At 65.0% G+C, this 57,671-nt stretch carries 46 protein-coding genes (2 of these 46 running past the window's edge); 32 read left to right on the forward strand and 14 right to left on the reverse strand.

Going from position 1 to position 57,671, the window contains the following annotated elements; genetic code table 11:
- Positions 1-741, forward strand: partial view of a dihydroorotase gene (gene pyrC, locus VUG52_RS21210; protein ID WP_050704025.1) — the 3' portion only. It extends 306 nt beyond the left edge of the window; 741 of the gene's 1,047 nt are visible here — the last part of the coding sequence; its start codon lies beyond the left edge, outside the window; the stop codon is at positions 739-741.
- A gap of 59 nt (positions 742-800) precedes the next feature.
- Positions 801-1,412 carry a ribonuclease T gene (gene rnt, locus VUG52_RS21215; RefSeq protein WP_225933324.1) on the forward strand — a complete coding sequence of 204 codons (612 nt, stop codon included), beginning with the start codon at positions 801-803 and terminating at the stop codon, positions 1,410-1,412.
- A gap of 75 nt (positions 1,413-1,487) precedes the next feature.
- On the opposite strand, the gene VUG52_RS21220 is transcribed toward rnt, so the two are convergent.
- Complete coding sequence (locus VUG52_RS21220; RefSeq protein WP_023629028.1) at positions 1,488-2,090, reverse strand: peroxiredoxin; 603 nt, start codon at positions 2,088-2,090, stop codon at positions 1,488-1,490.
- Between the two features lie 214 nt (positions 2,091-2,304).
- Between VUG52_RS21220 and VUG52_RS21225 the strand changes: the two genes are divergently transcribed.
- Both VUG52_RS21225 and bfr read left to right on the forward strand, forming a co-directional pair.
- Positions 2,305-2,526 (forward strand): bacterioferritin-associated ferredoxin, encoded by a 222-nt coding sequence (locus tag VUG52_RS21225; RefSeq protein WP_046854452.1) that lies wholly within the window; start codon positions 2,305-2,307, stop codon positions 2,524-2,526.
- A gap of 202 nt (positions 2,527-2,728) precedes the next feature.
- Positions 2,729-3,202 (forward strand): bacterioferritin, encoded by a 474-nt coding sequence (gene bfr, locus VUG52_RS21230; protein WP_028690081.1) that lies wholly within the window; start codon positions 2,729-2,731, stop codon positions 3,200-3,202.
- Positions 3,203-3,267: 65 nt separating this feature from the next.
- Here bfr and grxD read toward each other — a convergent pair whose 3' ends face one another.
- Positions 3,268-3,603 carry a Grx4 family monothiol glutaredoxin gene (grxD, locus tag VUG52_RS21235; RefSeq protein ID WP_016713741.1) on the reverse strand — a complete coding sequence of 112 codons (336 nt, stop codon included), beginning with the start codon at positions 3,601-3,603 and terminating at the stop codon, positions 3,268-3,270.
- 91 nt (positions 3,604-3,694) lie between these two features.
- Entirely contained in the window at positions 3,695-5,803 is a 2,109-nt protein-coding gene (locus tag VUG52_RS21240) for a molybdopterin oxidoreductase family protein (RefSeq protein ID WP_050704024.1), read from the reverse strand.
- Positions 5,804-6,167: 364 nt separating this feature from the next.
- Between VUG52_RS21240 and argF the strand changes: the two genes are divergently transcribed.
- Complete coding sequence (argF, locus tag VUG52_RS21245) at positions 6,168-7,088, forward strand: ornithine carbamoyltransferase (protein ID WP_050704023.1); 921 nt, start codon at positions 6,168-6,170, stop codon at positions 7,086-7,088.
- A complete protein-coding gene (locus VUG52_RS21250; protein ID WP_050704022.1) occupies positions 7,085-8,194 on the forward strand; it encodes an ABC transporter ATP-binding protein in 1,110 nt (369 codons plus the stop codon). Before argF ends, VUG52_RS21250 begins: the two co-directional genes overlap by 4 nt.
- 191 nt (positions 8,195-8,385) lie before the next feature.
- Here the strand turns inward: VUG52_RS21250 and VUG52_RS21255 are convergent, their stop codons facing one another.
- Entirely contained in the window at positions 8,386-9,165 is a 780-nt protein-coding gene (locus tag VUG52_RS21255) for a PhzF family phenazine biosynthesis protein (RefSeq protein ID WP_262950224.1), read from the reverse strand.
- A gap of 99 nt (positions 9,166-9,264) precedes the next feature.
- Positions 9,265-9,735, reverse strand: coding sequence for a Cys-tRNA(Pro) deacylase (gene ybaK / locus VUG52_RS21260; protein WP_050704020.1), 471 nt, complete (start codon positions 9,733-9,735; stop codon positions 9,265-9,267).
- A 306-nt stretch (positions 9,736-10,041) separates the two neighbouring features.
- Between ybaK and VUG52_RS21265 the strand changes: the two genes are divergently transcribed.
- The 4 genes from VUG52_RS21265 to glpD all read left to right on the forward strand — a co-directional run bounded on the left by VUG52_RS21265 (position 10,042) and on the right by glpD (position 15,126).
- Complete coding sequence (locus tag VUG52_RS21265; protein WP_050704019.1) at positions 10,042-10,893, forward strand: MIP/aquaporin family protein; 852 nt, start codon at positions 10,042-10,044, stop codon at positions 10,891-10,893.
- Positions 10,894-10,972: 79 nt separating this feature from the next.
- Positions 10,973-12,472 carry a glycerol kinase GlpK gene (glpK, locus tag VUG52_RS21270; protein WP_050704018.1) on the forward strand — a complete coding sequence of 500 codons (1,500 nt, stop codon included), beginning with the start codon at positions 10,973-10,975 and terminating at the stop codon, positions 12,470-12,472.
- Positions 12,473-12,585: 113 nt separating this feature from the next.
- Positions 12,586-13,341, forward strand: a complete 756-nt coding sequence (glpR, locus tag VUG52_RS21275; protein ID WP_050704017.1) for a DNA-binding transcriptional repressor GlpR — start codon at positions 12,586-12,588, stop codon at positions 13,339-13,341.
- A gap of 255 nt (positions 13,342-13,596) precedes the next feature.
- Positions 13,597-15,126, forward strand: coding sequence for a glycerol-3-phosphate dehydrogenase (glpD, locus tag VUG52_RS21280; protein WP_050704016.1), 1,530 nt, complete (start codon positions 13,597-13,599; stop codon positions 15,124-15,126).
- On the opposite strand, the gene VUG52_RS21285 is transcribed toward glpD, so the two are convergent.
- Complete coding sequence (locus VUG52_RS21285; RefSeq protein WP_220689936.1) at positions 15,127-19,257, reverse strand: NEL-type E3 ubiquitin ligase domain-containing protein; 4,131 nt, start codon at positions 19,255-19,257, stop codon at positions 15,127-15,129.
- A gap of 319 nt (positions 19,258-19,576) precedes the next feature.
- Here VUG52_RS21285 and VUG52_RS21290 point away from each other — a divergent pair, with 319 nt between their 5' ends.
- From VUG52_RS21290 to VUG52_RS21320, 7 genes are all read left to right on the forward strand, one after another.
- A complete protein-coding gene (locus VUG52_RS21290; protein ID WP_050704015.1) occupies positions 19,577-20,494 on the forward strand; it encodes a glutamate/aspartate ABC transporter substrate-binding protein in 918 nt (305 codons plus the stop codon).
- 147 nt (positions 20,495-20,641) lie between these two features.
- Positions 20,642-21,388, forward strand: a complete 747-nt coding sequence (locus VUG52_RS21295) for an amino acid ABC transporter permease (protein WP_023629014.1) — start codon at positions 20,642-20,644, stop codon at positions 21,386-21,388.
- On the forward strand, positions 21,389-22,060 hold the full coding sequence (locus VUG52_RS21300; protein WP_011532506.1) for an amino acid ABC transporter permease: 672 nt from the start codon (positions 21,389-21,391) through the stop codon (positions 22,058-22,060). It begins immediately after the preceding gene.
- Positions 22,057-22,791, forward strand: coding sequence for an amino acid ABC transporter ATP-binding protein (locus tag VUG52_RS21305; protein WP_050704014.1), 735 nt, complete (start codon positions 22,057-22,059; stop codon positions 22,789-22,791). Before VUG52_RS21300 ends, VUG52_RS21305 begins: the two co-directional genes overlap by 4 nt.
- Before the next feature lie 68 nt (positions 22,792-22,859).
- Positions 22,860-24,764 (forward strand): sensor histidine kinase, encoded by a 1,905-nt coding sequence (locus VUG52_RS21310; RefSeq protein WP_050704013.1) that lies wholly within the window; start codon positions 22,860-22,862, stop codon positions 24,762-24,764.
- A complete protein-coding gene (locus tag VUG52_RS21315) occupies positions 24,761-26,089 on the forward strand; it encodes a sigma-54-dependent transcriptional regulator (RefSeq protein ID WP_050704012.1) in 1,329 nt (442 codons plus the stop codon). Before VUG52_RS21310 ends, VUG52_RS21315 begins: the two co-directional genes overlap by 4 nt.
- A gap of 27 nt (positions 26,090-26,116) precedes the next feature.
- Positions 26,117-26,452 (forward strand): GlpM family protein, encoded by a 336-nt coding sequence (locus VUG52_RS21320; RefSeq protein ID WP_050704011.1) that lies wholly within the window; start codon positions 26,117-26,119, stop codon positions 26,450-26,452.
- 209 nt (positions 26,453-26,661) lie between these two features.
- Here the strand turns inward: VUG52_RS21320 and VUG52_RS21325 are convergent, their stop codons facing one another.
- Positions 26,662-27,657 carry an alpha/beta fold hydrolase gene (locus VUG52_RS21325; RefSeq protein WP_331832046.1) on the reverse strand — a complete coding sequence of 332 codons (996 nt, stop codon included), beginning with the start codon at positions 27,655-27,657 and terminating at the stop codon, positions 26,662-26,664.
- A 197-nt stretch (positions 27,658-27,854) separates the two neighbouring features.
- Between VUG52_RS21325 and metR the strand changes: the two genes are divergently transcribed.
- Positions 27,855-28,772: a transcriptional regulator MetR gene (gene metR, locus VUG52_RS21330; protein WP_050704009.1), complete on the forward strand. Its 918-nt coding sequence runs from the start codon at positions 27,855-27,857 to the stop codon at positions 28,770-28,772.
- On the opposite strand, the gene VUG52_RS21335 is transcribed toward metR, so the two are convergent.
- The gene (locus tag VUG52_RS21335; protein ID WP_050704008.1) at positions 28,756-29,169 is read right to left on the reverse strand and encodes an NUDIX hydrolase; all 414 of its coding nucleotides are present in this window, start codon (positions 29,167-29,169) and stop codon (positions 28,756-28,758) included. The two genes, metR and VUG52_RS21335, sit on opposite strands and share 17 nt — an antisense overlap.
- 175 nt (positions 29,170-29,344) lie before the next feature.
- Here VUG52_RS21335 and VUG52_RS21340 point away from each other — a divergent pair, with 175 nt between their 5' ends.
- Positions 29,345-33,631 carry a DEAD/DEAH box helicase gene (locus tag VUG52_RS21340; protein ID WP_331832047.1) on the forward strand — a complete coding sequence of 1,429 codons (4,287 nt, stop codon included), beginning with the start codon at positions 29,345-29,347 and terminating at the stop codon, positions 33,629-33,631.
- Positions 33,632-33,734: 103 nt separating this feature from the next.
- Here VUG52_RS21340 and VUG52_RS21345 read toward each other — a convergent pair whose 3' ends face one another.
- The gene (locus VUG52_RS21345) at positions 33,735-33,992 is read right to left on the reverse strand and encodes a type B 50S ribosomal protein L31 (RefSeq protein ID WP_028690102.1); all 258 of its coding nucleotides are present in this window, start codon (positions 33,990-33,992) and stop codon (positions 33,735-33,737) included.
- Between the two features lie 180 nt (positions 33,993-34,172).
- Here VUG52_RS21345 and VUG52_RS21350 point away from each other — a divergent pair, with 180 nt between their 5' ends.
- Positions 34,173-35,792 carry an FMN-binding glutamate synthase family protein gene (locus VUG52_RS21350; RefSeq protein WP_331832048.1) on the forward strand — a complete coding sequence of 540 codons (1,620 nt, stop codon included), beginning with the start codon at positions 34,173-34,175 and terminating at the stop codon, positions 35,790-35,792.
- 94 nt (positions 35,793-35,886) lie between these two features.
- Here the strand turns inward: VUG52_RS21350 and VUG52_RS21355 are convergent, their stop codons facing one another.
- Positions 35,887-37,305: an amino acid permease gene (locus tag VUG52_RS21355; protein WP_050704005.1), complete on the reverse strand. Its 1,419-nt coding sequence runs from the start codon at positions 37,303-37,305 to the stop codon at positions 35,887-35,889.
- Positions 37,306-37,730: 425 nt separating this feature from the next.
- Between VUG52_RS21355 and VUG52_RS21360 the strand changes: the two genes are divergently transcribed.
- The 3 genes from VUG52_RS21360 (at position 37,731) to VUG52_RS21370 (ending at position 42,246) form a co-directional block, all read left to right on the forward strand.
- Complete coding sequence (locus VUG52_RS21360) at positions 37,731-40,850, forward strand: transglycosylase domain-containing protein (protein ID WP_331832049.1); 3,120 nt, start codon at positions 37,731-37,733, stop codon at positions 40,848-40,850.
- A 104-nt stretch (positions 40,851-40,954) separates the two neighbouring features.
- Positions 40,955-41,488, forward strand: a complete 534-nt coding sequence (locus VUG52_RS21365) for a PadR family transcriptional regulator (RefSeq protein WP_050704003.1) — start codon at positions 40,955-40,957, stop codon at positions 41,486-41,488.
- Positions 41,485-42,246, forward strand: coding sequence for a siderophore-interacting protein (locus tag VUG52_RS21370; protein ID WP_331832050.1), 762 nt, complete (start codon positions 41,485-41,487; stop codon positions 42,244-42,246). Before VUG52_RS21365 ends, VUG52_RS21370 begins: the two co-directional genes overlap by 4 nt.
- A 157-nt stretch (positions 42,247-42,403) precedes the next feature.
- Here VUG52_RS21370 and VUG52_RS21375 read toward each other — a convergent pair whose 3' ends face one another.
- Both VUG52_RS21375 and VUG52_RS21380 read right to left on the reverse strand, forming a co-directional pair.
- The gene (locus tag VUG52_RS21375; protein ID WP_050704001.1) at positions 42,404-43,030 is read right to left on the reverse strand and encodes a Pr6Pr family membrane protein; all 627 of its coding nucleotides are present in this window, start codon (positions 43,028-43,030) and stop codon (positions 42,404-42,406) included.
- Entirely contained in the window at positions 43,030-43,251 is a 222-nt protein-coding gene (locus VUG52_RS21380; RefSeq protein WP_028690109.1) for a VF530 family DNA-binding protein, read from the reverse strand. The genes VUG52_RS21375 and VUG52_RS21380 overlap by 1 nt, the downstream gene beginning before the upstream one ends.
- A 291-nt stretch (positions 43,252-43,542) precedes the next feature.
- Here VUG52_RS21380 and VUG52_RS21385 point away from each other — a divergent pair, with 291 nt between their 5' ends.
- From VUG52_RS21385 to cmoB, 7 genes are all read left to right on the forward strand, one after another.
- Positions 43,543-45,582, forward strand: coding sequence for a TonB-dependent receptor (locus VUG52_RS21385; protein ID WP_331832051.1), 2,040 nt, complete (start codon positions 43,543-43,545; stop codon positions 45,580-45,582).
- A 282-nt stretch (positions 45,583-45,864) separates the two neighbouring features.
- On the forward strand, positions 45,865-47,211 hold the full coding sequence (locus VUG52_RS21390; protein ID WP_331832052.1) for a carbohydrate porin: 1,347 nt from the start codon (positions 45,865-45,867) through the stop codon (positions 47,209-47,211).
- Positions 47,212-47,242: 31 nt separating this feature from the next.
- Positions 47,243-49,654 (forward strand): glucose/quinate/shikimate family membrane-bound PQQ-dependent dehydrogenase, encoded by a 2,412-nt coding sequence (locus VUG52_RS21395; protein WP_050703998.1) that lies wholly within the window; start codon positions 47,243-47,245, stop codon positions 49,652-49,654.
- A gap of 182 nt (positions 49,655-49,836) precedes the next feature.
- Positions 49,837-52,257, forward strand: coding sequence for an endopeptidase La (gene lon, locus VUG52_RS21400; RefSeq protein WP_050703995.1), 2,421 nt, complete (start codon positions 49,837-49,839; stop codon positions 52,255-52,257).
- 226 nt (positions 52,258-52,483) lie between these two features.
- Positions 52,484-52,876, forward strand: a complete 393-nt coding sequence (locus VUG52_RS21405; RefSeq protein WP_050703994.1) for a protease inhibitor I42 family protein — start codon at positions 52,484-52,486, stop codon at positions 52,874-52,876.
- A 90-nt stretch (positions 52,877-52,966) separates the two neighbouring features.
- On the forward strand, positions 52,967-53,710 hold the full coding sequence (gene cmoA / locus VUG52_RS21410; RefSeq protein ID WP_331832053.1) for a carboxy-S-adenosyl-L-methionine synthase CmoA: 744 nt from the start codon (positions 52,967-52,969) through the stop codon (positions 53,708-53,710).
- On the forward strand, positions 53,707-54,663 hold the full coding sequence (gene cmoB, locus VUG52_RS21415; protein ID WP_331832054.1) for a tRNA 5-methoxyuridine(34)/uridine 5-oxyacetic acid(34) synthase CmoB: 957 nt from the start codon (positions 53,707-53,709) through the stop codon (positions 54,661-54,663). The genes cmoA and cmoB overlap by 4 nt, the downstream gene beginning before the upstream one ends.
- Positions 54,664-54,732: 69 nt before the next feature.
- Here cmoB and VUG52_RS21420 read toward each other — a convergent pair whose 3' ends face one another.
- Positions 54,733-54,936 carry a hypothetical protein gene (locus VUG52_RS21420; RefSeq protein WP_050703991.1) on the reverse strand — a complete coding sequence of 68 codons (204 nt, stop codon included), beginning with the start codon at positions 54,934-54,936 and terminating at the stop codon, positions 54,733-54,735.
- 311 nt (positions 54,937-55,247) lie between these two features.
- On the opposite strand from VUG52_RS21420, the gene VUG52_RS21425 reads away from it, so the two are divergent.
- Positions 55,248-55,922 (forward strand): heavy metal response regulator transcription factor, encoded by a 675-nt coding sequence (locus VUG52_RS21425; protein WP_050703990.1) that lies wholly within the window; start codon positions 55,248-55,250, stop codon positions 55,920-55,922.
- A complete protein-coding gene (locus VUG52_RS21430; protein ID WP_050703989.1) occupies positions 55,919-57,304 on the forward strand; it encodes a heavy metal sensor histidine kinase in 1,386 nt (461 codons plus the stop codon). Before VUG52_RS21425 ends, VUG52_RS21430 begins: the two co-directional genes overlap by 4 nt.
- Before the next feature lie 127 nt (positions 57,305-57,431).
- Here the strand turns inward: VUG52_RS21430 and pdxJ are convergent, their stop codons facing one another.
- Positions 57,432-57,671 carry the 3' end of a pyridoxine 5'-phosphate synthase gene (gene pdxJ, locus VUG52_RS21435; RefSeq protein ID WP_189656959.1) on the reverse strand. The gene runs 483 nt beyond the window's last position, so only the last 240 of its 723 coding nucleotides appear in the window; the start codon falls outside the window, past its right edge — the gene reads right to left on this strand; it ends in the stop codon at positions 57,432-57,434.

Raw genomic sequence — 57,671 nt, forward strand, 5'->3', positions numbered from 1 at the left:
CCGGCCGGCGCCACCACCAACTCCGATTCGGGCGTGACCAGCATCGACAATATCTTCCCGGCGATCGAGGCCCTGGCCGAAACCGGCATGCCCTTGCTGGTGCACGGTGAAGTCACGCGCAGCGAGATCGACGTGTTCGACCGCGAGAAACGCTTCATCGACGAACACATGCGCCGTCTGGTCGAGCGCTTCCCGACCCTGAAGGTGGTGTTCGAACACATCACCACCAGCGACGCCGCGCAGTTCGTCAGCGAGGCACCGGCCAACGTCGGTGCGACCATCACCGCCCAGCACCTGCTGTACAACCGCAACCACATGCTGGTCGGCGGTATCCGCCCGCACTTCTACTGCCTGCCGATCCTCAAGCGCAACACCCACCAGGTGGCGCTGCTGGATGCCGCCACCAGCGGCAACCCGAAGTTCTTCCTCGGCACCGACTCGGCGCCCCACGCCAAGCATGCCAAGGAAGCCGCCTGCGGCTGCGCCGGCTGCTACACCGCTTACGCCGCCATCGAGATGTACGCCGAAGCGTTCGAACAGCGCAACGCGCTGGACAAGCTCGAAGGCTTCGCCAGCAAGCACGGCCCGGACTTCTACGGCCTGGCGCGCAACACCGACACCATCACCCTGGTGCGCGAAGAATGGACCGCGCCAGACAGCCTGCCGTTCGGCGACAACACCGTGATTCCCCTGCGCGCCGGTGAGAAGTTGCGCTGGCGCCTGCTGGAGGACAACGCGTGAGCGAAGATCTTTACGAAGACGACCAGGACAGCCAGGTTAGCAGCGGCTCGCGCCATCCGATGGCCGAGCGTTTCCGTGGCTACCTGCCGGTGGTGGTAGATGTCGAGACCGGCGGCTTCAACAGCGCCACCGACGCACTGCTGGAGATCGCCGCCGTCACGATCGGCATGGACGAGAAGGGCTTCCTGTTCCCCGAGCACACCTACTTCCACCGGGTAGAACCGTTCGAAGGGGCCAATATCGAGGCCGCCGCGCTGGAGTTCACCGGCATCAAGCTGGACCACCCGCTGCGCATGGCGGTGAGCGAGGAAAGCGCGCTGACCGATATCTTCCGAGGCGTGCGCAAGGCGTTGAAGGCCAATGGCTGCAAACGGGCGATCCTGGTCGGGCACAACAGCAGCTTCGACCTCGGTTTCCTCAATGCCGCGGTGGCGCGCAATGACATCAAGCGCAACCCGTTCCACCCGTTCTCCAGCTTCGATACCGCCACCCTCGCCGGCCTCGCCTACGGCCAGACGGTACTGGCGCGGGCCTGTCAGAGCGCGGACATCGACTTCGACGGCCGTGAGGCGCATTCGGCGCGCTACGACACCGAGAAGACCGCCGAGCTGTTCTGCGGTATCGTCAATCGCTGGAAAGAGATGGGCGGCTGGCGCGATTTCAACGATTAAGCCCACCTCCCGCGACATGCTCGCAGGGCATAAAAAAACCGGCCACCAGGGCCGGTTTTTTTATACGCGTGGCAATTACAGCTTGCCAGCGTTCTCGCTCAGGTAAGCAGCAACGCCTTCCGGCGAAGCGTTCATGCCCTTGTCGCCTTTCTTCCAGTTGGCCGGGCAGACTTCGCCGTGCTCTTCGTGGAATTGAAGGGCGTCGACCAGACGCAGCAGCTCGTCCATGTTACGGCCCAGTGGCAGGTCGTTGACGATCTGCGAACGAACGACACCGTTGGTGTCGATCAGGAAGGCGCCACGGAAGGCCACGCCGCCTTCGGACTCGACGTCGTAGGCCTTGCAGATTTCGTGGGTCATGTCGGCCGCCAGGGTGTACTTGACCTGACCGATACCGCCGTTGTTGACCGGGGTATTGCGCCAGGCGTTGTGGGTGAAGTGCGAGTCGATCGACACGCCGATCACTTCCACGTTGCGCGCCTGGAAGTCAGGGATGCGGTTGTCCAGGGCGATCAGCTCGGACGGGCAGACGAAGGTGAAGTCCAGCGGGTAGAAGAATACCAGGCCGTACTTGCCCTTGATGGCCGAGGCCAGGTTGAAGCTGTCGACGATCTCGCCGTTGCCCAGCACGGCTGGAACGGTGAAGTCCGGGGCTTGTTTGCCAACGAGTACGCTCATTCGATCTCTCCTGATGAGGGGTGAAAAACCTTGCCCGGGCGGAACACGTTCCCCCGGATCCAGCAAAGGCCGACCATCATACACAGCTTTGCGTGACAGGCCGAATCTCGACCGCCGGTCGCTCTGGCACGCACCTTACACAAAGTGTTTTGACAAGCATTCTCATTACCATTACTCTCCAACGCATCGACTCAACCCGCGACGGTCAGCCTTTATGTATGTGTGTCTCTGTGTCGGTGTCACCGATGGACAGATCCGCGATGCGATCTACGAAGGATGCTGCAGTTACAAGGAAGTGCGCGCCGCCACCAATGTGGCCAGCCAGTGCGGCAAGTGCGCCTGCCTCGCCAAGCAGGTGGTACGCGAAACCCTCACCGAGCTGCAACTGAGCCAGCAGGCCGCCCTGCCCTACCCCGTTGAATTCAACGCGGCGTAATTTTCCCGAATTTGAAGAACCGGACCCAGTGTCCGGTTTTTTTATGCCTGCAATTCAATAAGTTAGCGCTCGAACGCGGTTCACAAACATTCTTATTCCGATTAATTTTCACTTATTATTCAATAACTTAGGTTTGACATAGGAATAGGTCGGGCTCAAACTTCTCTGTATTGGCTCAACTTCTACAGGGCAGGACCCCATCATGAAAGGCGACGTAAGCGTCATCCAGCATCTCAACAAGATCCTCGGAAACGAGCTGGTCGCAATCAACCAGTACTTCCTGCACGCGCGCATGTATGAAGATTGGGGCCTGAACAGGATCGGCAAGCTCGAGTACAAAGAGTCCATCCAGGCGATGAAGGACGCTGACAAGCTGATCAAGCGCATCCTCTTCCTCGAAGGCATCCCCAACGTCCAGGACCTGGGCAAGCTGATGATCGGCGAGCACACCAAGGAGATGCTCGACTGCGACCTTAAGCTTGAGAAAAAGGCCCATGCCGACCTCAAGGCCGCCATCGCCCACTGCGAAACCGCCGGCGACTTCGGCTCGCGCGATGTGCTCGAAGACATCCTCGAAGACCAGGAAGAGCACATCGATTGGCTGGAAACCCAGCTGGGCCTGATCGACAAGATCACCATCGAGAACTACCTGCAGTCGCAGATGGGCGAAGAATAAGTTTCGCCAGCAACGAAAAAGCCCCGCCTAGGCGGGGCTTTTTGCTACCTGCGGCAAGCGCCGGATCAGGCCTCGGAAGCCTTGGCCTTGGCGGCCGCTTCCTTGATCAGGGTCTGCAGCTCACCCTTTTCGAACATTTCCAGCATGATGTCGCTGCCGCCGACCAGCTCACCGGCCACCCACAGTTGCGGGAAAGTCGGCCAGTTGGCGTACTTGGGCAGGTTGGCGCGGATTTCCGGGTTCTGCAGGATGTCGACGTAGGCGAACTTCTCGCCGCAACCCATCACTGCCTGCGAAGCCTTGGCCGAGAAGCCACACTGCGGCGCATTCGGCGAACCTTTCATGTAAAGCAGAATGGTGTTGTTGGCAATCTGCTCTTTGATTGTATCGATGATATCCATGAAGCACCTCGGCTGAACTTTCCGACAGGGTCGTCGGCACGGTGACGCATTGTATCGGAAAGCCGAGCAGCATGCTCGGCCTTGCCGTGCTTCATGCGGCTTCGACCTGCACCGGCACGCCATTGAGGGCAGCATTGCCGGAAACGCCATCACGCAGGTGTTCGTCGGTCAGGTCATTGGCGCTCGCCCCCGGCTGTGCAGCGGCCACCTGCAACCGTGCGCCCTGGCGCCCATGGCCATAGCCATGGGGCAGGCTGACCACGCCCGGCATCATCTCCTCGCTGGCCTGCACCGTCACCTCGATCACCCCCGTGCGCGAGCGCACCCGCACCATCTGGCCGTCCTGCAACAGACGCCGGCGCAGGTCGTCCGGGTGCATCAGCAACTGGTGGCGCGGCTTGCCTTTGACCAGCCGATGGTAGTTGTGCATCCACGAATTGTTGCTGCGCACGTGTCGACGGCCGATCAGCAGCAACTGGTCATCCGCAGGCACGGTCATACGGGCGAGGCGCCGCAGGTCCTCGAGCAGTATTCCCGGGGCCGCCTCGACCTTGCCGCTGGCCGTGCGCAGGCGCGTCGTAAGGTTGGCCCGTAGCGGCCCGAGGTCGAGGCCATGGGGATGCGCGTCCAACACGCCTAACGAGAGCTTCCAGGGCGTCTCCTCGCCATAAGGCCCCTTGCGCAGGGCGAAGTCGATCATCTGTGCCGGCGGCAGGGTTGCCTTGAGCTCGACCTGCGCACGCTCGGCAAAGGCCCTGGCCAGCCCCACGAAGATCTCCCAGTCGTGCAGCGCGCCATCGGGCTTGGGCAAGATCGCCCGGTTGAAGCGGGTAACGTTGCGCACCGCCAGCAGGTTGAAGGTGGAATCGTAGTGATCGTTCTCCAGGGCCGAAGTCGACGGCAGGATCAGGTCGGCATGGCGCGTGGTCTCGTTGATATACAGGTCGATGCTGAGCATGAAGTCGAGGCCGGCCAGGGCGTCGTCCAGGCGTCGCCCGTTGGGCGTGGACAGCACCGGGTTGCCCGCCACGGTCACCAGCGCCCGCACCTGCCCCTCCCCGGGTTCGAGGATCTCTTCGGCCAGTGCCGAGACCGGCAACTCGCCGCCATACTCGGGCAAGCCGGATACCCGGCTACGCCATTGGTCGAAATGCCCGCCGGAAGTGCTGGCGACCAGGTCGACCGCAGGCGCCGTGCACAGGGCACCGCCCTCCCGATCTAGATTGCCGGTGACCAGGTTGATCAACTGGACCAGCCAGTGGCACAGCGAACCGAAGGCCTGGGTCGATACCCCCATCCGGCCATAGCACACCGCTTTGTCGGCAGCGGCGAAATCCCGCGCCAGCTGGCGGATCGCCTCGGCCGGGATACCGCACAACGCACTCATGGCAGACGCATCGAACGGCAGGATGGCTTCGCGCACCTGCTCCAGGCCCGCAACCGGCAGATGCGAGCCCCGAGCCAGGTTCTCGCTGAACAGCGTATGCAATAGCCCACACAGCAGCGCCGCGTCGCCACCGGGGCGAATGAACAGGTGCTGGTCGGCCAGCGCAGCTGTCTCGCTGCGTCGCGGATCCACTACCACCAGTTGCCCGCCCCTGGCCTTGAGCGCCTTGAGGCGCTTCTCCACGTCCGGCACGGTCATGATGCTGCCATTGGAGGCCAAAGGATTGCCCCCCAGGATCAACATGAACTGCGTCTGGTCGATGTCCGGAATCGGCAGCAGCAGGCCATGGCCGTACATCAAGTGGCTGGTCAGGTGCTGCGGCAACTGGTCCACCGAAGTCGCCGAGAAGCGATTACGGGTCTTGAGCAAACCGAGGAAGTAGTTGCTGTGGGTCATCAGCCCATAGTTGTGCACGCTGGGATTGCCCTGGTACACGGCGACCGCGTTGCGCCCGTGGGCCTGCTGGATCGCCCACAGCCGCTCGGCGGCCAGGGCGAAGGCTTCGTCCCAACTGATTGGCAGCCACTGGTCACCGATGCGCCGGTGGGGCTGGCGCAGGCGGTCGGGGTCCTCCTGGATGTCCTGCAGGGCGACCGCCTTGGGGCAGACATGGCCGCGGCTGAACGGATCCTGCGGGTCGCCCTTGATCGAGCTGATCCGCGCCGGGCCCTCGGCTTCGTGGGTGACTTCGATGTTCAGGCCGCAGATGGCCTCGCACAGGTGACAGGCTCGGTGATGCAGGGTCTTGGTCATGGCCGCCTCTGCCTTGTTATTGTCGAGATTCGACTATGCGCCTGCCGACCGGGGCTCGCCAGCGAGGTTCGCGTCGTGAATCGGACGACATCAGGCGGGCGATTCGCGACAACGGGTTTGCCAAATACGCTCCGAGCCGTGTACAACCGCTGTAGCAAATAAAAAACAGCCAGCCGGCAAGGGCTTACGACACCCTTTGACACAGTGGCGCTGTTTCCCCTCTTGGTTTTAGGCGACATTTAATTATAGTATTGCGCCTTCCCCTATTCCGTCCGCCCCGTGCGGCTTACGCCGCAGGTCACCCCCGTTGTCAACAAAACCCATACGGTCGACCTGCAGAACGTTGCAGATAAGGTAGTCAATCATGAGCGCAAGGCACTTTCTCTCCCTGATGGATTTCACCGCTGACGAATTGCTCGGCGTGATCCGTCGAGGCATCGAGCTGAAGGACCTGCGCAAACGAGGCGTGCTGTTCGAGCCACTGAAGAACCGCGTGCTGGGCATGATCTTCGAGAAGTCCTCGACCCGCACCCGGGTTTCTTTCGAAGCCGGCATGATCCAGCTCGGCGGCCAGGCCATCTTCCTGTCGCCGCGCGACACCCAGCTGGGCCGCGGCGAGCCGATCGCCGACAGCGCCATCGTGCTGTCGAGCATGGTCGACGCGGTGATGATCCGCACCCACGCCCACAGCACCCTGACCGAGTTCGCTGCCAACTCGAAGGTACCGGTCATCAACGGCCTTTCCGACGAGTCGCACCCCTGCCAGCTGCTGGCCGACATGCAGACCTTCTTCGAGCACCGTGGCGCGATCCAGGGCAAGACCGTGGCCTGGGTCGGCGACGGCTTCAACATGTGCAACTCCTATATCGAAGCTGCCGTGCAGTTCGATTTCCAACTGCGCATCACCTGCCCTGAAGGCTACGAGCCTGATCAACGCTTCCTGGCGCTGGGTGGTGACCGTGTGCAGATCATCCGTGATCCGAAGGAAGCCGTGCGCGGCGCTCATCTGGTGACCACGGATGTCTGGACTTCCATGGGCCAGGAAGAGGAAACTGCACGGCGCCTGGCGCATTTCGCGCCTTACCAGGTCACCCGCGAACTGCTCGACCTGGCGGCACCCGATGCCCTGTTCATGCATTGCCTGCCCGCCCACCGGGGCGAGGAAATCAGCCAGGACCTGCTCGACGACCCCCGTTCGGTCGCCTGGGACGAAGCTGAAAACCGCTTGCATGCGCAGAAGGCCCTTCTGGAATTCCTTGTAGAACCGGCTTACCACCACGCATGAGTCAACAGCTACTGCTCAACCTGCGCAACCTCGCCTGCGGCTATGGCGAGCAGCGCATCGTCCAGAACCTCAACCTGCACCTGAACGCAGGCGACATCGGTTGCCTGCTGGGGTCCTCCGGTTGCGGCAAGACCACCACGCTGCGCGCCATCGCCGGCTTCGAGCCGGTGCACGACGGCGAGATCCAGCTGGCCGGGGAAGTCATTTCCCGCGCCGGGTTCACCCTGGCCCCGGAAAAGCGCCGGATCGGCATGGTGTTCCAGGACTACGCCCTGTTCCCCCACCTCACCGTGGCGCAGAACATCGCCTTCGGCATCGGCAAGCACCCGCGCCAGGCGGCGGTAGTCGACGAGATGCTCGAGCTGGTCAAGCTCGGCGGCCTGGGCGGGCGCTACCCGCACGAGCTGTCCGGCGGCCAGCAACAGCGCGTGGCCCTGGCCCGGGCACTCGCGCCCGAGCCGCAGCTGCTGCTGCTCGACGAGCCGTTCTCCAATCTCGATGTGGAGCTGCGTCGGCGCCTGAGCCATGAGGTGCGCGACATTCTCAAGAGCCGCGGCACCAGCGCCATCCTGGTCACCCACGACCAGGAGGAAGCCTTTGCCGTCAGCGACCATGTCGGCGTGTTCAGGGAGGGTCGCCTGGAACAGTGGGACACCCCCTACAACCTCTACCACGAACCGCAGACCCCGTTTGTCGCCAGCTTCATCGGCCAGGGTTACTTCATTCGCGGCCAGATGAGCAGCCATGAGGCAGTAACCACCGAACTCGGCGAGCTGCGCGGCAACCGCGCCTACACCATGGCTCCTGGCAGTTCGGTGGACGTGCTGCTGCGTCCGGATGACATCATCCATGCCCCCGACAGCCCGTTGCGGGCACGGATCATCGGCAAGAGCTTCCTCGGCGCCTCGACGCTGTATCGCCTGCAACTGCCCACCGGCAGCCAGCTCGAGGCGATTTTCCCCAGCCACAACGACCATCAGGTCGGCCAGGACGTCGGTATCGCGGTAGCGGCGGACCACCTGGTGCTGTTCGCGGTGCCCGGCAGCGTTGCCGCGCAGCTGGCCAGTCATGAGCAGGGCGTGCGGCGCGTGAGTTCCGCGCATTGATGCACTGGGACTGAAAACATCCTTTTGGGGCGGGCTTGCCCGCCCCTATCACTTTGATCTGGCTGGGACAGCGTGGGAGCGGGCTTGACCCGCGATCACCGGCGAAGCCGGTGCCATACTCCATCGCGGGGCAAGCCCGCTCCCACGCAGATGATGTTTTCAACCCTGCACCTTGCTCGACAAGGCTCGGCTCACAACATCAGCGTACCGCTGGCCACCCGCCGAGCCATTCCGCCGATCTTCACCCGCTCCCCTTCCAGGCGACAGAACAGTTCACCACCCCTGGCCGAACACTGGAACGCCTGCAATTCGTGCTTGCCCAACCGCGCCGCCCAGTACGGAATCAGCGAGCAATGGGTGGAGCCGGTGACCGGGTCCTCCGCAATGCCGATGCCCGGAGCGAAATAGCGCGATACGAAATCATGTCGCTCACCCGCAGCCGTCACGATCACCCCCAAGCCCGGCAGGCGAGCCAGCGCCGCCATGTCCGGCGCGCAATCGCGTACCGCCTGTTCCGAGTCGAGCACCACGAACAGCTCGCGGGTCTGGTAGACCTCGCGCACCTCGCACCCCAGCGCCTCGGCTACCGACACTGGCTCGACCAGCGGCTGCGGGTCGATGCGCGGGAAGTCCAACCACAGGCGATCGTTCTCACGACTGACGCTGAGCAGGCCCGAACGGCTCTGGAAGTCCAGGCGCGGCGCACGCTCACCGTAGACGTCGAACAGGACATGGGCGCTGGCCAGGGTGGCGTGACCGCACAAGGGGACTTCGGTGCTCGGGGTGAACCAGCGGATCCGATAGCCATCACCCTCGGCCACCACGAAGGCGGTTTCGGCGAGGTTGTGCTCGGCGGCCACCTGCTGCATCAGGCCATCGTCGAGCCACTGCTCCAGGTGGTAGACCATGGCCGGGTTGCCGGCGAAGGGACGGTCGCTGAAGGCGTCCACCTGATGAAAATGCAACTGCATGCCACGACTCCTGTATCTGGCGGGAAAGGCCCCGAGCATGCGGCATGCCGCCAAGGCCCGACAGTGACAGAGTCGTGGAATTTAAATCAGTACAGATGATCAGCCGCGACCGATTTCGGCGAACTGTCCCTGGGTATGGGTGGCCAGCACCACGGCGGCCAGTTCCACTTCGAGGCCACGGCGACCAGCGCTCACATGAATCGTTTCATGTTGTTGCGCGGATTGATCGATAAAGGTGCGCAGGCGCTTCTTCTGCCCCAGCGGGCTGATCCCTCCGACCAGGTAGCCCGTGGCGCGCTGGGCGGCCTGCGGATCGGCCATTTCGCACTTCTTCACCCCCGCCGCGTGGGCCAGTGCCTTGAGGTCGAGGGTGCCGACCACCGGCACCACGGCCACCAGCAGCTCGCCCTTTTCGCTGCTGGCGAGCAGGGTCTTGAACACCCGCAGCGGATCAAGGCCCAGCTTTTCCGCCGCCTCCAGGCCATACGAGGCAGTTTTCGGATCATGTTCGTAACTGTGCACGCGGTGCTCGGCGCGCGCCTTCTTCAAGAGGTCCAGGGCGGGGGTCATCAACGGCTCCACTCGATCACAAGTCGCCCGGTACTTTAGGGCAATTCCACCCGTGCAGCCAGCGCAGGTCCCAGGCTAGAGCAGCGGCCATGGATTCACGACCCGGTGCGCCAGTCAGATTGTGGCCGAGCGTTCATTTTCGACCTTTGACATCAGCGTTTCTTGTCTATATTTTTTCGTTTATGAATACATGGTGCACCTATAAGGTGCACTTACTGTACCCGCCCGGCGTCAATGGGGATCGACTCCGGGCTTTTTTGCTGTCGAGCGCCCAGCGCCTCACAACAACAAGAACCGAGGTCACACATGACAACTGCTCTACGCGAACCCACGTTATCCGCCCAATGCCTGGCCGAATTTCTCGGCACCGCCCTGCTCATCTTCTTCGGCACCGGTTGTGTCGCCGCGCTCAAGGTCGCCGGCGCCAGCTTCGGCCTGTGGGAGATCAGCATCATCTGGGGGGTCGGCGTGAGCATGGCGATCTACCTGACCGCCGGTGTCTCCGGCGCGCACCTGAACCCGGCAGTCAGCATCGCCCTGGCCGTATTCGCCGGTTTCGACAAGCGCAAGCTGCCGTTCTACATGCTGGCCCAGGTGTGCGGCGCGTTCTGCGGCGCCGCCCTGGTGTACTTCCTGTACAGCAACCTGTTCTTCGATTTCGAACAAAGCCACGCCATGGTACGCGGCAGCCAGGCCAGCCTGGAGCTGGCCTCGGTATTCTCCACCTACCCGCACCCGGCGCTGTCCACCGGCCAGGCCTTCCTGGTCGAAGTGATCATCACCGCCATCCTGATGGCCGTGATCATGGCCCTGACCGACGACAACAACGGTCTGCCACGCGGCGCCACCGCCCCTCTGCTGATCGGCCTGCTGATCGCCGTGATCGGCAGCGCCATGGGCCCGCTGACCGGCTTCGCGATGAACCCGGCGCGGGATTTCGGGCCTAAACTGATGACCTTCCTGGCCGGCTGGGGCGAAGTCGCCTTCACCGGCGGGCGCGATATTCCGTATTTCCTGGTGCCGGTGTTCGCGCCGATCCTCGGTGCCAGCCTGGGCGCGGCCCTGTACCGCGGGCTGATCGCCCGCAACTTGCCAGCCACCCAGGCCGCGGCCCAACAGACAGACGATAATCCTCAGGGCGATACCCAGGTTTCCTGATGCCAGCGCCGGGCCCGGACCGCAAGGCCGGCGCCCGCCACGCCCTGACCTACTCCCATATTCGCGCAAGGCCACCGACATGACCGATACCCTGGACAAGAACTACATCATCGCCCTGGACCAGGGCACCACCAGTTCGCGCGCCATCATCTTCGATCGCGACGCCAACGTGGTGGGCACCTCGCAACGTGAATTCGCCCAGCATTACCCGCAGGCGGGCTGGGTCGAACACGACCCGATGGAAATCTTCGCCACCCAGAGCGCGACCATGGTCGAGGCCCTGGCCCAGGCCGGCATCAGCCACGCCCAGGTCGCCGCCATCGGCATCACCAACCAGCGCGAGACCACCGTCGTCTGGGACAAGGAAACCGGCCGCCCGGTGTACAACGCCATCGTCTGGCAGTGCCGCCGCAGCACCGACATCTGCGCCCAGCTCAAGCGCGACGGCCACGAGCAGTACATCCGCGAGGCCACCGGCCTGGTCACCGACCCGTACTTCTCCGGCACCAAGCTCAAGTGGATCCTCGACAATGTCGAAGGCGCCCGCGAACGCGCCGAACGTGGCGAGCTGCTGTTCGGCACCATCGATACCTGGCTGATCTGGAAATTCTCCGGCGGCAAGGTGCATGTCACCGACTACACCAACGCCTCGCGCACGCTGATGTTCAACATCCATACGCTGCAGTGGGACGAGAAGCTGCTCGATATCCTCGGCATTCCGCGTCAGATGCTGCCTGAGGTACGCCCATCGTCCGAAGTCTATGGCAAGACCAAGAGCGGCATCGACATCGCCGGTATCGCTGGCGACCAGCAGTCGGCGCTGTTCGGCCAGATGTGCGTGGAGCCGGGCCAGGCCAAGAACACCTACGGCACCGGCTGCTTCCTGCTGATGAACACCGGCGACAAGGCGGTCCAGTCGTCCCACGGCCTGCTCACCACCATTGCCTGCGGCCCACGCGGCGAGGTGGCCTACGCCCTCGAAGGCGCAGTGTTCAATGGCGGCTCCACCGTGCAGTGGCTGCGCGACGAACTGAAGATCGTCAACGACGCCTACGACACCGAGTACTTCGCCAGCAAGGTCAAGGACAGCAACGGCGTCTACCTGGTACCGGCCTTCACCGGCCTGGGCGCACCCTACTGGGATCCGTACGCCCGCGGCGCATTGTTCGGCCTGACCCGTGGCGTCAAGGTCGATCACATCATCCGCGCCGCCCTGGAATCGATCGCCTACCAGACCCGCGACGTGCTCGACGCCATGCAGCAGGACTGCGGCCAGCGCCTGAGCGAACTGCGGGTGGACGGTGGCGCGGTGGCCAACAACTTCCTCATGCAGTTCCAGGCCGACATTCTCGGCACCTGCGTCGAGCGCCCGAAAATGCGCGAGACCACGGCGCTGGGCGCGGCCTACCTGGCAGGCCTGGCCTGCGGTTTCTGGAGCGGCCTGGACGAGCTGCGCGACAAGGCGATCATCGAGCGCGAGTTCAGCCCGCAGCTGGATGAAGCGGCGAAAGAGAAGCTGTACAAGGGCTGGCGCAAGGCTGTCGATCGCACCCGTGACTGGGAAGATCACGACGCCTGATTGAGGAATGCCGGGGCTGCTGCGCAGCCCCAGTTGACCAAAGGCCTACTGGTCGTCATCCCCTTCCTACGGCATCATTGCAGAATTTGTCCGGCTGCCCCAAAGGACCGCCCATGAATCTGCCTCCACGCCAACAACAAATCCTCGAGCTGGTCCGCGAACGCGGCTACGTCAGCATCGAGGAGATGGCGCAGCTGTTCGTCGTCACCCCGCAGACCATCCGCCGCGATATCAACCAGCTCGCCGAGGGCAACCTGCTGCGCCGTTATCACGGTGGCGCGGCCTACGACTCGAGCATCGAGAACACCGCCTACGCCATGCGCGCCGACCAGATGCGCGACGAGAAGCAGCGCATCGCCGAAGCCGTGGCCCGGCAGATTCCCGACCATGCCTCGCTGTTCATCAACATCGGCACCACCACCGAATCCATCGCCCGCGCCCTGCTCAATCACAACCACCTGAAGGTCATCACCAACAACCTGCACGTGGCGGCGATCCTGGCGGCCAAGGACGACTTCGAGGTGCTGGTGGCCGGCGGCACGGTTCGTCGCGACGGCGGCGTGGTCGGCCAGGCGAGCGTCGACTTCATCAACCAGTTCAAGGTCGATTTCGCCGTGGTCGGCATCAGCGGTATCGACGAGGACGGCAGCCTGCTGGACTTCGACTACCAGGAGGTGCGGGTATCCCAGGCGATCATTGCCAACGCCCGCCAGGTGCTGCTGGCGGCGGACTCGAGCAAGTTCGGTCGCAATGCCATGGTCCGCCTCGGGTCTATTAGCTTGATCGACTGCCTGGTGACCGATCAGGCCCCCTCTCCTGCCCTGACTCAGTTGCTCAACCAGTACAAGATTCGTCTCGAGGTGGTTTGACGCCCTGGGCGTGACCGCATGCCTCCCCTTGTGTCACCCACGAGATCGAGCGCCACCCGCGCGGCGCTCGATTTCGGCGACCCTGAAGATCACCTATTTTTCACCCCACCTTTTTCACAAATGTTCATTTACCTGTCATCCGATCAGTTTTTTCTATAAAGACTGACTGGCAGCCGCCTGTTCATTGCGCTAGTATTTTCGAAAACGAACATCAATGTTCATATTCGATGTGAACAGCCCCAGGAGGCCTTGCCCGTGTCCCAGCCCGTTTCGTCCCAGCCACCGCTCCAGGACTGCTACGACCTCGCCGTGATCGGCGGTGGCATCAATGGCGTCGGTATCGCTGCCGATGCCGCCGGGCGCGGCCTGAAGGTGCTCCTTTGCGAAAAGGACGACCTGGCCCAGCACACCTCCTCGGCCAGCAGCAAGCTGATCCACGGCGGCCTGCGCTACCTGGAACACTACGAGTTCCGCCTGGTGCGCGAAGCACTGGCCGAGCGCGAAGTACTGCTGGCCAAGGCGCCGCACATCGTCAAGCCCATGCGCTTCGTGCTGCCCCATCGCCCGCACCTGCGTCCTGCGTGGATGATCCGCGCCGGCCTGTTCCTCTATGACCATCTGGGCAAGCGCAAGCGCCTGGGCGCCTCGCGCGGCCTGCGCTTCGGCCCGGGCTACCCGCTCAAGCCGGCCATCACCCGCGGCTTCGAATACGCCGACTGCGCGGTGGACGATGCGCGCCTGGTGGTAGTCAACGCCATGGCCGCACGGGAAAAGGGCGCGCACATCCACACCCGCACCCGCTGCCTGCGCGCCGAGCGCGTCGACGGCCTGTGGCAGGTAGAACTGCAGCATGCCGACGGCAGCCTGCAGAGCATCCGCGCCCGGGCACTGGTGAACGCGGCCGGCCCCTGGGTCGCCAGCTTCATCAAGGACGATCTCAAGCTCGACGCACCGTACGGCATCCGCCTGATCCAGGGCAGCCACCTGATCGTGCCGCGCCTGTATGAAGGCGAGCACGCCTATATCCTGCAGAACGAAGACCAACGCATCGTCTTCTGCATTCCTTACCTGGATCGCTTCACCCTGATCGGCACCACCGACCGCGAATACAGCGGTGACCCGGCCAAAGTAGCGATCACCGATCAGGAAACCGACTACCTGCTAAAGGTGGTCAACGAGCACTTCAACCACCAGCTCAGCCGCGCCGATATCCTGCACACCTATTCCGGCGTACGTCCGCTGTGCAACGACGAGTCGGACAACCCGTCGGCCGTGACCCGCGACTACACCCTGGCACTGTCCGCTGCCCAGGGCGAGGCACCGCTGCTGTCGGTATTCGGTGGCAAGCTGACCACCTACCGCAAACTCGCCGAGTCGGCCATGGCCGAACTGCAACCGTTCTTCACCCAGATGCGTGGCAGCTGGACTGCCGGTGCCCCCCTTCCGGGCGGCGAAAGCATGACTACCGTCCAGGCCCTGGTTGATGCCGTGCTGGCACGCCATGACTGGTTGCCGGTGGATATTGCCAAGCGTTGGGCCGTGACCTACGGCAGCCGCGTATGGCGTCTGCTCGAAGGCGTGGAAGGCCCAGAAGGCCTGGGGCAATCGATTGGCGGCGGGCTGTTCAGCCGTGAGGTGGACTATCTGCGCGAGCAGGAATGGGCGGTTGACGCCGCCGACATCCTCTGGCGCCGGACCAAGCTCGGTCTGTTCACCTCGGCCGCCGAGCAGCAGGCACTCGAGGAGTACCTGCTGCAGAACCAGACTCGCGTCCAGGCCGCCTGATCACCCCTCGACGGCAGGTACGACCGGCAGGAGGCGAGCATACGCCTCCTGTGCCAGGCTCAGGCGCAGCGCCTGCAACGAGGCTTCGTACTTAACCCGCAGGGCCTCGGAACGAACCAGGTACATCTGTTCGGAGAGCGCCGCAGCCTGTGTAAGCTGCTCATCCAGGGCAGAGACCAAGGCATCTACCTTCTCCGGATAGCGCGCATGCACAAAGCTGTCCCAGAATGGTCGTTGCGCCAAAGCCTCGCTCAGCCGTTGCGGTGTCTCTTCCCGCCGGACCTTGAGCATGGCCGTATTCAGATCACCCGGTGACACCCTGGCATCCGTCAGGTAATACATACCGTCAGGTTGGGCGGGAAGGCCCAATGGCCCGGCAAGATGCGTCCGGTAGGCCATGTAGACTTCGATCGGGTCCACCTCCCCGCCCCGACGTTCGAGCTCCTGCACCTTGCGTGCAGCGAGGGTATTGACCTCATCCAGCCGATATAACGCCCGACCGGCCTTCAGCAATGCCTCCTCGCGCTCGGCCAGACGCCTCCCCGCCGAAGCACGCTCCACATACAACGTGACCTCAAGCTCACTGAGGATCAGCAACAAGCGATCCTCGCAGGCACGCTCCCCGCCAGCCTGGGCGAACATCACTGCACGCAGCTCGGTGTTCTGCTCGCATGCATCGATCATTCGCCAGATGCGCCTGCGATAGAAATCGGCATGCTCTCGAAAATCCTCGGTCCGGGCAAAATCGGCGAAGAACTGGAACAGCGCCGTCGATTCAGGTTCTTCGCGCAGCCTCAGCCACTGGGCTTCACGCCGACTACGCAGCTTGCCCGTGCTGCCGGCCAACCACAGCTCCCGTGCCGCCTGATCGATCAGTTGGTGCTCGATGGGATGGCGATTGACGGGCTCACGGGACGCCAGGTTCACCAGCGCCTGGCTGGCTTCATCCAGCGGATTGTCATGCAGGACCATCCGCTGCAGACGCAACTGCAGGTTGTGCAAGTCCTGGCGCACATGCTGAATGCTGTTGTTGCGCAGGTCGACCACACCCTGCCAGGGCAACTGCTGAACCCGCTCGGGCAACGTGGCGATCTCGCCCGAATGCAGCGACAACCGACGCAGGTGCCGCAACCCATTCACATCCGGGGCCCAACCGAGCGGGTTATGGCCCAGGTCGAGTTCCCGCAGATTGACCAGGGCCAGCAGGCGCTGGTTGCCGGCACTGTCCATGGCGATCTGGTTGTACCCAAGTCGCAGGTAGCGCAGCGAGGTAAGGCGCTCGATGCCCGCCGGCACCTGGGTCAGCCGGTTTTCCCGCAGGTCGAGTTCCACCAGCCCGGTGAAGCGTGACAGGAAGTCCGCATCGACGTCGGCAAGGTCCATGTCGCGCAGGGTCAAACGGGTCACATGGCCATAGCTGATGCCTGCGGGCAGGCTCGGCAGGCTGCCGACCTGCTCGCCACGGACCATCAGCCAATGTCCACCATCGCCCAGGACCCGACTCTTGCGGCGCCAGCAACGACGCATGACGGTGGCCACGCGCCGGCGCCTGAGCTTGGCGAGTATGCCGCCGCCTGCGCTGCACCAGCTCTGCAAGCCCTCTCGTAGACGGTTCAACTGATGTTTCAGCTGGTTGTAGTGCACCCACGGATCGACATGCCTGGCCAGCAGGTCCAGCAGGTAGTTTTCCAGCTCCTCCTCGCCAAGGGTCGGGTAGATCTGATGAATCCCCCGTCGACTCGCCTGCCGACCACCTGGAGTACGGCCACATAGTGGATATCCCAGGCGGCCGTCGGCGAAACGAGCCGGCGGGCGGATTCCCTCTCCGACCGGCGCCTGCCTGATCAATATGGCTGCCTGCTCACGCTGGGTACCCGCCAATGCTGCCAGCTTGTCTGTCAATGCCATTTCGCCAAGCGAGGCATCACCCAGCAACAGCTTCTGCGACGAATCCAGATGCAGGCATATCGCCTGGATCAGACTGTCCTGCTCCGACGCCTGCGGTAACGGGATGCCGTTACCATCCTGGGCTTGATAACCCTTGGTGCCGCGAACGATATAGCGAGTATCTGCGGCCTCCGCACTGCCGACCTGCGTGCGCAACATCCCCTCACGAGAACCGTCGCGCAATTCAACGCGCACGTTTTCAGACCACGGAGCTTGCTGGTCGACCAACCCCAGGGCCAGACGCTCGCTGTCCAGATTCACCGCGCTTGCCTGGCGCAAGCCAGCGCAAGCCCGATCCAACCGACTGTCACGCATAAACCAGCGCGCGTGCTCGGCGAGCTCCAGCGGGATACGCTGCTTATCGAGCATCTCTGCGAGCTGCCGCCCATTGGCCTGTTCGATGATTTCCTGCGCGCCACGGTGGCTCAGACCGGGGAAGTCCCGTCTCAACAGCAACGCTTCTGGAGTCTCGGTACCTTGCCTGGATCGCACCTCGGCTTCAAAGGCTTCGTCACGCAACGAGGGAAACTGCTCGTGCAGCTGATAGCGCTCCCAGGCATCGAGCAACCGGGCGGGAGGTGAAGCCTGCTGCACATGCAATCGACGCAGGTGCTCCTCGCCAAAACCGGTACCTTCGGCCAGCCGCAGGGCCTGCTCATCGGTCATGTCACTCAGTTCTCGGCCTAGCCGACGCATCAACAGGCCTGTGCCGGACCATTCATGGGGTTCCTTTGAGCCCTTGAACAACTTCGTCTGCCCGGCGTCATCGACTATCGGTACCAGGTTGTCTACCTTCAGCGAACGCTCCATCACCTTCCCGGCCGCCACTCCCCCCGTGGCAAGGATGGCAGCCACCGCAAGGTTCTCGGCCACCCCGAACATATGCTGCAAGGCGGCCTGACGGTCACCTATCGCCCAGTCCTCGTAGCCCTCGTACACCTCGTTGGCGATCTGGGCGGCGGCCACCCCCAGCATGACCTCGCCAAGCACTGGCACGAAGAAGCCCGCCAGATTGAGCAGGGTAAGCCCGGCTTCCAGATAACGCTCGAATCGCTCGCGACACGCGTCGGCGTCTGCTTCCGCGGTGGGCACCGCAAGCACACGCGCGTCATCCAGGATTTTCTCGATACGCAACTTGCGCAGATACGCAATCAACGTGCCTTCGAACGCCAGATGACGCCCATCCAGTTCGACATCCCGGCAGCTATCCGTATCCTTGAGCAGCTTTTTGAGGACAGTGGCGAACACTGGCCTGTCTCGCTCTCGGATGAAACGCATGAAGAAATCGACATAAGAGGGTTGCCGCATGCGCCTGGCCAGCGTCAGGTACAACGCAGACCAGGAGGCATGATGCTGGATGGGCTGTACCGGGTCGTCCGGAATCCAGCTCAGGATACCCGTAGCAGCACCCGCAGCCTGCTCCCGGACTTCCAAGGTCACCACACCTTCCATGCGCTTGCCCAGCAGGTTCAGCTGGCGGTAGGTCAATATGGCCGGATCGCCGGGAACGATCGGTTGAGGCACACACGATGGCAGCAGTTGCAGGTAGGCACGCTCATCGATGTGCCCTTGGAGAATCGCGCGACGCACGGCGACCTCCATGCGGGCCCGAATGTCCTCTTCGATCTGCGCATGAACGGCCTCCTTCGCCAGCGAGTCGCTCGGCTGCAGACACGCCTTTAGCAACTTCTGGTACTGACCGCCCAGGTCCAGTCTGCGGCAGAGTTTCGCGAACTGAGTGAAGCTGACATTCAACTGCTTTTTATCCGCCCCTAGCAATGTGGCCACCGTCAGAACGCCAGGCGTGGTCTGATCCTCGGTGTAGTTGTGCAGCGCCGCACTCAGCAGCTCGCGGTTGGTGGTGCGCCGATACCACAGCTTGGGCGCCGAATTCAGCGGCACCGGGTGATAGGCCTCTTGCACGATCTTCACACTGCTGGCGCGCACATTGGTATCGAGCTTGAGCTGTGTGAGCAGCGCCTGCCTGAGCAAGGGCTCGGCAAACGTATCGAGCGCGGGCACGGGCGCCAGCAATTCACGCATCTTCTCGGCACTTTTCTGCTGCGCCTTGAGTGCGCGATGCAGTCCCTGCAAGCGGTCGACCGCGGCGGTTTGCAACCAAGCCGGCAAACGCTTGGCAATCAACGCATCGATGGAATCGGGGGCAATCTCATGAAGACTCATCCAGCTTCTCCTGATGGGAAAAGCCACAGTTGACCCGCGACCGGCCAAGCCCTGTCGGTAGATAGTTGCATGTCTTCATTCGGATTTCCGAACGGCATTTCACAACGCGTTCGGTTTGACGGACATCAAATGACACCCAAAAACCTTCAACAAAGAGTAATACCTAGTATTTTCGCGGCGTTATCATCAAGGTTGGGGCTTGGCACGACTCATGCTCTACACTTGGAAGCCGAATGCACCACGCTTCATGCTGTATTCGTTGAACGAAAGAGTCCGCCAACGGCTCCATAAAAAAAACAAACACGTCGAGGAAAATTTGATGCGCATCGTTCGTCAATTGCTGGGCGCCGCCATCGCGGCAGCAATCATTTCGTCGCCTGTCATGGCCGAAGAACTGACCGGCACCCTGAAGAAGATCAAGGACTCCGGCACCATCACCCTGGGCCATCGCGACTCCTCCATCCCGTTCTCCTACCTGGCCGGCAAACCGGAACCAGTGGGCTACTCCCATGACATCCAGCTGGCCGTCGTCGAAGCCCTGAAGAAGCAACTGGGCACCGACATCAAGGTCAAGTACAACCTGGTCACCTCGCAGACCCGCATCCCGCTGGTGCAGAACGGCACCGTGGACCTTGAGTGCGGCTCCACCACCAACAACGTCGAGCGCCAGCAGCAGGTCGGCTTCTCGGTGGGCATCTTCGAAGTCGGCACCCGCCTGCTGACCAAGGTCAAGGATGGCCAGCCCTCCTATAAAGACTTCGCCGACCTGGCCGGCAAGAACGTGGTGACCACCGCCGGCACCACCTCCGAGCGCATCCTCAAGGCGATGAACGCCGACAAGCAGATGAAGATGAACGTGATCTCCGCCAAGGACCACGGTGAAGCCTTCAACATGCTCGAAAGCGGCCGCGCCGTGGCCTTCATGATGGACGACGCCCTGCTGGCAGGTGAAATGGCCAAGGCCAAGAAGCCTTCCGACTGGGTCATCACCGGCACGCCGCAGTCGTACGAAATCTACGGTTGCATGGTGCGCAAGGACGACCCGGCCTTCAAGAAAGCGGTCGACGAGGCCATCGTCGCCTACTTCAAGTCGGGTGACGTCAACAAGAGCTACGACAAGTGGTTCCAGCAGCCGATTCCGCCAAAGGGCCTGAACCTGCAGTTCCCGATGAGCGACGAGCTGAAGAAGCTGATCGCCGAGCCGACCGACAAGGCGGCGGACGAGAAGAAGTCCTGACCTCCGGCAAATAGTGGCCTGAAGCGCATCCGCGCGAATCCATCCAACAGGCCACTTAGTTAGTGTCTAACCTTTACATCCGAGGGCGTCGAACGCCCCCGGATGTATCGAGGTGCCCGTGAAACAACCGTCTGAGGGGAAATCCCGATGAATTACAACTGGGACTGGGGCGTGTTCTTCAAGTCCACCGGCGTGGGCAGCGAAACCTATCTGGACTGGTACGTCACCGGCCTGGGCTGGACCATCGCCATCGCCATCTCCGCCTGGATCATCGCCTTGCTGCTGGGCTCGCTGCTCGGCGTGATGCGTACCGTACCCAATCGTCTGGTGTCAGGGATTGCCACCGCCTACGTCGAGCTGTTCCGCAACGTGCCGCTGCTGGTGCAGCTGTTCATCTGGTACTTCCTGGTACCGGACCTGCTGCCCGAAGGCCTGCAGGAGTGGTTCAAGCAGGATCTCAACCCGACCACCTCGGCGCTGATCAGCGTGGTCATCTGCCTCGGCCTGTTCACCGCCGCCCGTGTCTGCGAGCAGGTGCGCACCGGCATCCAGGCGCTGCCCCGCGGCCAGGAGTCGGCCGGGCGCGCGATGGGCTTCAGCCTGCCGCAGATCTACATGAACGTGCTGCTGCCCCAGGCCTACCGGATCATCATTCCGCCGCTCACCTCGGAATTCCTGAACGTGTTCAAGAACTCCTCGGTGGCCTCGTTGATCGGCCTGATGGAGCTGCTGGCGCAGACCAAGCAGACCGCCGAGTTCTCCGCGAACCTGTTCGAAGCATTCACCCTGGCCACCCTGATCTACTTCACCCTGAACATGGGCCTGATGCTGCTCATGCGCATGGTCGAGAAGAAAGTCGCGGTACCGGGCCTGATTTCCGTGGGAGGCAAGTAAATGGACATGGATTTCAGTGAAATCATCCCGGCCCTGCCCGCCCTGTGGGACGGCATGGTCCTGACCCTGCAACTGATGGTCATGGGCGTGGTCGGCGGCATTGCCCTGGGTACCATCCTCGCCCTGATGCGCCTGTCGTCGAACAAGCTGCTGGCCAATATCGCCGGCACCTACGTCAACTACTTCCGCTCCATCCCGCTGCTGCTGGTGATCACCTGGTTCTACCTGGCGGTGCCGTTCGTGCTGCGCTGGATCACTGGCGAAGACACCCCGGTGGGCGCGTTCACCTCCTGCGTCGTGGCCTTCATGATGTTCGAGGCGGCCTACTTCTGCGAAATCGTCCGCGCCGGCGTGCAGTCGATCTCCAAGGGCCAGATGGGCGCCGCGCAGGCGCTGGGCATGAGCTACGGCCAGTGCATGCGCCTGATCATCCTGCCCCAGGCGTTTCGCAAGATGACCCCGCTGCTGCTGCAACAGAGCATCATCCTGTTCCAGGACACCTCGCTGGTCTACACCGTCGGCCTGATCGACTTCCTCAACTCGGCCCGCTCCAACGGCGACATCATCGGACGCTCCCATGAGTTCCTGATCTTCGCCGGTGTCGTCTACTTCCTCATCAGCTTCTCCGCTTCCTGGCTGGTCAAGCGCCTGCAAAAAAGGATCACCGTATGATTTCCATCAAGAACGTCAACAAGTGGTACGGGGACTTCCAGGTACTGACCGACTGCAGCACCGAGGTCAAGAAGGGTGAAGTAGTGGTCGTGTGCGGTCCTTCCGGCTCGGGCAAGTCCACCCTGATCAAGTGCGTCAACGCGCTGGAGCCGTTCCAGAAAGGCGACATCGTGGTCGACGGCACCTCCATCGCCGACCCGAAGACCGACCTGCCCAAGCTGCGTTCGCGGGTCGGCATGGTGTTCCAGCACTTCGAGCTGTTCCCGCACCTGTCGATCACCGAGAACCTGACCATTGCCCAGCGCAAGGTGCTCGGCCGCAGCGAGGCGGAAGCCACCAAGAAGGGCCTGGCCCTGCTCGATCGTGTGGGCCTGGGCGCCCACGCCAAGAAGCACCCCGGCCAGCTGTCCGGCGGCCAGCAGCAGCGCGTGGCGATCGCCCGCGCCCTGTCGATGGACCCGATCGTCATGCTGTTCGACGAACCGACCTCGGCGCTGGACCCGGAAATGGTCAACGAAGTACTGGACGTGATGGTCGAGCTGGCCCACGAAGGCATGACCATGATGTGCGTGACCCACGAGATGGGCTTCGCGCGCAAGGTCGCCAACCGGGTGATCTTCATGGACAAGGGCAACATCATCGAGGACTGCCAGAAGGAAGACTTCTTCGGCAACCCGAACGCCCGCCACGAGCGCACCCAGCACTTCCTGAGCAAGATCCTGCAACACTGAGTCGGCTACAGTGACGCTGCCCGGCCACCTGCCGGGCAGCGGATGCTGGTCGTGACAAGGCCACTGTGATGAAATGCGATCCTTCGCTCCTTCGCCCTGCCCAGCCCGCCGTGAAATCCCGTCTGATCCGCCAACTGCTTGTCCCGCCCCTGGTCATCCTGCTGATGGTCGGGCTGGGCTTCGCCGCCTTCCTGATCAGCGAGAGCAATGGCATCCGCACTCTCAGCGAGAACGGCGAGCGTCAGCTGGAGCTGCATGCCCGCACCGTCGAAAGCGAAATCAGCAAGTACACCTACCTGCCCAGCCTGCTGGAGCTGGAAGACAGCGTCTCGCGCCTGCTCACCGACCCCGAGGCCGGTGACCGCCAGACCGTCAACGAATACCTCGAAGGCCTGAACCGGCGCAGCCGCAGCCGGGCGATCTTCGTCCTCGACACCAACGGCCGGGTCCAGGCCACCAGCAACTGGCGCGACGCCGACTCCTTCCTCGGCGAAGACCTGGCGTTCCGAGCCTACTTCCAGGTCGCCGTGCGCGGCGAGCCGGGGCGCTTCTACGGCATCGGCAGCACCACGGGCGAGGCCGGCTACTACCTGGCCCACGGGCTGGAGGAGCACGGCAAGATCATCGGCGTGGCGGTGATCAAGGTGCGCCTGGACACCCTTGAGGAGCGCTGGCAGCGTGCCCGCCTGGAGGCCTTCGTCAGTGATGAGAACGGCATCATCATCCTCTCCAGCGACCCGGCCCGGCGCCTGAAATCGGTACGCCCGTTGACGCCGCAGATCAAGGAACGCCTGGCGCGCAGCCTGCAGTACTACTGGTGGCCGCTCAACGAACTGCAACCGCTGGCCCGCGAAACCCTGGCCGACGGCGTGGAGAAGCTCACCTTCCCGGCCAACAGCGAGACCGACCAGGGCAAGCAACGTGAGGTGTCCTACCTGGCCCAGACCCGCCGCCTGGTCGACACCCCCTGGCATTTCACCCTGCTCACCCCGTTGCAGGACCTGCGCCGCGAATCGATGATGCAGGGGATCCTGGTGGGCGTGGCCTTCGCCCTGCTGGCGATCCTGGCCATCGCCTGGAACGAGCGGCGCAAGGTGATCGCCACCCGCCTGGCCGCCCGCGAGGCGCTCGAAGAAGCCAACAGCCAGCTGGAACGCAAGATCACCGAGCGCACCGCCGACCTGCGCGCCAGCAACGAACGGCTCAAGGGCCAGATCCGCGAGCGCCGCCACGCCGAGCAGACCCTGCGCCACGCCCAGGATGAACTGGTCCAGGCCGGCAAGCTGGCAGCCATCGGGCAGATGTCCACCAGCATCGCCCACGAACTGAACCAGCCGCTGGCGGCCCTGCGCACCCTGTCCGGCAACACCGTGCGCTTCCTTGAGCGCGGCGCGCTGGAAACCGCCAGCGCCAACCTGCGCACCATGAACGACCTGATCGACCGCATGGGCCGCATCACCGCCAGCCTGCGCTCATTCGCCCGACGTGGCGACGACAGTGGCCAGGCCTCGTTGGAGAAGGCCGTGGAGGCCACCTTGCAGGTGCTGGCCAACCGCATCAGCGCCTGTCATCTGCAACTGCACCGGCAGTTCGACGACCAGCTGCTGGCCATCGACCAGACCCGTCTGGAACAGATCCTGGTCAACCTGATCGGCAACGCCCTCGACGCCATGGCCACCCAACCCCTGCCGCAACTGTGGCTGGAAGGCGAAGTCCAGGGCGACAAGTACCGCCTGCGGGTGCTCGACAACGGCCACGGCATCGATGCCGAGGCGCGCAAGCACCTGTTCGAACCCTTCTTCACCACCAAACCGGGCGAGCATGGCCTGGGCCTGGGCCTGACCCTGTCGGCGAGCCTGGCCACCGCCGCCAAGGGTACACTGAGCGTCGAACATCCCGCCGGTGGCGGCACCGCGTTCGTGCTTGCCCTGCCCCTGGTCACGCCCCCTAGCGAATTGGCTGAGCCTCTATGAAACAAGCCCCTCTCACCGTCCTGATCGTCGAAGACGACCCGCACGTGCTGCTCGGCTGCCAGCAGGCGCTGGCCCTGGAAGACATCGCCTGCGAAGGCGTCGGCAGCGCCGAACAGGCCCTGGAGCGCATCGGCGACGACTTTGCCGGTATCGTCGTCAGCGATATCCGCCTGCCGGGCATCGATGGCCTGGAACTGCTCAACCGCCTCAAGGCCCGCGACCGCAGCCTGCCGGTGGTGCTGATCACCGGCCACGGCGACATCGACATGGCGGTCGGCGCCATGCGCAACGGCGCCTATGACTTCATGGAGAAACCGTTCTCGCCCGAGCGCTTGGTCGAGGTGGTGCGCCGCGCCCTTGAACAGCGCGGCCTGTCTCGCGAGGTGTTCGCCCTGCGCCGCCAACTGGCCGAGCAGAGCAGCCTGGAAGGGCGCATCATCGGCCGTTCGCCGGCCATGGAGCAGTTGCGCGAACTGATCGCCAACGTCGCCGACACCTCGGCCAACGTGCTGATCGAAGGCGAGACCGGCACCGGCAAGGAGCTGGTCGCCCGTTGCCTGCACGACTTCAGCCGGCGCCAGGGCCAGCCATTCGTGGCGCTGAACTGCGGCGGCCTGCCGGAGAACCTGTTCGAAAGCGAAATCTTCGGCCACGAGGCCAACGCCTTCACCGGCGCCGGCAAGCGCCGCATCGGCAAGATCGAACATGCCAATGGCGGCACGCTGTTCCTCGACGAGGTCGAGAGCATGCCGATCAACCTGCAGATCAAGCTGCTGCGCGTGCTGCAGGAGCGCACCCTGGAACGCCTGGGCTCGAACCAGAGCATCCCGGTGGACTGCCGGGTGATCGCCGCGACCAAGTCCGACCTTGCCACGCTCGGCCAGAGCGGCCAGTTCCGCAGCGACCTGTACTACCGGCTCAACGTGGTCACCCTGGAGCTGCCGCCGCTGCGCGAGCGCCGCGAAGACATCCTGCAACTGTTCGAGCACTTCCTGCAGCAATCGGCCCTGCGCTTCGATCGCGAGGCGCCGGAGCTGGACAGCCAGACCCTGTCGCGGCTGATGGCCCACGACTGGCCGGGCAACGTGCGCGAGCTGCGCAACGTCGCCGAGCGCCATGCCCTGGGCCTGCCCGCGTTCAAGAAGGGTCCCAGTGGTGGTGCCAGCCAGGGACTGGGTTTTGCCGAGGCGGTCGAAGCGTTCGAACGCAACCTACTCAGCGACGCGTTGCAGCGCACCGGCGGCAACCTGAGCCAGGCCAGCCAGGAGCTGGGCATGGCCAAGACCACGCTGTTCGACAAAGTGAAGAAGTACGGCCTCGGCTGATCGGCAACCTGACCCTGGAAGTTCAACGTGGACCTGGTATTCAAAGCGGCCCTGGGCGCCGGCGTGGTGGTGCTCCTGGCGATCCTGTCGAAGACCCGCAACTACTACATTGCCGGCCTGGTGCCGCTGTTTCCCACCTTTGCCCTGATCGCCCACTACATCGTCGGCAAGGGGCGATCGCTGGAAGACCTGAAGACCACCATCCTGTTCGGGATGTGGTCGATCATTCCGTACTTCGTGTACCTGGCAACCTTGTACGTGCTGGTCGACCGCCTGCGCCTGGAAGCGTCGCTGGCACTGGCCACGGTGGCCTGGCTGGTGGCGGCGACGGTGCTGGTAAGCGTTTGGGTAAGAATGCACTGAGCGTACCGCAGGGCTATCGTGGGAGCGGGCTTGCCCCGCGATGGGCTCAAGTGTCCTGTCTCGGAAATAAGCTGTTCACTTTTGGCGGCGTCTTGGGCGCCCGGCCGGCGTTGCCACTCCTCGCCATAGCCCTGCTATGACTCGTCGCGGCGCCTTGGCCGGACACCCAAGCCACTCGCCAAAAGAGAACGTATTTCCGAGACAGGACACTAGAGCCGGGCGATATGCGTGACATCCTGCCGATGCGCCTGTAGGTAGGGTAGGACCGCCCCCAGCAACGGCGCCTTGAACGGCTCCTGGAAACGATGCGCCAGCCCCGGAATCAGCCGCAACTGACTGCCCCGGATATGCGCCGCCAGATGCACCCCGTGCATCACCGGCAGCAACGGATCGGCGGTGCCATGCACCACCAGCGTCGGCACCCGCAGCTGGTTGAGCAGCTCGACCCGACTGGGTTCGGCAAGGATCGCCATGATCTGGCGCTTGACCCCTTCCGGATTGAACGCCCGGTCATAAGCCACGGCGGCTTGTTCGAGCAGCGCAGCCCGATCATCCCGCACCTCGGGGCTGCCCAGCGCCGCCAGCAGGTCGGCTTGCTGTTCGATGGCCACTTCGCGACTCGGCGCGCTGCGCCGCGCCAGCAACTGCACCAGCGCCGGATCCGGCGCCGGCAGGCCGGCGGCCCCCGAACTGGACATCACCAGGGTCAGGCTGCTTACCCGCTCCGGGGCCATGGCCGCCAGATGCTGGGCAATCATGCCACCCATGCTCACGCCCAGCACATGGAACTGGCGGATCCCCAGGGCGTCCATCAGGCCCAGGCCGTCACCGGCCATGTCGGTGAGGGTATAGGGCGCCGACACCGGCAGGCCCAGCTTGTAGCGCAGCAGTTCGACGGTCAGGTTGGCCGAGGCCGGCAGCTGGTTCCAGCGCGACAGGCCGACATCACGGTTGTCGTAGCGGATCACCCGAAAGCCTTGGCGGCACAGCGCCTCGACCACATCGTCCGGCCAGTGGATAAGCTGCCCGCCCAGGCCCATGACCAGCAACAGCGCCGGATCGCGGGGCGCGCCGACGCTCTGGTAGACCAGGCTCAGCTCACCGAGCTCGGCCCGTTGCACCGGCACATGGACGTCGCAGCGACCCTCGGCGAAGCTCGCCGGCACGCTGACCAGCAGCAAGAAGAAAAGTAGTAAAGCCCGCATGAAAGAAACACCAGAATGCAGATCCCCAGTAGAGCGCGAGTCTGATGAAATCCGTTCGGGCGCGCTGCCACAAAACCGTGACAGTTTCATGAACCTTGCCGAGCGGTCGTGTGCATCCTGTTGTCGACAGCGCAGGGCAACATGAGGGAAACTCAACGAAACCTCGTTTTAGCTCAAAGAATGCTCACGGAGCCGTCGTGCTGGAAATCCGCCACCTGAAAACCCTTCATGCCCTACGCGAAGCCGACAGCCTGGTGGAGGCCGCCGAGCGCCTGCACCTGACCCAGTCGGCGTTGTCGCACCAGTTCAAGGAGCTGGAGGAACGCCTGGGCCTGCCGCTGTTCGTGCGCAAGACCAAGCCCATCCGCTTCACCAGTGCCGGCCTGCGCCTGCTGCAACTGGCCGACGCCACCCTGCCGCTGCTGCGCGGCGCCGAGCGCGACATCGCCCGCCTGGCCGGCGGCACCGCCGGACGCCTGCACATGGCAATCGAGTGCCACAGCTGCTTCCAGTGGCTGATGCCGACCATCGACCAGTTCCGCGACGCCTGGCCGGAGGTGGAGCTGGACCTGGCCTCGGGCTTCGCCTTCGCCCCGCTGCCGGCCCTGGCCCGTGGCGACCTGGACCTGGTGGTGACCTCCGACCCGGTGGACCTGGCCGGCATCACCTACGTGCCGCTGTTCACCTACGAGGCCATGCTCGCCGTGGCCAACCAGCACCCGCTGGCCAGCAAGCCATACATCGTGCCCCAGGACCTGCTCGACCAGACCCTGATCACCTACCCGGTGGAACGCGACCGCCTGGACATCTTCACCCGCTTCCTGGAGCCGGCCGACATCGAGCCGGCGGCGGTGCGCACCTCGGAGCTGACGGTGATGATGATGCAACTGGTGGCCAGCGGCCGCGGCGTGTGCGGCATGCCGCACTGGGCGCTGCACGAGTACAGCTCGCGAGGCTATGTGAAGGGCAAGCGCCTGGGCGAGAAAGGGCTGTTCGCCACGCTCTATGCCGCAGTGCGCACCGACATGCTCGATGCGCCGTACATGCGCGACTTCCTGCTGACCGCCAAGGACACCTCGTTCGCCACCCTGGACGGGGTCAGCGCGGTGCGTTGAGGCCTTCGCGCCACAGCGGCAGGATCAGGTCGCGAGTCAGGGGGGCCAGGTTCAGGTCCGTCGCCTGGTCGGCGGTCAGCCAGGTCACCTCTTCGATTTCCGCCGCCGGGTTTACCGTCGCGGTGCATTGGACGCGAAACAACTCGGCCTGCACCTCGAAGCCCGGCTCGTTGGCGGCCGGGGCGCTGAAACGGCCCAGGTGAATGGCCTGGGCCGGATCGACGCGCAGGCCCAGCTCCTCGTGCAGCTCGCGTACCAGCGCCTGGGCCGGCGACTCGCCTGCATCGATCTTGCCGCCGGGCTGCATGAACGCCAGGGTGCCGCGCTTGCGCACCAGCAGAGTGCGGCCTTGCGCGTCGATGAGCAGGGCGGCGGCGATGCGGATGGTGTTGGGCATGGTGGACTCACAGACAGATGAAGGGACGCAGGATACCTGACAAGGCCCTATCGCGGGGCAAGCCCGCTCCCACGACAGCCCTGCCGAATACGCGTGGGAGCGGGCTTGCCCCGCGATAGGCTTCCCGGACGAACGGCCCCTTGCCAATCCGCTGGCAACCCGCCATAACCCCCCCATGAACCTCCCTGCCCACCAACACCCGGTGCTCGACCTGTTCCACCCCGCCGTCGCCACCTGGTTCCGTCAGCGTTTCGCCACGGTCACCGAAGCCCAGGCCGGCGCCTGGCCGTTGATCCACGGTGGCCAGTCGATGTTGCTGGCCGCACCGACCGGCTCGGGCAAGACCCTCAGCGCCTTCCTCGCCGTGCTCGACCAGTTGTTCCGCGAGGGCCTGGCGCACGACGGCGAACTGCCGGCGCAGACCCAGGTCGTCTACGTCTCGCCACTCAAGGCGCTGTCCAACGACATCCGCCTGAACCTCGATGTGCCGCTCGAAGGTATCAGCCGACAGCTCGAACAGCTTGGCCTGAAGGCCCCGCGCATCACCACCGCCGTGCGCACCGGCGACACCCCGCAGAAGGAGCGCGCGGCCATGCGCAAGCTGGCGCCGCATATCCTGGTGACCACGCCGGAGTCGCTCTATGTACTGATGGGCTCGGCCTCGGGTCGCGAGGGACTGGCCAGCGTGCACACGGTGATCGTCGACGAAATCCACGCGCTGGCCGGCAACAAGCGCGGCTGCCACCTGGCGCTGACCCTGGAGCGTCTGCAGGCCCTGGCCGGCCGACCGCTGCGGCGTATCGGCCTGTCCGCCACCCAGCGTCCGGTGGCGCGGGTGGCGCGGTTCCTGGTCGGGCAGGAGCGCCCCTGCGCCATCGTCGATATCGGCCATGTCCGCCATCGCGACCTGGCCCTGGAAGTGCCGCCCGTGCCGCTGGGCGCGGTGATGGCCACGGATGTCTGGGACCTGGTCTACGACCGCCTCGCCAGCCTCGCCCGCGAGCACCGCACGACCCTGGTGTTCGTCAACACCCGGCGCTTGGCCGAGCGCCTGACCCGCCACCTTGGCGAGCGCCTGGGCAATCACGCCGTGGCCGCGCACCACGGCAGCCTGGCCAAGGAGCATCGCCTGGCCGCCGAGCAGCGCCTCAAGGGCGGCGAACTGCAGGTGCTGGTGGCCACCGCCTCACTGGAGCTGGGCATCGATATCGGTGAGGTCGACCTGGTCTGCCAGATCGCCTCGCCGGGCTCGATCGCCGCCTTGCTGCAACGGGTCGGGCGTTCCGGCCACCAGGTCGACGGCGTGCCCAAGGGGCGCCTGTTCCCCACCTCGCGAGACGATTTGATCGAGTGTGTCGCCCTGCTCGACTGCGTGCGCCAGGGCGAGCTGGACGAACTGCATATCCCGGTGGCGCCACTGGATGTGCTGGCCCAGCAGATCGTTGCCGAAGTCAGCAACCAGCCCTGGGACGAGCGGGCGCTGTTCGATTTGCTGCGCCGCGCCAGTCCCTATGGCCAGCTCGACGAAAGCCACTATCAGGCCTTGCTGCGCATGCTTGCCGAAGGCTTCAACGGCCGCCAGGGTATTCGCAGCGCCTACCTGCACCGTGATGCGCTGAACCACACCCTGCGCGGGCGCCGCGGCAGCCAGCTGTCCGCCCTGACCAGCGGCGGCACCATCCCGGAGACCGCCGACTACGCGGTGCTGCTCGAACCCCAGGCGCTGAATATCGGTAGCGTCAACGAAGACTTCGCGGTGGAGAGCATCGCCGGCGATATCTTCCAGCTGGGCAACGCCTCCTATCGCATCCTGCGGGTCGAACCGGGACGTGTACGGGTCGAGGACGCCCACGGCCTGTCGCCGACCATCCCGTTCTGGCTGGGCGAGGCACCGGGGCGCAGTGACGAGCTGTCCGTCGCGGTGGCCCGCCTGCAGCAGCGGATCGACCAGCAATTGCAGGCCGGCGATGGCCAGCAAGTGCGCGCCTGGCTGCAAGCGACATACGCCCTGGATGAAGGCTGCGCCGAGCAACTGCTCGACTACCTGGGGCGCACGTGGCAGGTGCTGGGCGCCCTGCCCTCGCAGCAAACGCTGGTGATGGAGCGCTTCTTCGACGAGTCCGGCGGCACCCAGCTGATCATCCATTCGCCCTATGGCAGCCGCATCAACCGGGCCTGGGGCCTGGCCCTGCGCAAGCGCTTCTGCCGTGCGTTCAATTTCGAGCTGCAGGCGGCGGCCAGCGAGGACGCCATCGTGCTGTCGCTGTCCACCAGCCACAGCTTCGCGCTGGACGAGGTATGGCGCTACCTGCACAGCCGCAGCGCAGAGCCGATCCTGGTCCAGGCCCTGCTCGATGCGCCGCTGTTCGGCGTGCGCTGGCGCTGGAACGCGGCGGTGGCGTTGGCCTTGCCGCGCTATGTGGGCGGACGCAAGGTGGCGCCGCAGATCCAGCGGATGAAGAGCGAGGACCTGGTGGCCGCCGTGTTCCCCGACCAGATCGCCTGCCTGGAGAATATCGTCGGCGAGCGACAGATCCCCAACCACCCGCTGGTGCAACAGACCCTCGACGACTGCCTGCACGAGGCCATGGACAGCGAGGGCTGGCTGGCATTGCTGCGGCGCATGGAAAATGGCGAGGTACGCCTGCTCAGTCGCGATCTGCCGGCCCCTTCGCCGCTGGCTTCGGCCATCCTCAACGCCCGGCCCTACACCTTCCTCGACGACGCGCCGCTTGAAGAGCGGCGTACCCAGGCCGTGCTCAACCGACGCTGGAACGACGTGCACAGCGCCGACGACCTGGGTGCACTGGACGGAGACGCCATCGCCGCGGTGCAGGCCGAGGCCTGGCCGCAGGCGAACAACGCCGACGAAATGCATGAGGCGCTGATGAGCCTGGGCGCCATTACCCAACCTGAAGTCGAGGATAATCCCGGCTGGCCGCAACTGCTGCTGCAACTGGCCAAGGCCGGGCGCGCCTGTCATCTGGATGCCGGGGAGCAACGCCTGTGGTTCGCCCGCGAGCGCCTGCAGGCGATGCTGATCCTGTATCCCGACGCCCGCCCGCACCCGGACGTTGCGGTGTTGCCGGGTTTCACCGATCCGCCCGACCTCGACACGGCCCTGGTCGAGTTGCTGCGCGCACGGCTCAGTGGCTTCGGCCCGTTGACCCTGGCCGAAATCATCGACCCGCTTGCACAGGCGGCGGGTAATGCCGAACAGGCCCTGGCCCGCCTGGAAGGCGAAGGCTATGTGATGCGTGGCCACTTCAGCCCAGGCCAGACTGGCCTGCAGTGGTGCGAGCGGCACCTGCTGGCGCGCATCCACCGCTACACGGTCAAGCGCCTGCGCCAGGAAATCGAGCCGGTCAGCCTGCAGGACTTCCTGCGCTTTCTGTTCGACTGGCAGCACCTGGGTGGCGAAACCCGCCTGCGCGGGCCGCAGGCGCTGAGCGAAGTGCTCGCCCAGCTGCAAGGCTTCCCCGCTGCCGCCGGCGCCTGGGAAAGCGACCTGCTGCCAGCACGGATCAAGGACTACAGCCCGCACTGGCTGGACGATGCCTGTCGCAGCGGCCAGTGGGCCTGGAGCCGACTGGCCTCCACACAATCAGCCAGTACCCTGACCAGCACGCCATTGGTGCTGCTGCCACGCGAACACCTGGGGCTGTGGCGCAGCCTGGCGCCCACAGCCGACCTCGAACAATTGGGTGCACGCGCACGACGGGTGCTGCAGACGCTGCAGGAACAAGGCGCCTTGTTCTTCGATGAACTGGCCCACGAAGCTCATCTGCTACCCAGCGAGCTGGAGACAGCCCTGCAGGAGCTGGTCGGTTCGGGCCTGGCCAGCGCCGATGGTTTCAGCGGCCTGCGCAGCCTGATAACCCCGGCGGCCAAGCGCACTTCGCGCAACAGCCGCCGTGGCCATCCAGCGCTGTCGAGCAGCATGGTCCACGCCGGACGCTGGGCACTGCTGCGTCGTTCGAGCACCGCCGTGGACAAGGACCTGCGCCTGGAACATGTGGCCCGCAGCCTGCTGCGCCGCTATGGCGTCGTCTGCTGGCGCCTGCTGGAGCGCGAGAGCGATGTGCTGCCGCCATGGCGCGACCTGTTGCGCTGCTACCACCGCCTCGAGGCCCGTGGCGAAATCCGTGGTGGGCGCTTTATCGCCGGGCTGGCGGGTGAGCAGTTCGCCTTGCCCGAAGCCGTGGGGCTGTTGCGCCAGGTACGCAGGCGCTTACCGCAAGGCGAGCTGGTAGTGGTCAGCGGCTGCGATCCGTTGAACCTGGTGGGTACCTTGTTGCCGGGGGCCAAGGTACCGGCGGTGGCGGGTAACCGCGTGCTGTACCGGGCGGGTGTCGCGGTGGCCACTCGGGTGGCGGGCAAGTACCAGTTTCTTGTCGACTCGACCGCCACCGAACAGACGCAATGGCGCCAGCATCTGTTGCGCGACACACCTGCGCTGTAGAAGGGGTCTACACAGGGTACACCTGGAGGCATCACCATCGTGGGAGCGGCGGTGCGCCCTGCGCGACAGCGCAGCCCAAAAGGCCAGGTGATCGCCTGCAAGATCAACGCTTGGCCTGGAAACCGGCGAAGCGCTTGTTGAACCCGGCCACCCGCCCTTCGACCGTGGTCTTGCGCTGCTGCCCGGTGTACACCGGATGCGAGGCACTGGACACATCCAGCGCCACATAGGGGTAAGTCTGGCCGTCGCTGTGCACCTGGGTGCGATCTGTCTCGACGGTCGAGCCGATCAGGAAGAACACATCGGCGGCAGTGTCGTGGAACAGCACGGGGCGATAGGCGGGGTGGATACCAGCTTTCATGGGGGCAATCTCCTGCGAGTAGCGGTTACTTTATAACATATCTCATTGCGAATGATTTTCGATACCCCAACTTTCATTTTTCTCGTCCGCCCCACGCTGGCATACCGGCGCCCAACCGGGCTATGGTCGGGCTTTGCCCCAGGCCCCTGAGCCTGACCGAGCCATTCGCAAGGACACCGTATGAGCCTGTCACTCCTCAGCCGTTACGCCTTCTTCGCCGCCTGCGTGCTGTTCACCCTCGCCAGCCTGCCGTTCCTCGCCCACGACTGGTTGTGGCCGTTCACCCTGACCACCGGGGTGCTCAGCCTGATCGGCGTGTTCGACCTGCTCCAGCAACGCCACGCGGTACGCCGCAACTACCCGATCCTGGGCAACATCCGCTACCTGGTCGAGGGCATCCGCCCGGAGATCCGCCAGTACCTGCTGGAGTCCGACAGCGACGCCCTGCCCTTCTCCCGCGCCCAGCGCTCGCTGGTCTACGCCCGGGCCAAGAACGAAGCCTCGGACAAACCCTTCGGCACCTTGATCGACGTCTACGAGTCGGGCTTCGAGTTCATCGGCCACTCCATGCGCCCGGCGCCGTTGGCCGACCCGGCGAGCTTTCGCGTCAGCGTCGGCGGCCCTCAGTGCACCCAGCCGTACTCGGCATCGATCTTCAACATCTCGGCCATGAGCTTCGGCTCGCTCAGCGCCAACGCCATCCGCGCCCTCAACCAGGGCGCCAAGCTGGGCAATTTCCACCACGACACCGGCGAAGGCAGCATCAGCCCCTACCACCGCGAACACGGCGGCGACCTGGTCTGGGAACTGGGCAGCGGCTACTTCGGCTGCCGCACCGCGGACGGCCGCTTCGACCCCGAGCGCTTCGCCGCCCAGGCGCAGAACCCGCAGGTGCGGATGATCGAGATCAAGATGAGCCAGGGTGCCAAGCCCGGCCATGGCGGCATCCTGCCCAAGCACAAGGTGACCCGGGAAATCGCCGAGACCCGTGGAGTCATGATGGGTGAGGACTGCATCTCGCCCTCACGCCATAGCGCCTTCTCGACCCCGATCGAGATGATGCAGTTCATCGCCCAGCTGCGTGAACTGTCCGGCGGCAAGCCGGTGGGCTTCAAGTTCTGCCTGGGTCACCCGTGGGAATTCATGGGCATCGCCAAGGCCATGCTGGAAACCGGCATCCTGCCCGACTTCATCGTCGTCGATGGCAAGGAAGGCGGCACCGGCGCCGCCCCGGTGGAGTTCACCGACCATATCGGCGTGCCGCTGCGCGAGGGCCTGCTGTTCGTGCACAACACCCTGGTCGGCCTGAACCTGCGCGACAAGATCAAGCTCGGCGCCAGCGGCAAAATTGTCAGCGCCTTCGACATCGCCAGCGTGCTGGCCATCGGCGCCGACTGGGCCAACTCGGCGCGCGGCTTCATGTTCGCCATCGGCTGCATCCAGTCGCAGAGCTGCCACACCAACAAGTGCCCGACCGGCGTGGCCACCCAGGACGCCTTGCGCCAGCGTGCGCTGGTGGTGCCGGACAAGGCCCAGCGGGTGCAGAACTTCCACCACAACACCCTGCGCGCCCTGGCCGAGATGCTCGCCGCGGCGGGCCTGGAGCATCCGGCGCAACTGGAGGCCAAGCACCTGGTGCGGCGGATCTCGGCCACCGAGATCAAGCTGTTCTCGCAGATGCACGTGTTCCTCAAGCCGGGCGAGCTGCTGACCGGCGAGGTCAATGGGCAGTTCTATTCGCGGATGTGGCAGTTGGCCCGGGCCGACAGTTTCGAGCCGCATAGCGGGGTGGCTGCCTGATCGACCCTCATCGCGAGGCAAGCCCGCTCGCACGCCAACCCCGCGATGAAGCCATACAAAAACAAAGCCCCGGCACTGGCCGGGGCTTTGTTCATCAGGAGGCGGTACTCGCCACGCCTTGGGCCTCTTTCGGCGCCAGGCGGAAGGTGTAGTACAGCGCCGTCAGCAGCACCAGGAACGCCGGGCCGATGTACAGGGCCACGCGGGTATCCGGGAAGTACGCCATCAGCCCCACCACCAGCACCAGGAACGCCAGCGCCAGGTACGAGCTCAGCGGCCACAGCCACATGCGGTATTTCAGCGCGTTGCGCTCGGCGGTGGTGAGCCCTGCGCGGAACTTGAGCTGCGCCAGCAGGATCATCACCCAGGTCCAGATCGCGCCGAAGGTGGCGATCGAGGTCACCCAGACGAACACCTTCTCCGGCACCAGGTAGTTGGCCAGCACGCCCAGCAGCAGCGCGGCGATCGACAGCAGCAGCGCGTTGCGCGGCACGCCGTTCTTCGAAGTGCGGGCGAAGGTGGCCGGGGCCTGGCCGTTCTGCGCCAGGCTGTAGAGCATGCGCCCGGTGCTGAAGATGCCGCCGTTGCACGACGACAGCGCGGCGGTGATCACCACGAAGTTGATGATGCCGGCGGCGGTCTTGATGCCGAGGCGCTCGAAGGTCATCACGAACGGGCTGCCCTGGCTGCCGATCTCGTTCCACGGGTAGATCGACAGGATCACGAACAGCGCGCCCACGTAGAACAGCAGGATGCGCCAGAACACCGAACCGATGGCCTGGGGGATGGTCTTCTGCGGGTTGCGCGCTTCGCCGGCGGTCAGGCCGATCATTTCCACGCCCAGGTAGGCGAACATCACCATTTGCAGCGACATCAGCACGCCGGTCACGCCATTGGGCATGAAGCCGCCGTTGCTCCACAGGTTGGAAATGCCCATGGCCACGCCGTCGTTACCGAAGCCGAAGGCGATGATGCCGATGCCGCCGAGCACCATGGCGATGATGGTGACGATCTTGATCAGGGCGAACCAGAACTCGAACTCACCGAACGCCTTGACCGCGATCAGGTTGATCGCGCCCATGCTGCCCAGGGCCATCAGCGCCCAGATCCAGCGCGGCACGTCGGGGAACCAGATGCCCATGTAGATGGCCACCGCGGTGATCTCGGCGACACAGGTCACCAGCCACAGGAACCAGTAGTTCCAGCCCGTGAGGAAGCCCGCCAGGGGGCCGAGGTAGTCTTGCGCGTAGCGGCTGAAGGAGCCTGCCACCGGGTTGTGCACGGCCATCTCGCCGAGGGCGCGCATGATCACCAGGATGGCCAGGCCACCGATGATGTAGGAGAGCATGATGGCGGGGCCGGCCATTTCGATGGCCTTGGCCGAACCCAGGAACAGGCCGACGCCGATACAGGCGCCAAGGGCCATCAGACGGATGTGCCGTTCGCCCAGCTCGCGCTTGAGCGGGCCGCCCTGGACGGACTCGTCGGGGGCAGGATGGTTGCCGACTGGCATAGCAATACAACCTCATTTTGTTATTGGATTTGACCTTCGTGCAGCACCGGCCGCGCCGATAGGCGGGGCGTCGTCTCGCCAGGCCGCCTTGTGGGCGGGCCTGTCCACCGGGCACAGGGCGCCGGCGGGTCGAAGGGGGCGAGCAGTATAGGAAGCCACTTGCAGGGCTTTTCACTATATACAGCGGGATATTTGGCGAGAATTCTCGGCAAAAAGCCCTTCACCGGAGGGGCATTCTGGCCTCGCTCCGCCCATGCACAGGAATGGGGCAGCTACATTAACAACATTGCCGAAGAATGGAAGTCGCACCAAAGGCGCATGTTCATACGCGATTGCTCGAAGCTTCTTACAAATTTTTCACCAAACTGGGCCAGCGTCTAAGCTTCAGACAAGTAACGCGAAAACACTTGGCCGGACTTAAGACTATGGGCGCACTGTGGCAATCGGAACCAACCGGAACGGAAGCACCCAAAGCACCTCAGGCTGAAGCCCCCTTGCCCAAGACCCCACGTCAGCGCCGCCTGTGGTGGCGCCTGATCCTGCTCATCCTGCTGATCGGCCTGGTCGCGGTGGGCCTGGCAGCCTACGACGAGTTCCAGACCTCACGCCTGCAATCGCGCGAGTTCAGCCGCCTGGCCGGCACCCTCACCTACGCCCTGGAGCCCGGCCCGAGCGACGCCATCGTCTACCCGGGCGAGGGCCCCTTCGACAGGCGCCTGGGCTACAGCGCCCTGGGCGAGTTCCTGCCGCGGCTGCTCAAGCGCGACTACCTGATCAACCAGCAGGTGCGCTTCTCCCCGGCGCTGATGAACTACATCGATCACGGCCTGTTCGTGCCCTACGTGGAGAAGATCCAGGCCGGCCTGTCGATCACCGACTGCCGCGGCGACATGCTCTACCAGTACAACTACCCGCAGCACCTGTACCCGAACTTCGCGGCGATTCCGCCGGTGATGGTCAACAGCCTGCTGTTCATCGAGAACCGCGACCTGCTCGACCCGAAGGACCCGCAGAACAACCCGGCGGTGGACTGGCCGCGCTTCGCCAAGGCCGCCTACAGCCAGGTGGCCAAGTACCTGGCCCTGCCCGGGCAGTCGGCCGGCGGCAGCACCCTGGCCACCCAATTGGAGAAATACCGGCACTCGCCGGACGGGCTGACCGTCTCGGGCGCCGAGAAGATCCGCCAGATGATTTCCGCCAGCGTGCGCGCCTACCAGGGCGGCCCGGACACCACCGAGGCCCGCGAACGCATCGTGCGCGACTACCTCAACAGCGTGCCGCTGTCGGCGGTACCCGGTCACGGCGAGGTGCACGGCATGGCCGAGGGTCTGCGGGTGTGGTACGGTGCCGACTTCGACCAGGTCAACCAGGCCCTCACCTCCACCGCCAGCGACGAAAAAAGCATGGGCGAGCGCGGCCTGGCCCTGCGTCAGGTGCTGTCGCTGATGATCGCCCAGCGCCGCCCTTCGCACTACCTGTCCAAGGGCCGCATCGAGCTGGCCGAGCTCACCGACTCACACATCCGCGTGCTGGCGGCAAACGGCATCATCGAGCGCCCCCTGGCCGACGCCGCCCTGGCCAGCAAGGCGGTGTACCGCGATTGGGTGGCCCAACCGACCATCGTGCCGATCATCACCAACAAAGGCATCAGCTTGGCCCGCAATCGCCTGGCGGCCATGCTCAATCGGCCGCTGTACGACCTCGACCGCCTCGACCTGTCGGCCACCAGCACCCTGCAGGCCGACCTGCAGGTGCAGGTCAGCCAGTACCTGAAGAACCTCGCCGACCCGGAGTTCGCCGCGCAGATCGGCCTGATCGGCGAACGCCTGCTCACCGCCAAGACCACCGACCAGGTGAGCTACAGCTTCACCCTGTTCGAACGCACCGCCGACGGCTCGCGGGTGCGGGTGCAGACCGACAGCACCAACCAGCCCTTCGACATCAACGAAGGCAGCAAGCTCGAACTGGGCTCCACCGCCAAGCTGCGGGTGCTGACCACCTACCTGGAAATCATCGCCGAGCTGCACGACAAGTACGCCGGCAAGCCGGCAGCCGAGCTGAAGAAGGTCCCGGTGGCCGAACTCGACCGCCTCACCCAGTGGTCGCTGGAATGGCTGATGCAGAACAGCAAGAACCAGAGCCTGGACGCCATGCTCGACGCGGCGCTCGAACGCAAGTACTCGGCCAACACCGGCGAGGCCTTCTTCACCGGTGGCGGCATGCATGTGTTCAACAACTTCCGCAAGGAAGACAACAACCGCAACCCGACCCTCAAGGATGCCCTGCGCGAGTCGATCAACCTGCCGTTCATCCGCCTGATGCGCGACATCGTGCGCTACGTCACCTACCAGCAGCCGTTCAACCGCGAACCACTGCTCCGGGACGACAGCGACCCGCGCCGCCAGGAATACCTGGCGCGCTTCGCCGACCGCGAAGGCTCCAACTACACCATGCGTTTCTGGAAGAAGTACCAGCGCAAGACCTCGCAGCAGCGCCTGGACACCTTCCTCGACAGCATGCGCGTGACCCCGCAGCGCCTGGCCGCGGTACACCGCTACCTGTTCCCCGAGGCCGGCCAGGAGACCTTCAACGCTTTCGTCCGCGCCCACAGCAAGGAAGACAAGAAGGCCATGGCCAAGCTCACCGACGGCCGCCTGGCGGAGATGTACGAAGCCTACGGCCCGGGCAAGTACGACCTGCCCGACCAGGGCTATATCGCCAAGGTCCACCCGCTGGACCTGTGGCTGCTCGGCTACCTGCTGAAGAACCCCGGCGCCTCGCTCAAGGACGCCCTCAACGCCAGCCGCTTCGAGCGCCAAGAGGTCTACAGCTGGCTGTTCAAGAGCCGCCACCAGGGCGCCCGCGACAGCCGCATCCGCACCATGGTCGAGATCGAGGCGTTCACCGATATCCACCAGCGCTGGAAGCGCGTCGGCTACCCGTTCGATCACCTGGTGCCGTCGCTGGCCACCGCCATTGGCAGCTCCGGCGACCGCCCGGCCGCGCTGTCCGAACTGGTCGGGATCATCCAGAACGACGGCGTGCGCCTGCCCACGCTGCGCATCGACACCCTGCACTTCGCCCAGAACACCCCCTATGAGACGCAGCTGATCAGCGACCCGGACCGTGGCCAGCGGATCCTCCCAGTGGAAGTCGCCCGGGCGCTCAAGGGCGCCATGTCGCAGGTGGTCGACGCCGGCACCGCGCGGCGCATCTCCGGCAGCTTCAAGCTGCACGACGGCACCCCGCTGGTGATGGGCGGCAAGACCGGCACCGGCGACAACCGCATCGAAAGCTTCGGCGCCGGCGGCCGGTTGATCGGCTCGCGTTCGCTGAACCGCACCGCGACCTTCGTGTTCTTCCTCGGCGACAACCACTTCGGCACCCTCACCGCGTTCGTCCCGGGGCGCTCGGCAGAAGCCTTCAAGTTCACCTCGGCGCTGCCGGTTCAGGTGCTCAAGGGCATGGCGCCGATCCTCATGCCGTACCTGGAGCCGGGCAACCCCACCGCCTGCAAGGCGCCGCAGGTGACGGGCCAGTCCTGAACCATCAAGAAATTAGATGATAATCATCTGCATTTGAAGGCTTGTCTTTAGATATATCTTGAGTAATATCTTACGATATATCTAAACAGACGGAGCCCTTCCCCATGCGCGACCACGACCCCTTCGAACGCCGCCCCGGCCGCGGCGAGCGTGGCCCGCGGGTGTTCGCCCCGGGCGACCTGAAGCTGCTGATGCTGTCGATGCTGGCCGAGCAACCCGGCCACGGCTACGACCTGATCCGCCAGATCGAGACCCTCTTCGACGGCAGCTACAGCCCCAGCCCCGGGGTGATCTACCCCACCCTCAGCTACCTCGAGGAAGCCGAGCTGGTCACCGGCGCCATCCAGGGCAGCAAGCGCCTCTACGCCATCACCGATGCCGGCCGCAGTGCCCTGCAGGAACAGGCCGTCGCCCTCGACGGCGTGCGCATGCGCATCGAGGTGAGCAAGCGCGCACTGCGCGGCCACGACCGGCCGCCGGAAATCCACGAAGCCGTCGGCAACCTGCGCCACGCCCTGCACATGCACAGTGGCCGCTGGACCAGCGAAGAGATCGAGCGGGTGCGCAACCTGCTCAACGACACCGCCAAGGCCATCGCCTCCGGGCCGGCCACCCCTGTTACGGAGAACACCCCATGAGCGACAGCATTCATCGCGTCAACCACGAGATCCGCCAGCGCCGCCTCGAAGTGCTGCGGGTCACCGACCTCACCCCACGCATGCGCCGCATCACCCTCGGTGGCGCGGAGCTGGCCGGCTTCACCAGTGTCGGCACGGACGACCACATCAAGCTGCTGTTCGCCTGCACGCCCGAAGAGCAGCAGGCCATCGACGCGCGCCACCTGGGCCGCGACGGCGGCGCCCGGCCGACCATGCGCGAATACACGCCACGGCGCATCGACCTGGTGAACAACCAGCTGGATATCGATTTCGTCCTGCATGGCGACGGCCCCGCCTCTACCTGGGCAGCCCAGGCCGCGCCTGGCCAGACCCTGGACATCGCCGGCCCGCGGGCCTCGATGGTGGTGCCGGATATCTTCGACAGCTACCTGCTGATCGGCGACGAGACGGCGATCCCGGCCATTGCCCGGCGCCTGGAGGAACTGCCGGCGGGCCGCCAGGTGCTGGCGGTGATCCAGATCGAGGACGAGCAGGAGCGCCAGGCGCTGACGAGCAAGGCCCAGGTCGAGGTGATCTGGGTGCGCCGGCACCAGGAAGATGTGCTGGAACGGGTCAAGCACCTGGCGTTGCCCCAGGGCCGGTTGTATGGCTGGGTGGCACTGGAGAAGGCACTGACCCGCCAGGCCAAGGCGCTGCTGCTGGAGAAAGGCGTGCCCGAGGATGCCCTCAAGGCAGCGGCTTACTGGCGAGCTGACGGTACCGTCGACAACGAATGATCAGAATCTGCACACCCCGGTGTAGGAGCGGCCTTGTGCCGCGAAAGGGCCGCGCAGCGGCCCCGGGGTCTCAGCGCCAGGTCAGAAATTGCTGGGGCCGCTGCGCGGCCCTTTCGCGGCACAAGGCCGCTCCTACACGGGTTGCATATCGGCAACCTCACGACAGCCTGCGCCAGCGATCCAACCCCAACAATACCAACCCGATCCCCCAGAACCCCGCCAGCACCATCAGGGCATTGCCCAGCACCTGCCCATATCCCAACCGTGCCACATCGATGAACGGGTAGGGATAGACCCCGATCTCATGCCCGCGCAACAGCACGAAGGCGAAATACAGCGCCGGGTACAACGTCCAGGCCGCCAGGTGCCAGAGCCGCAACCGCCCCTTGGGCACCTCCAGCCACCAGTACAGGACGAACACCAGCGGCATCACATCGTGCAGCAGTTCGTCCGCCAGCCACTGCCAGCCCTGGGGCTGCCACAGGTGGCGCAGCAACAGGCTGTAGGCCAGCGCCACCAGCAGGATGCTCGCGGCGATGCACGCGCTCACCGCCGGCGACAGGAACCAGCGCCTGGCCGCCGACTCGCGGCCGAACGCGGCCTGGCTGAGCACGGTGGCCACCAGTGTGTTGCTCAATACGGTGAAATAACAGAACAGGTTGACCAGCCCGCCGATCAGGCTGGCCTGCTCCTGCCAGCGCGCCAGCAGCACCAGGTACAACTGGATCGCCAGGCCGGTCCAGCCGAGGACGGCCGCCAGGGTCAGCCAGGGGCGGCGCGCCATCAGCCTTTGCGCTGCAGCTTCACATACAGCTGCTCGACCTTTTCCCGTGCCCACGGGGTCTTGCGCAGGAAGGTCAGGCTCGACTTGATGCTCGGGTCGCTCTTGAAGCAGCGGATGTCGACGCGCTCGGCCAGGCCTTGCCATTGGTAGTGCGCCACCAGCTCGGTGAGGATCTGCTCGAGGGTCTTGCCGTGCAGCGCGTTGTGATTGGCCGTGCTCATGCCAGTGCTCCAGGTTCGGGAAGGTGCGCACCTTACACGAGTGTAGTGGGGTAGTGGCATCTGCAGCCTGCCTGTAGGAGCGGCCTTGTGCCGCGAAAGGGCTGCAAAGCAGCCCCGGCGATCTATGCCATGGCCACGATCCTGGGGCCGCTTTGCGCCCCTTTCGCGGCGCAAGGCCGCTCCTACAGGGTAAACGCGCCACCTCACAAAGTACTGGCCAGTGGCAAACAGCTTGTGATGAAATGTTATAAAGTAACCAATTACAATACTGCCAAGGAACGCCACATCCCCATGCGTCACACGCCGCTGTACCTCTCTCCCCTTGCCGTCGCGCTCTGGCTGGCCTCCACCTCCAGCCAGGCCGTCGAACTGCAACCCCAGGTGATCACCGCCAACCCGCTGGGCAACGCCCAGCTGGCCGCGCCCAGTACCGTCCTCGAAGGCGACGACCTGCTGCAACAGCAGCACGGCAGCCTCGGTGAAACCCTCAACAAACAGCCTGGCGTCGCCTCCACCTGGTTCGGCCCCGGCGCCAGCCGCCCGGTGATCCGCGGACTGGACGGCGACCGTATCCGTATCCTGCGCAACGGCGTCGGCGCCCTGGACGCCTCGTCGCTGTCCTACGACCACGCCGTGCCACTGGACCCGGTGACCGTCGAGCGAGTCGAGATCGTCCGCGGCCCGGCCGCCCTGCTGTATGGCGGCAACGCCATCGGCGGCGTGGTCAACACCTTCGACAACCGCATCCCCGACTCGCCCATCGACGGCATCCACGGCGCGGGCGAGCTGCGCTACGGCGGCGCCGACACCACCCGCAGCAGCGCCGGCAAGCTGGAGGCCGGCAACGGTGCCTTCGCCCTGCACCTGGACGCCAACAGCCGCCAGTTCAACGACCTGCGCATCCCCGGCTACGCCCGCAGCTCGAAGGTTCGCGATGCCGACGAGCCCGGCAGCAAGCATCGCCTGAAAAACAGCGATGGGCGTCAGGACGGCGGTGCGATCGGCGGTTCCTACCATTGGGACCATGGCTACACCGGCCTGTCCTACAGCCGCTACGACAGCAACTACGGCTCGGTGGCCGAGCCCGGCGTGCGCCTGGACATGCAGCAGGACCACTACGGCTTCGCCTCGGAACTGCGCGACCTCGACGGGCCGTTCAGCTCGGTCAAGGTCGATGCCGGCTACACCGACTACCAGCACCGCGAGATCGAAAGCGGCGAGGTGCACACCACCTTCAAGAACAAGGGCTACGAGGCGCGCATCGAGGCCCGTCACCAGCCGCTGGGCCCGGTCGAGGGGGTGATCGGCGCCCAGGTCAGCCGCAACGAATTCTCCGCGCTGGGCGAGGAAGCCTTTGTCCCGCACACCGACACCGACAGCCTGGCGCTGTTCCTGCTCGAGCAATGGCAGGCCAGCGAACGCCTGAACCTGAGCCTGGGCGCGCGCCTGGAACACACCCGGGTCGATCCGGACGCCAAGGGCAACGAGAATTTCGCCGGCGCCGACAGCGCCAGCAGCTTCAACGCCTTCAGCCTGTCCTCGGGCGCGGTGTACCAGCTCGACCCGGTCTGGTCGCTGGCCGCCAACCTCGGCTACACCGAGCGCGCGCCGACCTTCTACGAGCTGTACGCCAACGGTGCCCACGTGGCCACCGGCGCCTACGAGATCGGTGATCCGAACCTGAACAAGGAAAAGGCCATCTCCACCGACCTGGCCCTGCGCTTCGACAACGGCACACACAAGGGCAGCGTCGGCGTGTTCTACAGCCACTTTCGCAACTACATCGGCCTGATCGGCACCGGCAACCTGCGTGAAGGCCATGATCACGACCATGACGATCATGACCACGATCACGACCACGGCGATATCCCCGAGTATGCCTACCAGGGCGTGCGGGCACGCTTCTACGGCATCGAGGCCCAGGACCGCTGGCAACTGCTGGAAAACCGCTACGGCAGCTTCGCCCTGGAACTGTCCGGCGACTACACCCGGGCCAAGAACCTCGACAGCGGCGAGCCGCTGCCGCGCATCGCCCCGCTGCGCCTGAACAGTGGCCTGGTCTGGGAGCTGGACCGCTGGCAGGCGCGGGTCGATGTACAGCACGCCGCGTCACAGCAGCGCAAACCGGCCAACGAGACCCGCACAGACGGTTACACTACCCTCGGCGCCAGCCTGGGGTATCGCTTCGACATCGGCCAGAGTGAATGGCTGGCCTTCGTGCGCGGCGATAACCTCACCGACCAGACCGTGCGCTATGCCAGCTCGATCCTGCGCGATATCGCGCCGGCGCCGGGGCGTAGTGTGCAGGTAGGGCTGCGTACTTCCTTCTAAGGTTCCTCTGTGGGAGCGGGTTTACCCGCGAATGCGGTAGTGGATTCAACATTGCATTCGCGGGTAAACCCGCTCCCACATTGGCCCGGCACTTCGAACTGTTACCCCATCAGCAACAATCCCCTGCGACATTTTGTCTTTTTTTCTTACAACTTCCCCTATATCCTCCCCGCCGCAAGCTGAATCGCTTCACTCGTTTCCCAACGCAGTCATTTCCCTTCGAAGATCTCGCACTTCGTTGCGCTTGCCGTTTCCTCAACAATCAAAAGATAGCGCTATCTCATGCTCCAGCTGCCCAATACCCGCTACTCCGGCCTCGCCCTCGCCACCCTGCTCGGCGCCCTGTCCCCCACCACCAGCGCCAGCGAGATGTTCGCCAAGGACTCGCCGTGGATGCTCGGCGACTGGGGCGGGACCCGCAGCGAGCTGCTGGAGAAAGGCTACGACTTCACCCTCGGCTACACCGGCGAGATGGGCAGCAACCTGCACGGCGGCTACAGCCATGACCGCGCGGCACGCTACAGCGACCAGTTCACCTTCGGCGTGAACATGGACCTGCAGAAGATCCTCGGCTGGCACGACACCGAGTTCCAGCTGACCGTCACCGAACGCCACGGCGACAACATCAGCAACGACCGCATCAACGACCCGCGCGTCGGCGGTTTCACCTCGGCCCAGGAAGTCTGGGGCCGTGGCGAGACCTGGCGACTGACGCAGATGTGGATCAAGCAGAAATACTTCGATGGCGCGCTGGATGTGAAATTCGGCCGCTTCGGCGAAGGCGAGGACTTCAACAGCTTCCCCTGCGCCTTCCAGAACCTGGCCTTCTGCGGCTCGCAAGTGGGCAACTGGGTCGGTGGCATCTGGTACAACTGGCCGGTCAGCCAGTGGGCCCTGCGCGTGCGCTACAACCTGAACGACGAACTCTACGCCCAGGTCGGCGTGTTCGAGCAGAACCCCTCCAACCTCGAGAGCGGCAACGGCTTCAAGCTCAGCGGCAGCGGCACCCAGGGCGCGGTGATGCCGATCGAACTGGTCTGGAGCCCACGGGTCAATGGCCTGAAAGGGGAATATCGCGCCGGCTACTACTACAGTAATGCCAAGGCACAGGATGTACTCAAGGACAGCAACGGCGCGCCAGCCGCCATCAGCGGCGCCGCCTACCGCAGCAGCTCGAGCAAGCATGGCCTGTGGCTGGGCGCCCAGCAGCAGGTGACCGCGCTGGCCTCGGACCAGTCGCGTGGCCTGAGCCTGTTCGCCAATGCCACGGTGCACGACAAGAAGACCAATGCCATCGACAACTATGTGCAGGCAGGTGTGGTTTACAAGGGGCCCTTCGATGCCCGCGCCAAGGACGACATCGGTTTCGCCCTGGCCCGCGTGCACGTCAATCCCGGCTACCGCAAGAACGCCCGCCTCATCAACCAGGCCAACGGCCTGGACGACTACGACAACCCCGGCTTCCTGCCCGTGCAGGACACCGAGTACAGCGCCGAACTCTATTACGGCATCCACCTGGCCGACTGGCTCACCGTGCGTCCGAACCTGCAGTACATCCGCCATCCGGGCGGGGTGTCGCGGGTCGACGACGCCCTGATCGGTGGCCTGAAGATCCAGAGCAGTTTCTAACCCGACCCTTTCACACTACGGAGAACAGACGATGAGCACTGACGGTGCCAAGAATGGAACCCGCTGGCTACCGCGCCTGATGGGCGTATTGCTGCTGCTGATGGGCCTGGCCCTGCTGGCCGGCGGCATCAAGCTGAGCCAGTTGGGTGGCTCGCTTTACTACCTGATTGCCGGTATCGGCTTCGCCCTGTCCGGCATCCTGCTGCTGGCCAAGCGCCGTATCGCCCTGGGCCTGTATGGCCTGGTGCTGCTGGGCAGCACCGCCTGGGCGCTGCTGGAAGTCGGCCTGGACTGGTGGCAGCTGGTGCCACGCCTGGCCATCTGGTTCGCCATCGGCGTGGTCCTGCTGCTGCCGTGGGCGCGCCGCCCGCTGGTCGGCCCGGCGTCGAAGGTCAACACCGCCCTGCTCAGCGTCGCCGTGGTCGCCTCCGGCGCCACCGCCGTGGCCAGCCAGTTCACCCACCCGGGCGAGATCCGTGGCGAGTTCACCCGCGACAACAGCGAGATGGGCAGCGCCGCCCCGGCCATGCCGGACGGTGAATGGCAGGCCTACGGCCGCACCGAGCACGGCGACCGCTACTCGCCGCTGCGCCAGATCACCCCGCAGAACGCCTACCGCCTGGAAGAGGCCTGGCGCATCCGCACCGGCGACCTGCCGACTGAAAACGACCCAGTGGAGCTGACCAACCAGAACACCCCGCTGAAGGTCAACGGCATGCTCTATGCCTGCACCGCCCACAGCCGCCTGCTGGCCCTGGACCCGGACACCGGCGCCGAGATCTGGCGCTACGACCCACAGGTCAAGAGCCCCACCGGCACCTTCAAGGGCTTCGCCCACATGACCTGCCGCGGCGTCTCGTACTATGACGAGAACAGCTACGTCAGCCGTGACGGCAGCCCCGCGCCGAAGATCACCGACGCAGGCCAGGCCGTGGCCCAGGCCTGCCCGCGCCGTCTTTACCTGCCCACCGCCGACGCCCGCCTGATCGCCATCAACGCCGACACCGGCAAGGTCTGCGAAGGCTTCGCCAACCAGGGCGTGATCGACCTGACCCGCGGTATCGGCCCGTTCACCGCCGGTGGCTACTACTCCACCTCGCCGGCGGCGATCACCCGCAGCCTGGTGATCATCGGTGGCCACGTCACCGACAACGAATCGACCAACGAGCCGTCCGGCGTGATCCGCGCCTACGACGTGCACGACGGCCACCTGGTGTGGAACTGGGACAGCAACAACCCGGACGACACCAAGCCCCTGGCCGACGGCAAGTTCTACAGCCGCAACTCGGCCAACATGTGGTCGATCGCCAGCGTCGATGAAGACCTCGGCATGATCTACCTGCCGCTGGGCAACCAGACCCCCGACCAGTGGGGCGCCGACCGTACCCCGGGCGCGGAGAAGTACAGCGCCGGCATCGTCGCCCTGGACCTGGCCACCGGCAAGGCGCGCTGGAACTACCAGTTCACCCACCACGACCTGTGGGACATGGACGTCGGCAGCCAGCCGACCCTGGTTCACCTGAAGACCGATGACGGCGTCAAGCCGGCGGTCATCGTGCCGACCAAGCAAGGCAGCCTGTACGTGCTCGACCGCCGCGACGGCACGCCGATCGTGCCGATTCGCGAGATCCCGGTACCGCAGGGCGCCGTGAAAGGCGACCACACCGCGCCGACCCAGGCCCGCTCCGACCTCAACCTGCTCGGCCCCGAGCTGACCGAACAGGCCATGTGGGGCGCCACGCCGTTCGACCAGATGCTCTGCCGCATCCAGTTCCGCAGCCTGCGCTACGAAGGCCAGTACACCCCGCCGTCCGAGCAGGGCAGCCTGGTCTACCCGGGCAACGTCGGCGTGTTCAACTGGGGCAGCGTGTCGGTCGACCCGGTGCGCCAGATCCTCTTCACCTCGCCGAACTACATGGCCTTCGTGTCGAAGATGATCCCGCGCGAGCAGGTGGCCGAAGGCAGCAAGCGCGAAAGCGAGACCAGCGGCGTGCAGCCGAACGCCGGCGCGCCGTACGCGGTGACCATGCACCCGTTCATGTCGCCGCTCGGTATCCCGTGCCAGGCGCCAGCCTGGGGCTATGTGGCGGCCATCGACCTGTTCACCAACAAGGTAGTGTGGAAGCACAAGAACGGCACCACCCGCGACAGCACCCCGGTGCCGATCGGCATGCCGGTGGGCGTGCCGAGCATGGGTGGCTCGATTGTCACCGCCGGTGGCGTGGGCTTCCTCAGCGGCACCCTGGACCAGTACCTGCGCGCCTATGACGTGAAGAACGGCCAGGAGCTGTGGAAGGGCCGCCTGCCGGCAGGCGGCCAGGCCACGCCGATGACCTACACCGGCAAGGACGGCAAGCAGTACGTGCTGGTGACCGCCGGCGGCCATGGCTCGCTGGGCACCCGCATGGGTGATTACATCATCGCTTACAAACTGGCCGAGTAAGCCTCATCGCGGGGCAAGTCGAGGCGCCGAACCGCCGCTCCCACGCAGCCTGTATGGGGCTCGTGGGAGCGGCGGTTCGGCGCCCCGACTTGCCCCGCGATGGTTTCACCCCGTTCGTCTACCATTGAAACCCATCCTCCCCTGCCCCATCTAAGCACCATAGCCATTCACGCAGGTGCCCCATGAGCGACCAGCAGGATTTCCCGGAACATCCCGACGAACACAGCGAAGTCGAACACCTCGATCCCTCGGCCGCCCCCGGCCACCACCTCGCCCTGCCCGGCCAGCAGCTGCCGGACAAGGTCTACGTAATCCCGATCCACAACCGCCCGTTCTTCCCCGCGCAAGTGCTGCCGGTGATCGTCAACGAAGAACCCTGGGCCGAAACCCTCGACCTGGTCGCCAAGACCCCGCACCACTCCCTGGCGCTGTTCTTCATGGACACCCCGCCGGAAGACCACCGCCACTTCGACACCAAGGCCCTGCCCGAGTACGGCACCCTGGTGAAGGTGCACCACGCCAGCCGCGAAGGTGGCAAGCTGCAGTTCGTCGCCCAGGGCCTGACCCGGGTGCGCATCCGCACCTGGCTCAAGCACCATCGTCCGCCCTACCTGGTGGAAGTCGACTACCCACGCCAGCCGGCGGAACCCACCGACGAGGTCAAGGCCTACGGCATGGCCCTGATCAACGCGATCAAGGAACTGCTGCCGCTCAACCCACTGTACAGCGAAGAGCTGAAGAACTACCTCAACCGCTTCAGCCCCAACGACCCGTCACCGCTGACCGACTTCGCCGCCGCCCTCACCTCGGCCACCGGCAACCAGCTGCAGGAAGTGCTCGACTGCGTGCCCATGCTCAAGCGCATGGAAAAGGTCCTGCCGATGCTGCGCAAGGAAGTCGAGGTGGCCCGGCTGCAGAACGAGATATCCGCCGAGGTAAACCGGCAGATCGGCGAGCACCAGCGCGAGTTCTTCCTCAAGGAACAGCTCAAGGTCATCCAGCAGGAGCTGGGCCTGACCAAGGACGACCGCAGCGCCGACCTGGAGCAGTTCCAGCAGCGCCTGGAGGGCAAGACCCTGCCTGACCAGGCGAAAAAACGCATCGACGAGGAGATGGGCAAGCTGGCCATCCTCGAAACCGGCTCGCCGGAGTACGCCGTCACCCGCAACTACCTGGAATGGGCCACGGCCCTGCCTTGGGGCGTGTACGGCAAGGACAAGCTCGACCTCAAGCACGCGCGCAAGGTACTCGACCGTCACCACGCGGGCCTGGACGACATCAAGGAGCGCATCCTCGAGTTCCTCGCCGTGGGCGCCTGGAAAGGTGAGATCAGTGGCTCCATCGTGCTGCTGGTGGGTCCGCCGGGCGTGGGCAAGACCAGCATCGGCAAGTCCATCGCCGAATCCCTGGGCCGGCCGTTCTACCGCTTCAGTGTCGGCGGCATGCGCGACGAGGCCGAGATCAAGGGCCACCGCCGCACCTACATCGGCGCACAGCCGGGCAAGCTGGTGCAGGCGCTGAAGGAAGTCGAGGTGATGAACCCGGTGATCATGCTCGACGAGATCGACAAGATGGGCCAGAGCTACCAGGGCGACCCGGCCTCGGCACTGCTGGAGACCCTCGACCCCGAGCAGAACGTCGACTTCCTCGACCATTACCTGGACCTGCGCCTGGACCTGTCCAAGGTGCTGTTCGTCTGCACCGCCAACACCCTCGACTCGATCCCCGGCCCGTTGCTCGACCGCATGGAAGTGATCCGCCTGTCCGGCTACATCACCGAGGAAAAGCTCGCCATCGCCAAGCGCCACCTGTGGCCCAAGCAGCTGGACAAGGCCGGCGTGGCCAAGGCCAGCCTGAGCATCAACGACGCCGCGCTGCGCGCGGTGATCGAAGGTTATGCCCGCGAAGCCGGTGTGCGCCAGCTGGAGAAACAGCTGGGCAAGCTGGTGCGCAAGTCGGTGGTCAAGCTGCTGGAGGATCCGCAGGCCAAGCTCAAGATCGGCACCAAGGACCTCGAGCCCGCCCTGGGCATGCCGGTGTTTCGCAGCGAGCAGGTACTGGCCGGCAAGGGCGTGATCACAGGTCTTGCCTGGACCAGCATGGGCGGCGCCACCCTGCCGATCGAGGCCACGCGCATCCACACCCTCGGCCGCGGCCTCAAGCTCACCGGCAAGCTGGGTGATGTGATGAAGGAATCGGCGGAAATCGCCTACAGCTATGTCAGCTCGAACCTCAAGCAGTTCGGCGGCACGCCCGGCTATTTCGACGAGGCCTTCATCCACCTGCATGTCCCTGAAGGCGCGACGCCCAAGGATGGCCCCAGCGCCGGCGTGACCATGGCCAGCGCCCTGCTGTCGCTGGCCCGGGACCAGGCGCCGAAGAAAGGCGTGGCGATGACCGGCGAACTGACCCTGACCGGCCAGGTACTGCCGATCGGCGGGGTGCGCGAGAAGGTGATCGCGGCGCGCCGGCAGAAGATCTTCGAACTGATCCTGCCGGAGGCCAACCGCGGCGATTTCGAGGAGTTGCCGGAGTACCTGAAGGACGGCTTGACCGTGCATTTCGCCAAGCGCTTTGCCGACGTGGCGAAAGTGCTGTTCTGAACGCCCAGCCGGGCCACTGTAGGAGCGGCCTTGTGTCGCGATAGGGCCGCACAGCGGCCCCGGCTATTTCAAAGTAGGCCAGAGACCCTGGGGGTGCTTCGCACCCCTTTCGCGACGCAAGGCCGCTCCTACAGGGCTCGTGCATGGCAATGAGACGCCAACACTGCCATCACAAACTTCCATCTGCTTCGGTTATCCTCAGGCAACTTCAGCCTCAGGAGCCACCATGTCCGCCCCTCGTCTGCTCGTTCCCCTGGGCCTGGCCCTGCTCACCGCCTGCGCCCAGCAACCGCAACGCACCGTCGAACTGGACGGCGAAAGCGAATGCCCCACGCGCCTGGTCGTCGGCCAGACCATGACGCTCACCCTGCCCAGCAACCCCACCACCGGCTACCGCTGGCTGCTGCAGAACCCGGCTCCGGAGATCCTGCGCAGCCTCGGCCCCGAGGTGTACAGCTCCCCGGAACAGGCCGGCATCGTCGGCAGCGGTGGGCTTTCTTCCTGGCGCTTCCAGGCCAAGGCCGCAGGTGAGGGCCACCTGATCCTGGTCTACCAGCAGCCCTGGGCCCCCGAAGTGCGGCCGGTGCAGACCTTCGATTGCGCCATCCGGGTGAAGTGAGCGGACGGCGCCGGTCAGTGAGTCATGCAAGCTTGCCGTGGTTTGGCTAGAATGCCGCCCCTGTAGATTGCCAGCTGCCTGGACCCACCCGTGAGCAAACAACCCGACCGCCTTTTCGCCCAACCCCTGGAGCAGGTGCCCGACTTCGTCTTCAACGAAGACGTGGTGCAGGTGTTCCCGGACATGATCAAGCGCTCGGTGCCCGGTTACCCGACCATTGTCGAGAACCTCGGCGTGCTGGCCGCGCGCTTCGCCCAGCCGAACTCCGCGCTGTATGACCTCGGCGCCTCGCTGGGCGCGGTGACCCAGGCGCTGCGTCGCCATGTGCGCACGGACGGCTGCCGGGTCATCGCGGTAGACAATTCCGCGGCCATGGTCGAGCGCTGCCGCCAGTACCTCACCGCCCAGGACTCGATGTTCCAGGAGTTGCTGCCGGTGCAGGTGCTGGAGGCCGACATCCTCGCCCTGCCCTTCGAGCCCGCCTCGGTGGTGGCGATGAACTTCACCCTGCAGTTCGTCGTCCCCGAGCAGCGCCTGGAGCTTCTGGGCCGCATCCGCCAGGCCCTGTTGCCGGGCGGTGCGCTGATCCTCTCGGAAAAACTGCGCTTCACCGACGCGCAGGATCAGGACCTGCTCAACGAACTGCACCTGGACTTCAAGCGTGCCAATGGCTACAGCGAACTGGAAATCGCCCAGAAACGCAGCGCCATCGAGAACGTGATGAAGCCCGACACCCTGGAAACCCATGAGCAGCGCCTGCGCGCCGCCGGCTTCTCCAAGGTCGTGCCCTGGTTCCAATGCCTCAACTTCGCCTCGCTGATAGCCCTGCCATGATCGATCTGTCTCCCCTTGTCCGCCGCCTGGCGGGCACGCCCCTTGCCACCTGGTCCCAGGGCTTGCAGGCGCAACTCGAAGCCAAGCTGGAAAAGGGCCACGGCGACCTCGACCGCTGGCGCGGCGCCCTCGAGGCACTACCGCAGCTGACCCCCAGCGAAATCGACCTGGTCGACGGCCTGCGCCTGGACTGCGCCTGCGACGACGCCACCCGCGCGCAGATGCGTCAGGCCCTGATGGGCCTGTCACCCTGGCGCAAGGGCCCGTTCGACCTGTTCGGCGTGCATGTCGATACCGAGTGGCGCTCGGACTGGAAATGGTCGCGGGTCGGCCCGCATCTGGACCTCAAGGGCAAGCGCGTGCTCGACGTGGGCTGCGGCAATGGCTATTACCAATGGCGCATGCTCGGCGCCGGCGCCGACATGGTCATCGGCGTAGACCCCAACTGGCTGTTCTTCTGCCAGTTCCAGGCCGTGCAGCAGTACCTGCCTGAACTGCCGGCCTGGCACCTGCCATTCGCCCTCGAAGAGCTGCCGGCCAACCTCGAAGGCTTCGACACCGTGTTCTCCATGGGCGTGTTCTACCACCGCCGCTCGCCCATCGAGCACCTGCTGGCGCTCAAGGACTGCCTGGTCAAGGGCGGTGAACTGGTGCTGGAAACCCTGGTGATCGAGGGTGACGAAAACCAGGTGCTGGTACCCGAGGACCGCTACGCGCAGATGCGCAACGTCTGGTTCCTGCCGTCGGTGCCGGCCCTGGAGCTCTGGTTGCGCCGCGCCGGCTTCAGTGATGTGCGCTGCGTCGATGTCAGTGTCACCAGCGTCGAGGAGCAGCGCAGCACCGAGTGGATGCGCTACCAGTCGCTGGGCGACTTCCTCGACCCGAACGACCACGGCAAGACCGTCGAGGGCCTGCCGGCCCCGCGCCGCGCCACATTGCTGGCACGCAAATAAAAAAGGCGCCCATTCGGGCGCCCAGGTTCACCAGCGGCGAGGAGCTGTCGCGGCGCAGGTGTGTGGTACTCAGTCCTCGGCCAGTTCGCGGGCCTTTTCCTCGGCCTTGCGCTCGCGCTCGGCCAGCGCCTGCTGCTTGTCGCCGTACAGGCGCGCCTGGTCGTCGCGGAACGCTTGCCAGAATTGCTTCGAACGCTCCGCGCCGCCTTCGGCGAAAACGCTGGTGCTGCCCAGGGCGAGAATCGCCAGCAGCAGGTACTTGGTCAGGTTCATCGTGCTTGCCTCGTGATAACCGTTTCGACAGGGCCATCATCGCAAGCGGCAGCTAACGCCAAGGTGAGGCGGACATTACAGTCTTGCAAGAGAGCCGCATCGCGGGGCAAGCCCGTTCCCACGGGATCCTGCTGGCTTTCTCGGAGTGGGCTTGCCCCATGATGGCGACGGCCCTGTCAGGCACATGACCCGCGTATTACAAATCCGTTATTCCCGCCGCTTGCCCATTCGCATCCAGTAACATCCTCGCCGCTTGACCCTGATGTCACTACAGGGTCGAGAATCGCCCCCTTTCCACACAGAGCCCGACCATGCGCCTACTGATCATCGAGGACGAACCCCGCACCGCCGACTACCTGCAACAGGGCCTGCGCGAGAACGGCTACGTGGTCGACTGCGCCCACACCGGCACCGACGGCCTGCACCTGGCCCGCCAGCAGGCGTACGACCTGGTAATCCTCGACGTCAACCTGCCCGGGCTCGATGGCTGGGGCGTGCTGCAGCGCCTGCGCGCCGAGTCTTCGACGCGAATCATGATGCTCACCGCCCATGGCCGTCTGGCCGACCGGGTCAAGGGGCTGGACCTGGGCGCCGACGACTACCTGCTCAAGCCCTTCGAGTTTCCCGAACTGCTGGCGCGTATCCGCAGCCTGTTGCGACGCAACGACCAGCACCTGCAGCCGAGCACGCTGAAAGTCGCCGACCTTGAGCTTGACCCCGGCCGCCACCGCGCCTGGCGCGGCGGCCAGCGCATCGACCTGACCGCCAAGGAGTTCGCCCTGCTGCACCTGCTGATGCGCCAGAGCGGCGAGGTGCTGTCGCGTACACAGATCATCTCGCTGGTGTGGGACATGAACTTCGATTGCGACACCAACGTGGTGGAAGTGTCGATCCGCCGCTTGCGGGCAAAGATCGACGACCCGTTCGAGGACAAGCTGATCCACACCCTGCGCGGCGTCGGCTACGTGCTCGAGGCGCGGACGTGAAGCGCCCCAGCCTGTCGCTGCGCCTGGGCCTGACCGTCACCTTGCTGGGGGCGGCGCTGGTCTTGCTGCTGGCGTGCCTGGCGGTATTCGCCCTCGATCATGAGCTGGACAGCCGGGCGCGCAAGGACCTGGCGCGCAAGATGCAGCAGGTCGAACACAACCTGCGCGTCGATCTGCGCAGCGACGACCTCGGCGCCCGCGCCCACCCCCTGCTCGACCTGGTCATGGGCCACGACAACCTCAGCCTCAGCGTGCTGGCCGTCAACGGCCGCCACCCCGCCCTGCTCAGCCTGGGGCCGGCGCTGCAGTCGCAGCACCTGTTGAACCAGGAGGCCGACAACCAGCTGACCTTCCATACCTGGCGCGACGATGATGGTAATCAGATCCTCACGGCCAGCCGTCTGATGCGCCTGCGCGACGACACCCCGGTCAAGGTGCTGATGTCGCTCAACCGCAGCGACGACAACAGCCTGTTGCAGGCCTACCTGAACTCGACCCTGCTGGCCCTGCCGCTGCTGCTGGTGCTGATCGGCATCGCCGCGTGGAAGCTGGTGCAGCGTGGCCTGCGTCCGCTGCGGCATTTTCGCCGGATCGCCGGGCAAGTCTCGACCCAGGACCTGGCGCATCGCCTGCCGGACGAGGGCCTGCCCGTCGAACTGGCCGACCTGGCCCGCGCTATCAACGTCATGCTCGACCGGCTCGACCAGGGCGTGCGCCAGCTGTCGCAGTTCTCCGATGATCTGGCCCACGAACTGCGCACGCCCATCGGCAACCTGATGGGCAAGGCCCAGGTGACCCTGGCCCGCGGGCGTGACGGCGACAAGTACCGCGAAGCCCTGGAGGACAGCGTAGAGGAGCTGACTCGGCTCAACCGCATCATCAACGACATGCTGTTCCTGGCCCAGGTCAGCCAGCCACAGACCCAGGTGGCCCTGGTTCCCGTGGCGCTGGCGGACGAAGTGGCGCGGGTGAGCGAGCTGTTCACCTTCAGCGCCGAACTCAAGGGCATCTCCCTGCACCTGCAAGGCTGGGGTACCGCGATGGCGGACAAGCTGATGTTCCAGCGGGCGCTGTCGAACCTGCTCAGCAATGCGATTCGCCATGGCCCTGAAGGTCAGCCAGTGGCCGTGGGCATCGAGCGAATCGGCGACCAGATCGGCGTGTGGGTGGAAAATCGCGGGCCGGGGATTGGCGAGACATACTTGCCACACCTGTTCGAGCGGTTCTACAGGGCCGGGGCCGGGCGTTCGCGATTGGAAGGCGGGACGGGGTTGGGGCTGGCGATCGTCAAGTCGATCATGCAGCTGCATGGGGGGCGAGTGGAGGTTCAAAGCCAACCAGCGGGCCCGACTCGCTTCACCCTGGTCTTCCAGGCCGAGTGATCCACCGCCAGCGCCGGCCTCTTCGCGGGTAAACCCGCTCCCACAGGGATCTCAACAGCCCTTGGGCTTGCCCATTACCTGTGGGAGCGGGTTCACCCGCGAAAGGGCCGGTACTGAAGAGCGCTGGTCAGCGCGAAGCGGCGACGATCAGTGCCTTCATCTCTGCTACCGCCGCCTTGAAGCCGACGAACAGCGCATGGGCCACCAGCGCATGGCCGATGTTCAGTTCGTTGATGCCCTTGATCGCGGCCACGGCCTCGACGTTGTGGTAGTGCAAGCCATGGCCGGCGTTGACGATCAGCCCCTGGCCAACACCAAATGCCACGCCATCGACAATACGCTTGAGCTCCTCGGCCACCTCGGTCGG

Source organism: Pseudomonas sp. LH21 (assembly GCF_036549575.1).
Classification (GTDB): Bacteria; Pseudomonadota; Gammaproteobacteria; order Pseudomonadales; family Pseudomonadaceae; genus Aquipseudomonas; species Aquipseudomonas peradeniyensis.

Bases quoted from the DNA above. Each gene is read 5' to 3' on its own strand.
- lon (WP_050703995.1), top strand. From the start codon at position 49,837: ATGAGCGACCAGCAGGATTTCCCGGAACATCCCGACGAACACAGCGAA.
- VUG52_RS21335 (WP_050704008.1), bottom strand. From the start codon at position 29,169: ATGCCCAACACCATCCGCATCGCCGCCGCCCTGCTCATCGACGCGCAA.
- ybaK (WP_050704020.1), bottom strand. From the start codon at position 9,735: ATGACCCCCGCCCTGGACCTCTTGAAGAAGGCGCGCGCCGAGCACCGC.
- VUG52_RS21405 (WP_050703994.1), top strand. From the start codon at position 52,484: ATGTCCGCCCCTCGTCTGCTCGTTCCCCTGGGCCTGGCCCTGCTCACC.
- VUG52_RS21310 (WP_050704013.1), top strand. From the start codon at position 22,860: ATGAAATGCGATCCTTCGCTCCTTCGCCCTGCCCAGCCCGCCGTGAAA.
- VUG52_RS21305 (WP_050704014.1), top strand. From the start codon at position 22,057: ATGATTTCCATCAAGAACGTCAACAAGTGGTACGGGGACTTCCAGGTA.
- VUG52_RS21255 (WP_262950224.1), bottom strand. From the start codon at position 9,165: ATGCAGTTGCATTTTCATCAGGTGGACGCCTTCAGCGACCGTCCCTTC.
- cmoB (WP_331832054.1), top strand. From the start codon at position 53,707: ATGATCGATCTGTCTCCCCTTGTCCGCCGCCTGGCGGGCACGCCCCTT.
- VUG52_RS21220 (WP_023629028.1), bottom strand. From the start codon at position 2,090: ATGAGCGTACTCGTTGGCAAACAAGCCCCGGACTTCACCGTTCCAGCC.
- VUG52_RS21315 (WP_050704012.1), top strand. From the start codon at position 24,761: ATGAAACAAGCCCCTCTCACCGTCCTGATCGTCGAAGACGACCCGCAC.
- bfr (WP_028690081.1), top strand. From the start codon at position 2,729: ATGAAAGGCGACGTAAGCGTCATCCAGCATCTCAACAAGATCCTCGGA.
- VUG52_RS21420 (WP_050703991.1), bottom strand. From the start codon at position 54,936: ATGAACCTGACCAAGTACCTGCTGCTGGCGATTCTCGCCCTGGGCAGC.
- VUG52_RS21395 (WP_050703998.1), top strand. From the start codon at position 47,243: ATGAGCACTGACGGTGCCAAGAATGGAACCCGCTGGCTACCGCGCCTG.
- VUG52_RS21345 (WP_028690102.1), bottom strand. From the start codon at position 33,992: ATGAAAGCTGGTATCCACCCCGCCTATCGCCCCGTGCTGTTCCACGAC.
- rnt (WP_225933324.1), top strand. From the start codon at position 801: ATGGCCGAGCGTTTCCGTGGCTACCTGCCGGTGGTGGTAGATGTCGAG.
- VUG52_RS21355 (WP_050704005.1), bottom strand. From the start codon at position 37,305: ATGCCAGTCGGCAACCATCCTGCCCCCGACGAGTCCGTCCAGGGCGGC.
- VUG52_RS21375 (WP_050704001.1), bottom strand. From the start codon at position 43,030: ATGGCGCGCCGCCCCTGGCTGACCCTGGCGGCCGTCCTCGGCTGGACC.
- VUG52_RS21250 (WP_050704022.1), top strand. From the start codon at position 7,085: ATGAGTCAACAGCTACTGCTCAACCTGCGCAACCTCGCCTGCGGCTAT.
- VUG52_RS21340 (WP_331832047.1), top strand. From the start codon at position 29,345: ATGAACCTCCCTGCCCACCAACACCCGGTGCTCGACCTGTTCCACCCC.
- VUG52_RS21325 (WP_331832046.1), bottom strand. From the start codon at position 27,657: ATGCGGGCTTTACTACTTTTCTTCTTGCTGCTGGTCAGCGTGCCGGCG.
- VUG52_RS21285 (WP_220689936.1), bottom strand. From the start codon at position 19,257: ATGAGTCTTCATGAGATTGCCCCCGATTCCATCGATGCGTTGATTGCC.
- VUG52_RS21295 (WP_023629014.1), top strand. From the start codon at position 20,642: ATGAATTACAACTGGGACTGGGGCGTGTTCTTCAAGTCCACCGGCGTG.
- VUG52_RS21425 (WP_050703990.1), top strand. From the start codon at position 55,248: ATGCGCCTACTGATCATCGAGGACGAACCCCGCACCGCCGACTACCTG.
- VUG52_RS21385 (WP_331832051.1), top strand. From the start codon at position 43,543: ATGCGTCACACGCCGCTGTACCTCTCTCCCCTTGCCGTCGCGCTCTGG.
- glpK (WP_050704018.1), top strand. From the start codon at position 10,973: ATGACCGATACCCTGGACAAGAACTACATCATCGCCCTGGACCAGGGC.
- VUG52_RS21365 (WP_050704003.1), top strand. From the start codon at position 40,955: ATGCGCGACCACGACCCCTTCGAACGCCGCCCCGGCCGCGGCGAGCGT.
- VUG52_RS21360 (WP_331832049.1), top strand. From the start codon at position 37,731: ATGGGCGCACTGTGGCAATCGGAACCAACCGGAACGGAAGCACCCAAA.
- VUG52_RS21290 (WP_050704015.1), top strand. From the start codon at position 19,577: ATGCGCATCGTTCGTCAATTGCTGGGCGCCGCCATCGCGGCAGCAATC.
- VUG52_RS21265 (WP_050704019.1), top strand. From the start codon at position 10,042: ATGACAACTGCTCTACGCGAACCCACGTTATCCGCCCAATGCCTGGCC.
- argF (WP_050704023.1), top strand. From the start codon at position 6,168: ATGAGCGCAAGGCACTTTCTCTCCCTGATGGATTTCACCGCTGACGAA.
- VUG52_RS21370 (WP_331832050.1), top strand. From the start codon at position 41,485: ATGAGCGACAGCATTCATCGCGTCAACCACGAGATCCGCCAGCGCCGC.
- VUG52_RS21390 (WP_331832052.1), top strand. From the start codon at position 45,865: ATGCTCCAGCTGCCCAATACCCGCTACTCCGGCCTCGCCCTCGCCACC.
- VUG52_RS21300 (WP_011532506.1), top strand. From the start codon at position 21,389: ATGGACATGGATTTCAGTGAAATCATCCCGGCCCTGCCCGCCCTGTGG.
- VUG52_RS21240 (WP_050704024.1), bottom strand. From the start codon at position 5,803: ATGACCAAGACCCTGCATCACCGAGCCTGTCACCTGTGCGAGGCCATC.
- glpR (WP_050704017.1), top strand. From the start codon at position 12,586: ATGAATCTGCCTCCACGCCAACAACAAATCCTCGAGCTGGTCCGCGAA.
- VUG52_RS21225 (WP_046854452.1), top strand. From the start codon at position 2,305: ATGTATGTGTGTCTCTGTGTCGGTGTCACCGATGGACAGATCCGCGAT.
- VUG52_RS21350 (WP_331832048.1), top strand. From the start codon at position 34,173: ATGAGCCTGTCACTCCTCAGCCGTTACGCCTTCTTCGCCGCCTGCGTG.
- VUG52_RS21380 (WP_028690109.1), bottom strand. From the start codon at position 43,251: ATGAGCACGGCCAATCACAACGCGCTGCACGGCAAGACCCTCGAGCAG.
- grxD (WP_016713741.1), bottom strand. From the start codon at position 3,603: ATGGATATCATCGATACAATCAAAGAGCAGATTGCCAACAACACCATT.